At 59.8% G+C, this 57169-nt stretch carries 53 protein-coding genes and 1 riboswitch; of the genes, 19 read left to right on the top strand and 34 right to left on the bottom strand.

Features of this window, described 5'->3' with window-relative positions; all coding sequences use genetic code 11:
* Positions 1-56 precede the first annotated feature (56 nt).
* A complete protein-coding gene (locus ACF0H7_RS09005; RefSeq protein ID WP_397452417.1) occupies positions 57-290 on the bottom strand; it encodes a hypothetical protein in 234 nt (77 codons plus the stop codon).
* A gap of 9 nt (positions 291-299) precedes the next feature.
* On the bottom strand, positions 300-1757 hold the full coding sequence (ccoN, locus tag ACF0H7_RS09000) for a cytochrome-c oxidase, cbb3-type subunit I (RefSeq protein WP_397452416.1): 1458 nt from the start codon (positions 1755-1757) through the stop codon (positions 300-302).
* 28 nt (positions 1758-1785) lie between these two features.
* On the opposite strand from ccoN, the gene ACF0H7_RS08995 reads away from it, so the two are divergent.
* From ACF0H7_RS08995 to ACF0H7_RS08985, 3 genes are all read left to right on the top strand, one after another.
* Positions 1786-2082 (top strand): hypothetical protein, encoded by a 297-nt coding sequence (locus ACF0H7_RS08995; RefSeq protein ID WP_397452415.1) that lies wholly within the window; start codon positions 1786-1788, stop codon positions 2080-2082.
* A gap of 186 nt (positions 2083-2268) precedes the next feature.
* Positions 2269-3423, top strand: a complete 1155-nt coding sequence (cfa, locus tag ACF0H7_RS08990) for a cyclopropane fatty acyl phospholipid synthase (RefSeq protein ID WP_397452414.1) — start codon at positions 2269-2271, stop codon at positions 3421-3423.
* Positions 3424-3482: 59 nt separating this feature from the next.
* Positions 3483-4142 (top strand): type 1 glutamine amidotransferase, encoded by a 660-nt coding sequence (locus tag ACF0H7_RS08985; RefSeq protein WP_397452413.1) that lies wholly within the window; start codon positions 3483-3485, stop codon positions 4140-4142.
* A gap of 223 nt (positions 4143-4365) precedes the next feature.
* Here the strand turns inward: ACF0H7_RS08985 and ACF0H7_RS08980 are convergent, their stop codons facing one another.
* The 3 genes from ACF0H7_RS08980 to ACF0H7_RS08970 all read right to left on the bottom strand — a co-directional run bounded on the left by ACF0H7_RS08980 (position 4366) and on the right by ACF0H7_RS08970 (position 6434).
* Positions 4366-5310 carry a 2-hydroxyacid dehydrogenase gene (locus ACF0H7_RS08980; protein ID WP_397452412.1) on the bottom strand — a complete coding sequence of 315 codons (945 nt, stop codon included), beginning with the start codon at positions 5308-5310 and terminating at the stop codon, positions 4366-4368.
* A 125-nt stretch (positions 5311-5435) separates the two neighbouring features.
* Positions 5436-6200 (bottom strand): CbtA family protein, encoded by a 765-nt coding sequence (locus tag ACF0H7_RS08975; protein WP_397452411.1) that lies wholly within the window; start codon positions 6198-6200, stop codon positions 5436-5438.
* A 21-nt stretch (positions 6201-6221) separates the two neighbouring features.
* Positions 6222-6434 (bottom strand): CbtB domain-containing protein, encoded by a 213-nt coding sequence (locus ACF0H7_RS08970; protein WP_397452410.1) that lies wholly within the window; start codon positions 6432-6434, stop codon positions 6222-6224.
* A 32-nt stretch (positions 6435-6466) separates the two neighbouring features.
* A riboswitch (cobalamin riboswitch) is annotated at positions 6467-6600 on the bottom strand.
* A gap of 29 nt (positions 6601-6629) precedes the next feature.
* On the opposite strand from ACF0H7_RS08970, the gene ACF0H7_RS08965 reads away from it, so the two are divergent.
* Positions 6630-7190 (top strand): histidine phosphatase family protein, encoded by a 561-nt coding sequence (locus ACF0H7_RS08965; protein WP_397452409.1) that lies wholly within the window; start codon positions 6630-6632, stop codon positions 7188-7190.
* Here the strand turns inward: ACF0H7_RS08965 and ACF0H7_RS08960 are convergent, their stop codons facing one another.
* Positions 7191-7838: a hypothetical protein gene (locus ACF0H7_RS08960; protein ID WP_397452408.1), complete on the bottom strand. Its 648-nt coding sequence runs from the start codon at positions 7836-7838 to the stop codon at positions 7191-7193.
* Positions 7839-8358: 520 nt separating this feature from the next.
* Between ACF0H7_RS08960 and ACF0H7_RS08955 the strand changes: the two genes are divergently transcribed.
* Complete coding sequence (locus ACF0H7_RS08955; protein WP_397452407.1) at positions 8359-9078, top strand: alpha/beta hydrolase; 720 nt, start codon at positions 8359-8361, stop codon at positions 9076-9078.
* Here ACF0H7_RS08955 and ACF0H7_RS08950 read toward each other — a convergent pair.
* From ACF0H7_RS08950 to ACF0H7_RS08935, 4 genes are all read right to left on the bottom strand, one after another.
* Positions 9075-10355: an MFS transporter gene (locus ACF0H7_RS08950; protein WP_397452406.1), complete on the bottom strand. Its 1281-nt coding sequence runs from the start codon at positions 10353-10355 to the stop codon at positions 9075-9077. The two genes, ACF0H7_RS08955 and ACF0H7_RS08950, sit on opposite strands and share 4 nt — an antisense overlap.
* 95 nt (positions 10356-10450) lie before the next feature.
* On the bottom strand, positions 10451-11329 hold the full coding sequence (locus ACF0H7_RS08945; RefSeq protein WP_397452405.1) for an alpha/beta fold hydrolase: 879 nt from the start codon (positions 11327-11329) through the stop codon (positions 10451-10453).
* A gap of 69 nt (positions 11330-11398) precedes the next feature.
* Positions 11399-12418 carry a PdxA family protein gene (locus ACF0H7_RS08940; protein WP_397452404.1) on the bottom strand — a complete coding sequence of 340 codons (1020 nt, stop codon included), beginning with the start codon at positions 12416-12418 and terminating at the stop codon, positions 11399-11401.
* Between the two features lie 320 nt (positions 12419-12738).
* The gene (locus ACF0H7_RS08935; RefSeq protein ID WP_397452403.1) at positions 12739-13515 is read right to left on the bottom strand and encodes an alpha/beta hydrolase; all 777 of its coding nucleotides are present in this window, start codon (positions 13513-13515) and stop codon (positions 12739-12741) included.
* Between the two features lie 242 nt (positions 13516-13757).
* Between ACF0H7_RS08935 and ACF0H7_RS08930 the strand changes: the two genes are divergently transcribed.
* Positions 13758-14855: a glycerophosphodiester phosphodiesterase gene (locus ACF0H7_RS08930; RefSeq protein WP_397453863.1), complete on the top strand. Its 1098-nt coding sequence runs from the start codon at positions 13758-13760 to the stop codon at positions 14853-14855.
* 3 nt (positions 14856-14858) lie between these two features.
* On the opposite strand, the gene ACF0H7_RS08925 is transcribed toward ACF0H7_RS08930, so the two are convergent.
* The 4 genes from ACF0H7_RS08925 to ACF0H7_RS08910 form a co-directional block, all read right to left on the bottom strand.
* Positions 14859-15932 (bottom strand): diguanylate cyclase, encoded by a 1074-nt coding sequence (locus ACF0H7_RS08925; RefSeq protein WP_397452402.1) that lies wholly within the window; start codon positions 15930-15932, stop codon positions 14859-14861.
* Between the two features lie 141 nt (positions 15933-16073).
* Entirely contained in the window at positions 16074-17615 is a 1542-nt protein-coding gene (locus ACF0H7_RS08920) for a diguanylate cyclase (RefSeq protein WP_397452401.1), read from the bottom strand.
* 311 nt (positions 17616-17926) lie between these two features.
* A complete protein-coding gene (gene speB / locus ACF0H7_RS08915) occupies positions 17927-18886 on the bottom strand; it encodes an agmatinase (protein WP_397452400.1) in 960 nt (319 codons plus the stop codon).
* Positions 18887-18912: 26 nt separating this feature from the next.
* Positions 18913-19992: an extracellular solute-binding protein gene (locus tag ACF0H7_RS08910; RefSeq protein WP_397452399.1), complete on the bottom strand. Its 1080-nt coding sequence runs from the start codon at positions 19990-19992 to the stop codon at positions 18913-18915.
* A gap of 120 nt (positions 19993-20112) precedes the next feature.
* Here ACF0H7_RS08910 and ACF0H7_RS08905 point away from each other — a divergent pair, with 120 nt between their 5' ends.
* From ACF0H7_RS08905 to ACF0H7_RS08895, 3 genes are read left to right on the top strand one after another with little or no spacing between them, the layout of a single operon-like run.
* Positions 20113-21021, top strand: a complete 909-nt coding sequence (locus tag ACF0H7_RS08905) for a LysR family transcriptional regulator (RefSeq protein ID WP_397452398.1) — start codon at positions 20113-20115, stop codon at positions 21019-21021.
* A gap of 36 nt (positions 21022-21057) precedes the next feature.
* A complete protein-coding gene (gene pssA / locus ACF0H7_RS08900; protein WP_397452397.1) occupies positions 21058-22401 on the top strand; it encodes a CDP-diacylglycerol--serine O-phosphatidyltransferase in 1344 nt (447 codons plus the stop codon).
* Between the two features lie 21 nt (positions 22402-22422).
* On the top strand, positions 22423-23067 hold the full coding sequence (locus ACF0H7_RS08895; protein ID WP_397452396.1) for a TetR/AcrR family transcriptional regulator: 645 nt from the start codon (positions 22423-22425) through the stop codon (positions 23065-23067).
* On the opposite strand, the gene ACF0H7_RS08890 is transcribed toward ACF0H7_RS08895, so the two are convergent.
* From ACF0H7_RS08890 to ACF0H7_RS08875, 4 genes are all read right to left on the bottom strand, one after another.
* A complete protein-coding gene (locus ACF0H7_RS08890) occupies positions 23068-26637 on the bottom strand; it encodes a molybdopterin cofactor-binding domain-containing protein (protein WP_397452395.1) in 3570 nt (1189 codons plus the stop codon).
* Between the two features lie 14 nt (positions 26638-26651).
* Positions 26652-27140 (bottom strand): (2Fe-2S)-binding protein, encoded by a 489-nt coding sequence (locus ACF0H7_RS08885; protein ID WP_397452394.1) that lies wholly within the window; start codon positions 27138-27140, stop codon positions 26652-26654.
* A gap of 274 nt (positions 27141-27414) precedes the next feature.
* Positions 27415-27891 (bottom strand): MarR family winged helix-turn-helix transcriptional regulator, encoded by a 477-nt coding sequence (locus tag ACF0H7_RS08880; RefSeq protein WP_397452393.1) that lies wholly within the window; start codon positions 27889-27891, stop codon positions 27415-27417.
* Positions 27892-28015: 124 nt separating this feature from the next.
* The gene (locus ACF0H7_RS08875; RefSeq protein ID WP_397452392.1) at positions 28016-29068 is read right to left on the bottom strand and encodes a 2,5-dihydroxypyridine 5,6-dioxygenase; all 1053 of its coding nucleotides are present in this window, start codon (positions 29066-29068) and stop codon (positions 28016-28018) included.
* A gap of 342 nt (positions 29069-29410) precedes the next feature.
* On the opposite strand from ACF0H7_RS08875, the gene ACF0H7_RS08870 reads away from it, so the two are divergent.
* The 5 genes from ACF0H7_RS08870 to ACF0H7_RS08850 all read left to right on the top strand — a co-directional run bounded on the left by ACF0H7_RS08870 (position 29411) and on the right by ACF0H7_RS08850 (position 34737).
* On the top strand, positions 29411-30559 hold the full coding sequence (locus tag ACF0H7_RS08870) for an FAD-dependent monooxygenase (protein WP_397452391.1): 1149 nt from the start codon (positions 29411-29413) through the stop codon (positions 30557-30559).
* Positions 30556-31374: an alpha/beta fold hydrolase gene (locus tag ACF0H7_RS08865; protein ID WP_397452390.1), complete on the top strand. Its 819-nt coding sequence runs from the start codon at positions 30556-30558 to the stop codon at positions 31372-31374. Before ACF0H7_RS08870 ends, ACF0H7_RS08865 begins: the two co-directional genes overlap by 4 nt.
* Before the next feature lie 14 nt (positions 31375-31388).
* On the top strand, positions 31389-32027 hold the full coding sequence (locus ACF0H7_RS08860) for an N-carbamoylsarcosine amidohydrolase (RefSeq protein WP_397452389.1): 639 nt from the start codon (positions 31389-31391) through the stop codon (positions 32025-32027).
* 232 nt (positions 32028-32259) lie between these two features.
* Positions 32260-33570 (top strand): MFS transporter, encoded by a 1311-nt coding sequence (locus ACF0H7_RS08855; RefSeq protein WP_397452388.1) that lies wholly within the window; start codon positions 32260-32262, stop codon positions 33568-33570.
* A gap of 87 nt (positions 33571-33657) precedes the next feature.
* On the top strand, positions 33658-34737 hold the full coding sequence (locus tag ACF0H7_RS08850) for a nucleoside hydrolase (RefSeq protein WP_397452387.1): 1080 nt from the start codon (positions 33658-33660) through the stop codon (positions 34735-34737).
* 122 nt (positions 34738-34859) lie between these two features.
* On the opposite strand, the gene ACF0H7_RS08845 is transcribed toward ACF0H7_RS08850, so the two are convergent.
* Positions 34860-35384 carry a hypothetical protein gene (locus tag ACF0H7_RS08845; RefSeq protein WP_397452386.1) on the bottom strand — a complete coding sequence of 175 codons (525 nt, stop codon included), beginning with the start codon at positions 35382-35384 and terminating at the stop codon, positions 34860-34862.
* A 67-nt stretch (positions 35385-35451) separates the two neighbouring features.
* Positions 35452-35919 (bottom strand): MerR family transcriptional regulator, encoded by a 468-nt coding sequence (locus ACF0H7_RS08840; protein WP_397452385.1) that lies wholly within the window; start codon positions 35917-35919, stop codon positions 35452-35454.
* Between the two features lie 51 nt (positions 35920-35970).
* Here ACF0H7_RS08840 and ACF0H7_RS08835 point away from each other — a divergent pair, with 51 nt between their 5' ends.
* From ACF0H7_RS08835 to ACF0H7_RS08820, 4 genes are all read left to right on the top strand, one after another.
* Entirely contained in the window at positions 35971-37206 is a 1236-nt protein-coding gene (locus ACF0H7_RS08835) for an NADH:flavin oxidoreductase/NADH oxidase family protein (protein ID WP_397452384.1), read from the top strand.
* 107 nt (positions 37207-37313) lie between these two features.
* A complete protein-coding gene (locus ACF0H7_RS08830; RefSeq protein ID WP_397452383.1) occupies positions 37314-37886 on the top strand; it encodes a TetR/AcrR family transcriptional regulator in 573 nt (190 codons plus the stop codon).
* 72 nt (positions 37887-37958) lie between these two features.
* Positions 37959-38813, top strand: a complete 855-nt coding sequence (locus ACF0H7_RS08825; RefSeq protein ID WP_397452382.1) for an oxidoreductase — start codon at positions 37959-37961, stop codon at positions 38811-38813.
* An 11-nt stretch (positions 38814-38824) separates the two neighbouring features.
* Positions 38825-39499 carry an NAD-dependent epimerase/dehydratase family protein gene (locus tag ACF0H7_RS08820; protein ID WP_397452381.1) on the top strand — a complete coding sequence of 225 codons (675 nt, stop codon included), beginning with the start codon at positions 38825-38827 and terminating at the stop codon, positions 39497-39499.
* Between the two features lie 128 nt (positions 39500-39627).
* Here the strand turns inward: ACF0H7_RS08820 and ACF0H7_RS08815 are convergent, their stop codons facing one another.
* Positions 39628-39969: a carboxymuconolactone decarboxylase family protein gene (locus tag ACF0H7_RS08815; protein ID WP_397452380.1), complete on the bottom strand. Its 342-nt coding sequence runs from the start codon at positions 39967-39969 to the stop codon at positions 39628-39630.
* Positions 39970-40082: 113 nt separating this feature from the next.
* Here ACF0H7_RS08815 and ACF0H7_RS08810 point away from each other — a divergent pair, with 113 nt between their 5' ends.
* The gene (locus ACF0H7_RS08810; RefSeq protein WP_397452379.1) at positions 40083-41006 is read left to right on the top strand and encodes an AraC family transcriptional regulator; all 924 of its coding nucleotides are present in this window, start codon (positions 40083-40085) and stop codon (positions 41004-41006) included.
* Here ACF0H7_RS08810 and ACF0H7_RS08805 read toward each other — a convergent pair.
* The 13 genes from ACF0H7_RS08805 to ACF0H7_RS08745 form a co-directional block, all read right to left on the bottom strand.
* The gene (locus tag ACF0H7_RS08805) at positions 41003-41755 is read right to left on the bottom strand and encodes an SDR family oxidoreductase (RefSeq protein ID WP_397452378.1); all 753 of its coding nucleotides are present in this window, start codon (positions 41753-41755) and stop codon (positions 41003-41005) included. The two genes, ACF0H7_RS08810 and ACF0H7_RS08805, sit on opposite strands and share 4 nt — an antisense overlap.
* A gap of 17 nt (positions 41756-41772) precedes the next feature.
* The gene (locus ACF0H7_RS08800) at positions 41773-42969 is read right to left on the bottom strand and encodes an MFS transporter (protein WP_397452377.1); all 1197 of its coding nucleotides are present in this window, start codon (positions 42967-42969) and stop codon (positions 41773-41775) included.
* A gap of 482 nt (positions 42970-43451) precedes the next feature.
* Positions 43452-45947 carry a DNA ligase D gene (gene ligD / locus ACF0H7_RS08795; protein ID WP_397452376.1) on the bottom strand — a complete coding sequence of 832 codons (2496 nt, stop codon included), beginning with the start codon at positions 45945-45947 and terminating at the stop codon, positions 43452-43454.
* A gap of 42 nt (positions 45948-45989) precedes the next feature.
* Complete coding sequence (locus ACF0H7_RS08790) at positions 45990-46871, bottom strand: Ku protein (protein ID WP_397452375.1); 882 nt, start codon at positions 46869-46871, stop codon at positions 45990-45992.
* 83 nt (positions 46872-46954) lie between these two features.
* The gene (locus tag ACF0H7_RS08785) at positions 46955-47413 is read right to left on the bottom strand and encodes an REP-associated tyrosine transposase (protein ID WP_397452374.1); all 459 of its coding nucleotides are present in this window, start codon (positions 47411-47413) and stop codon (positions 46955-46957) included.
* A 243-nt stretch (positions 47414-47656) separates the two neighbouring features.
* Positions 47657-48991, bottom strand: a complete 1335-nt coding sequence (locus ACF0H7_RS08780) for an MFS transporter (RefSeq protein WP_397452373.1) — start codon at positions 48989-48991, stop codon at positions 47657-47659.
* Positions 48992-49096: 105 nt separating this feature from the next.
* Positions 49097-50035 (bottom strand): hydroxymethylglutaryl-CoA lyase, encoded by a 939-nt coding sequence (locus tag ACF0H7_RS08775; protein ID WP_397452372.1) that lies wholly within the window; start codon positions 50033-50035, stop codon positions 49097-49099.
* Entirely contained in the window at positions 50032-51225 is a 1194-nt protein-coding gene (locus tag ACF0H7_RS08770; protein WP_397452371.1) for a CaiB/BaiF CoA transferase family protein, read from the bottom strand. Before ACF0H7_RS08770 ends, ACF0H7_RS08775 begins: the two co-directional genes overlap by 4 nt.
* 134 nt (positions 51226-51359) lie before the next feature.
* Entirely contained in the window at positions 51360-52280 is a 921-nt protein-coding gene (locus ACF0H7_RS08765; protein WP_397452370.1) for a LysR family transcriptional regulator, read from the bottom strand.
* 170 nt (positions 52281-52450) lie between these two features.
* Positions 52451-54886: a TonB-dependent siderophore receptor gene (locus ACF0H7_RS08760; protein ID WP_397453862.1), complete on the bottom strand. Its 2436-nt coding sequence runs from the start codon at positions 54884-54886 to the stop codon at positions 52451-52453.
* Between the two features lie 168 nt (positions 54887-55054).
* Positions 55055-56071: a FecR family protein gene (locus ACF0H7_RS08755; RefSeq protein ID WP_397452369.1), complete on the bottom strand. Its 1017-nt coding sequence runs from the start codon at positions 56069-56071 to the stop codon at positions 55055-55057.
* A 37-nt stretch (positions 56072-56108) separates the two neighbouring features.
* Positions 56109-56606: a sigma-70 family RNA polymerase sigma factor gene (locus ACF0H7_RS08750; RefSeq protein WP_397452368.1), complete on the bottom strand. Its 498-nt coding sequence runs from the start codon at positions 56604-56606 to the stop codon at positions 56109-56111.
* A complete protein-coding gene (locus ACF0H7_RS08745; protein WP_397452367.1) occupies positions 56603-56872 on the bottom strand; it encodes a hypothetical protein in 270 nt (89 codons plus the stop codon). The genes ACF0H7_RS08750 and ACF0H7_RS08745 overlap by 4 nt, the downstream gene beginning before the upstream one ends.
* Positions 56873-57169 lie beyond the last annotated feature (297 nt).

Raw genomic sequence — 57169 nt, 5'->3', positions numbered from 1 at the left:
AGGCGAGCCTCGTATCAGGGGGAAGATACTAATAACCGTTTATAGCGTCCTGCGTATCACGCCTCAATGTAGTCACGGGCGGCATGATCAACTGCGGTTTCAAAGGGAACGGTGACAACGGTGTCGCACACTTTTCCGGTCTCCCGGCTCATGTTTCGGGCGGCCTCGGGATCGTCGGCGAATGGCAGTAGCGACGCTTGCTCAAGATCATGTTCCGACTGGCGCGTGACACAAAAATGCATGCCGATGCACATCACCACCCAGCCGGACAGGAACAGCATTATTTGCATGACAGCCTCCTATGCCGTTTCGGTGACGGCAGCGGTCACGTCACGCTCGCCAGCGCGCACGGTACGCCAAGTGTTGTAGGCCATCAGCAACATGCCGAAGGCGAAAGTCCCGCCGCCGATCAAGCGCACGATGTAGCCCGGATGGCTGGCCTGCAGCGCTTCGACAAAGGAGTAGGTCAAGGTGCCGTCGTCGTTGATCGCACGCCACATCAAGCCCTGGGTGATGCCGTTGACCCACATCGACGCGATGTACAGCACGGTGCCGATGGTGCCCAGCCAGAAGTGCGCGTTGATCAGGCCGACGCTGTACATCTGCTCACGACCCCAGAGTTTGGGAATCATGTGGTACAGGGTGCCGATGGAGATCATCGCCACCCAGCCCAACGCACCGGCATGTACGTGGCCGATGGTCCAGTCGGTGTAGTGCGACAGCGAGTTGACCGTCTTGATCGCCATCATCGGCCCTTCGAAGGTCGACATGCCGTAGAACGCCAGCGACACCACGAGGAAGCGCAAGATCGGGTCGGTGCGCAATTTATGCCAGGCGCCCGAGAGGGTCATCATGCCGTTGATCATGCCGCCCCAACTCGGTGCCAGCAGGATGATCGACATCGCCATGCCCAACGACTGCGCCCAGTCCGGCAACGCGGTGTAGTGCAAGTGGTGGGGGCCGGCCCAGATATACAGAGTGATGATCGACCAGAAGTGCACGATGGACAGACGATACGAATAGATCGGACGTTCCGCCTGTTTCGGCACGAAGTAATACATCATGCCGAGAAAACCCACCGACAGAATAAAGCCCACCACGCTGTGGCCGTACCACCACTGAATCATCGCATCGGTGGCGCCGGAATAAACGATATACGACTTGAACAAACTGACCGGAACCGAAATATGGTTGACGATGTGCACCATCGCCGTGACCACGATAAAGGCGCCGTAGAACCAGTTACCGACATAGATGTGTTTGACTCGACGCCTGGCGATCGTGCCGAAAAACACATAACTGTAGGCGACCCAGACAAACAGCACGGCCCATGCAATCGGCCACTCCATCTCGGCATATTCTTTCGAGGTGGTAATGCCCAATGGGTAGGTGACAATCATCGCCACGATGATCGCCTGCCAGCCCCAGAATACGAAGTTGGCCAGGCCGTCGGAGATCAGCCGAACCCGACTGGTGCGCTGCACTACATAGAACGAGGTGCCCAACAAGGCGCCGCCGCCAAAGGCGAAAATCACCAGATTAGTGTGCACCGGTCGCAAGCGGCCAAAAGTGATCCACGGCAAATTAAAGCTCAACTCTGGCCATACCAGTTGCGCGGCGAGAAATACGCCCATGCTCATGCCGATGATGCCCCAGAACAGAGTCATCAAGGTAAAACGGCGGACCACCTCGTAGTTATACGAGGCGTTGATATCGACGGCGTTTACTTCGACAGGTGTGGACGTTGCACTGGCCATAATTATTCCATTGTTCAGAAGAGGCTGAGTGACTGACGCGATTAGCCAACTTAGGTGCATAGGCCCTGAAATCGGCATCTATGGCTCGACACAGCACCCTTCCGACGGCGCAGGAAGAGAAGTCTTGCGGTTAGCTTTCCGCAGTTTGCCTATTAACAAAACGGCGGGCAATGTCAAAAAAATGCTCATTAACTGCATTTTTTTTGATGTTATTTTAGCGGCGACTCAACACTGCCGAATTAAAAAACTCCATCGGGCCCTTTTGCCGGAAAATCGCGGGGTTTACATCCCGATTGACCGGCGCGCGCCTGCGTATACGGCATAAGCACGAAAAGTTCGTCATCAATAAAATCTAATGGATGCATCATTTCTTTTCATTAAACCAGCGTAGCGGTGGGTGAGTAGTATCGGGGCACTGTTTGAAGCAAAAAAGTGTAATGCCGTTGTAGACCCTCGACCCGATCCTGAGCCTCAAGTGACTGCTCTGCACTAGTTAATGAAAGGAACATCCATGTCCTCGGAAATTTCTGACGCCTATAATTTGTCACGCAGTACTACTCGGGCACATCGTTTTGTTGAAGAGTTACTGAACAAAGCCGGTTTGAACATTAATGGTCCCGCCCCTTGGGACATGCAGCTCAATCAGCCCGGGGTTCCGGAACGGGCCTTGTCCAAAGGCAATCTAGGTCTCGGTGATGCCTACGTCGAAGGGCAATGGGATGCCGATCAACTGGACGAGTTTTTCTCCCGCCTGATGCGCTCCCGCCTCACCGACAACATTCAACCTGCCTCGCTGATCTTTCACGCCCTCAACGCCAAACTGTTCAACCGCCAAGACAAAACCCGCGCCTGGCAAGTCGGCGAACAGCACTACGACCTTGGCAACGAGTTCTACGCCAGCATGCTTGACCCGCGCATGGCTTACACTTGCGGTTACTGGGCCAACGCCACCACCCTCGAAGAAGCACAAAACGCCAAGCTCGACCTGATCTGCCGCAAACTGGGGCTTAAACCCGGTATGCGCGTGCTGGACATCGGTTGTGGTTGGGGCAGCTTCATGTCCTACGCTGCCGAGCACTACGGTGTGGAATGCGTGGGGGTGACTATCTCCAAAGAACAGGCCGACTGGGCGAAGAAAAAATACCCACATCTGCCGCTGGAATTTCGCCTGCAGGACTACCGCGACGTCGATGAGAAATTCGACCGAATTGCCAGCGTCGGTATGTTCGAACACGTCGGCCGGAAAAATCATCGGACCTACATGGAAATGGCACACCGCTGCCTCAAGGACGACGGACTGTTCCTGCTCCACACCATTGGCAAAAACCGCCGCAACAGCACGCCAGATCCGTGGATCGACAAATATATTTTCCCTAACGGCGACCTGCCCTCCCTCGGTCAGATCAGCGATTCACTGGACGATTTGTTCGTCGCCGAGGACATGCATAATTTCGGCGCCGACTACGACAAAACGCTGATGGCCTGGCACGCCAACTTTGAAGCGTCGTGGAGCAAATACGCCGAAGAACTCGGTCCGCATTTCTACCGCATGTGGCGTTACTACTTGTTGTCGTGCGCCGGCGCCTTTCGCGCGAGGGACATTCAGCTGTGGCAATGGGTGTTGTCGAAGAAAGGTGTAATGGGTGGCTACCAGCGCGTCAGCTGAGTGGCGGAATCCACCGGGGTGATATAGTTCGAGGCTACACAGAGCCCAAGGATAGCCGCGTGACCTCGCAACCCCTGACCCTGAACCTTGTGCAACACCACCCTGCCGAAGGCCCTGGCGAGATCGCGCGTTGGGCCGATGAGCGCGGCGTGTCACTGGTGATTTATCGCGCCGACCTCGGACAATTACCCACCATCAACAGCGCGCCCGTGGTGTTATTGGGTGGGCCTTACGAGTCCAACGCTGGCCCCGCCTGGTTGCAAACCGAAAAAGAATGGCTGGCCGCCAGCCTGGCACTCGACGCACCAGTGTTTGCCATCTGCCTGGGTGCCCAGCTCTTGGCGCTGAGCCAAGGGGCCACGGTCGCGCGCATGCCATCGACCGAAACCGGCTGGACCGCCATTCAATTCGATAACGGCCAGAGCCTCGACGTCCTGGAATGGCATGAAGACAGCTTCAGCCTGCCACCCGGCGCGACACGGCATGCGGTGAGCGAGGCCTGCAAACAACAAATGTTTTCCCTCGGCCCACGGCGGATTGGCTTGCAGTTCCATCCCGAGTGGAACGCCGAGTCGGTCATCCTCCTCAACCAACACTTCGCCGAAGAATCGCCCCTGCCGCGCGGCCTTGATCCTCAGCAGATCGAAGCTCACGCCCATGTCGCCCGATGGTTGAGGACAACACTGGATGGCTGGTGGTCGGCGGCGTGCGTTGATTAACCGATAGTCGAGATACGAGGAGCCAACGTGTTGGCGATCTGGCGCGAAGCGACAGTAAAACCTGAGCACGCGGAGTTTCGGTTAAACCCGACAACCTGACTTTACGACTGCTGCGCAGCCGATCGCGAGCAAGCTGGCTCCTACAGGGACCGCGTTTGCTGCGCGACAGCGCGGCGTCTGGACGACGGGGGATCTCCTACAGACCAAACACTTGATGAACCCGTTATTGCTTCGGCATCGGCACCGGCGTCAACACCGGCTGGCCCGCGAAATATGCCAACAGATTATCCGCAACCCGTTGCACGGTATCCCGCGACGCTTCCGGGGACAGGCCGGCGACATGCGGTGAAAGCACCACATTGCTCAGGCTCTTCAGCGAATCAGGCACATTCGGCTCGTCATCGAACACGTCCAACGCTGCGCCAGCGATACGCTGGTGTTGCAGCGCATCCACCAGATCATCCGTTGAAATCACACTGGCGCGGGCGATATTGACAATAAAACCGTCCGGCCCCAATGCCTCAAGCGCCGCTTTGTCGATCAAATGACGCGTGCCCGCACCACCCGGTGTGGCCACAATGAGGAAGTCCGACGCGGCAGCCAACTCGGTCGGCGTGGCACAGTAGCTGTAGGACAGATCGCTGCGAGGCTGACGATTGTGGTAGCTCACCGTCATATCAAACCCGGCTGCGCGCTTGGCAATCGCGATCCCCACTGCGCCCATGCCGAGTATCCCCAGACGCTTGCCAGCCAGCGAAGGCCGCGTGACCTTGCGCCACTCGCCACGCCGCACCGACGCATCGGCTTGGGGAATGTCGCGCACCATCGCCAGCAACAGCGACATCGCATGGTCCGCCACCGACGGCGCATTGACCCCGGCGCCATTGGTCACCACGATCCCGCGCGCCTGAGCAGCCGCGAGGTCGACATGCTCGTACCCGGCACCGATCACGCAAATGATTTCCAGATGCGGCAACGCGGCGATTTCCTCGGCATAAAAACCCAACGGCCCACGGGTCAATACGGCATTGATCTGCTCGCCATACGTCGCCACGGCCTTGGCCCGATCAGCCGGGTTTTGCGCGAGGATCAGCTTGAACCCGCTGTGTTCGAGAATCGGCAGGTACTCGTTGACGGCTTCTACCAGTACCAGAACGGTTGTTGTCATGCGTCGCTCCCATCGAGATCAGAAATCAATGGGGCGGACTATGCCGCATAACGACCGGAGCGGTCAGCTAGCGGATAGTAAAAGACCCGCACGAGGCGGGTCTTTTACTCGAACTTACACTTCGATCAAGACTGCAAACGGGAACGCCCGGCAAGGTTAACCGGCTGCAACTTGCGCTCGGCCACCCAGCCAAAGGCCAGGCCCACGGTGGTCCACAGTACGACCTGAATCCCCAGCGAGGCCACGCGGAACTTCCACAGCAGCACGGCGGAGAAGGTTTCCGGCACTTCGTTGATGGTCGGGAACAGCGAACCGGCGACGGATACGATCACCAGGTACAACAGCACCGCTAGCAGCGCGCCGCTCCAGAGGCCGCGGCGGGCGATCAGTTTGCGCGCGGCGTTGATCGCAATCACCATCGCCGACACCGACACCAGCAGCATCAGGAAGAACAGTTTGGTGCGCAGGCCGATGGTATCCGGATCACCCACCGACGGCGGATTGGCCGGGTATTTGAGGCCTGGGACCAGAATCACCGCGACGAAGGCGGCCAGCGCCAACAGTGCGGCAAGCCCACGCGGACCGACCGAGCCAACGCGACCCAGTGCATAGCTGAACACCAGCGCGAAGATCCCGCCCAGCGAAACGCTGTACACCAGAATCCCGGTCAACAAGCCAACGGTGCTCTGCACGTCGCGGCTCACCAACTCTTCTTCGTGGTCATGCCCGCCTGCATCGCCATGGGCTTCAGCGTGCATCGCCGACATCTGCTCTTCGAACGCGATGGCGCGGTCGATCTGTGGTTCACCAAATAGGGATGCAAAGCAAAACGCGAGGATACCGGCGAGCAAGCCCACCAGCATTCCCCGGACAAGTAGATGCCCAGTCATGTCATGTTCCTTGAGGATGAATCAGTGGCAAGGGAAGCCAAGCAAGTGGCGACCGTCATGCACGAACTCATGCACATACATACCGGAAAACAGTGACGTGGCGCCTTGTTCGGCACCCACGAAATACAGGGCTAGCATCAGCAGCAAGCCAACGAAGATTGCCCAGGGCAGGATTTCGCCAACGGGAATGACCGGCAAGGAAATATCAGTTTGGCGTGTGGCGCTATAAGACATGAATAGCCTCCAGGGAATACGCGTCCCAGTACGGATTACGGAATGGACGAAGCAAGGTCTGGCTCACGGCAAGAGTGCCGAATACAGTGGCGCGACCGCGCCGGAATTGAACCGGCTTCCTGCTTCGCAACGAAATGAAACAACAGCCCCGGCAGTGTACGCTACTCCACTTGTAAAACCAGATGGTTCTCAGTCATGGCTACGCGTTTGACCCTGATTTGCCACGCCCGAACCCAGGCGCAAAAGCTCGCGCGCTTCCCGCTGGACGAACCCATCGACATGGACTGGCAGGCCGCCGGACAGTCATTGGCCGCTTCGTTCAAGTCCTCGGTACAGCTGCTCAGCGCCCCGGAAACCCGAGCCCAACAAACTGCACAGCTGTTCGGCAGCCAGAGCGAAGTCATTCCAGCATTGCGCGATTGCGCCTTCGGCCGCTGGGCAGGACAACGCATCAACGACCTGCAAACACAGGAGCCCGACGCACTGTTCGCCTGGCTGGCCGACAGCGACGCCGCGCCTCACGGTGGCGAGTCAGTGACGCAACTGTGCACACGGGTCGGCGCCTGGCTCGACAGCCTGCGCGACCCCGGACATTTCGTCGCCATCACTCACCCGTTCGTGATTCGCGCCGCCCTGCTCCACGCCCTGCAATGCCCGCCTTCCGCCTTCAACAGCATCGACATCGAGCCGCTGTCGATGACCGACTTGAGGTTTAACGGCCGTTGGCGCCTGCGCATGGAGCAACACTTTCTGTGACTACCATAGACGCCACCAGGGGTTTTTCTCGGCCGTCAGTCTGAAGAAATGAGAAACCGGGTCAATATCCTCGTCCCACGGGCAAATGCCAAAATTCATACGCAACGCTTCTTCCAGCAAACGCCGGGTGATCTCAGCCTCCGGCACCTCGACCTCACGCTCGCCCTGGAAGTAAATCTTGCGCCGCTGGTCAATCGGGCAATCATCGTCCTCCAGGTAAAACGGCGCCGACAACCAACGCGATTCGAAGTCTTTTGGCGTGCCAAATTCGACCACCGCGGGCACGCCCGTTTGCAACCGCGACCGCGTACGCTCACCGCGTTCGATAAACGCATAGCCGTAACTGTCGCCGGAATCGTAATGACAAAACGCGAGGAGCATTTCCGGCGCACCGAGGACCCGGTGACGCTGGGTCACGTCACTCGCAGGGTCCTCCAGCATGTCCCAGGCAATCTGGTTGTTGTTGATGACTATCACGTTCCCAAACACCTGAACCAGGACGTCCGAGTGATTGCGAATGTCGAAGGAACTGCGCAGTGACGGCTCAATCTTCACCGCCTGTCCCCCGCACAACTTTGAAACCAGCGCACCCGCATCCCGCAGCGGCACCTTGGTCTTGAACACTAATCCAGCCTGAGCAACGCCCATACCGCTCCCTTTTATAACGATTCAATTGATGCTCAGAGGTTGGCGTTCGTCAGTCGGGTTCTACCAACAGGTGGTTTTTCCGGTTTGACGTCTGAAGCATCCGCCTTCGATAGGTACCTAACGGTTCGGCAGATAGAGGTACTTCTTGAGGGAGGTTCTGCTGAATGGTCAAAACGATGCGGCACTTGGCCGTTATATTGAAAACCGGGACAGGCTTGAAATGCGCTCTATGTAGGAGCTGCCGAAGGCTGCGATAAGGTCGGAACGACCTTCGCGATGGCTCTATCGCAGCCTTCGGCAGCTCCTACAGGGATCTGTGGCACGCAACGAAACCTGTGGGCGTCAGGCTTGTCGGATCGCCGCACCGCTACGAAGACTGACCTCGCAGACGCTGAAATCTGACAGGCAACTCGCCCCCATCAAACCTGAGCCCAACGCGCCCAAGTGATAGGCTGCGCAAGCTCGCGTCAGAAGTGGCACCAGACGTTCCGAACAATCGGCATTTAACCAAGGCAACCCCATGATCAAATGGCTGGCAGTACTGTTTCTCTTCGCCGCAACCGCAGCCCACGCACAAACTCCGCTGCAAACCGACCTGCCGCTGCCCTACCTTGAACAGACCAGCGCCGATTCAAGAAATCAACCGCTGGTGATTTTCCTCCACGGTTCGGGCAGCAACGAAGAGGACCTGTTCGACATCAAGGATCAACTTCCCGCCGACTACACCTTTCTCTCTGCCCGCGCGCCGCAGGAAGTCGGCTCCGACAGTTATCAGTGGTTCAGCAAGAAGCCCGGTGATGGCGATTACGACGGGGTGACCGAGGACCTGAAAAGCAGTGAAGGGTTGATCTCGGAGTTCGTGGTCAAGGCCACCGAGAAGTACCACACGCAGCCGGACAAAGTGTTTCTGATCGGCTTCAGTCAGGGCGCGATCATGTCCTATGAGGTGGCGCTGCGGCATCCCGAGATCCTCCGCGGGATCGCGGCGTTGAGTGGCAAAGTCCTGCCCGTGTTGCGCGCCGAGCTGAAACCCGACCCGCGCCTGAAAGCGCTGAACGTGTTCATCGGCCACGGCACCGCCGACCAGAAGGTCCCCTACCCAGGCGGCGCCGATGCCAACAGCTACCTGCAAAGCCTCTCGCTGCACCCCGAATTTCACGCCTATCCAGGTATTGGGCACACCATCAGCGACACTGAAATCGTTGATCTGAATCGCTGGTTGATGAAGTTCAGCGCCTAAGGATGAGTCGCCACCCGCCGTACCGGTTCCGGTTCGGCGACTTCTGGATGAGGTTCTTCGTCCAGCTTGATAAACATCGCCAGAATCGGCCCCAACAGCACCACGATAATCGACGCCGAGAACGCCGCCGCCCAGTTGTTACCGGTGATGTCCAGCAACCAGCCGATGACCACCGGCGACACCGCGCCCGCCACTGCCATGCCGAAGAAGGTGCAGGCGCTAGAGGTCGCGGAATGTTCGTAGGAAATTTCCGTACCGATCACCCACAGCGGTGAGTCAGCCAGTTCCGAGCAGAAGAACGAGAAGCTCAGACTGGCGGCGCAGATCATGATGTCCTGGGTGAACATCAGCGGGATCAAGCCGATGATCGAGGACAGAAAGCCAAAGATGATCAAGTCCCGCCGCGAGCGCAGACGGTTGCCGGTGACCTTGAAGCGCCAGTCCGAGAGCATCCCGCCCACTGCCGTACCGACGGTCCCGCCGAGCAACACCACGGTGGAGAAAATCGCGGTTTTGGTCAGGTCCATGCCGTAGCGTTGGGTAAAAAACGACGGGATCCAGTTGAGGAAAAACCACAACACCCAGCCGTGGCAAAAGCAGGTGGCCGCCGCCGGCCACACCCGACGCAACATCGTGGGCCAATGCACCGGTTTGCCGACGAACACCGGCACCGGGTCCGCCACCACGGCATCCACCTCTTTCTTGGTCTCGCTCAGCATGAAGTACATGACGAACATGAACGCCAGGGTCGCCAGGCCGAGAATCAAAAAGGACAAACGCCAGGAAAATTGCAGGATCAAAAAGGTCACGATCAGCGGCGCCAGGGCATTGGCCATGCGACCCGAGGCGTGCATCACGCCCTGAGCGGTGCCGCGCTGGGTGATGGGAATCACGCGGGCGATCATCCGCGCCGCCGTCGGGTAGATCGGCGCTTCACCCACCCCCACCACGAAGCGCGCGACCACCAGCGCAACCAGGCCACTGACCAAACCGGTGGCGATGGTCGCGACCGACCAGATCACCCCATACACCAGCATTGCCTTGCGCGAACCGATACGGTCGCTGAGCCAGCCGCCGGGCACCATGAAGCAGCTGTACGCGAGGGCAAAGGCGGAAAACATCAGGCCCAGGTGAGTATTGCTGAAACCCAGTTCCTTACTGATGGTCGGCGCCGCGACTGCCAGGTTGCTGCGGTCGATGTACATGATAAAAGCCATGATGCACAGCAATACGAACGTCAACGTCGCCCTGCGTTTTTGCGCCAGAGTCGGTAACATTTTTTCCACCATTATTATCGTTGTAGTGGGCAAGCGGCCGCGCAGACCGCTTGTATCAACTGCTTGGTTGATGCGTGTTACTTAGGTGAAGCGTCCTATTTGAAGAACCCGCGCAATACCTCGTAGGTTTCGTCCGGGCATTCTTCCTGCAAGTAATGCCCCGACGGCACCGTTGCGGTCTGCTGGATGTTGCTGGCGTAGCGACTCCAGACCTCAGCGGCGTTGTGGTTGCGCCCTACACCGCCCTTTTCGCCCCACAGAATCAACGCCGGGTTATCGATACGGCGGCCGGCGTCGAAGTCGGCGGTGTCCATGTCCAGGTCGATGCCGAACGTGGCGCGATAGTCCTCGCACATGGCATGGGTGGTGGCCGGATTCTTGATGCAGCGGATGTAGTCGGCCAGTGCTTCAGGCCCGAAGAATTTGGTGCCCTGATCGGTCTTCGACAGTTTGCGCAGGATGAAGAACTCGGGATCGGCGTCCATCATCCGTTCAGGGGTCGGCGCGTCCTGGGTCATAAAGAACCAGTGCCAGGAAAACTTGGCCCACTGCCGGGTCACGTTATTCAGCAAGTGATGCTGCGGCAGCATGTCGACGAAACCGGCCTTGAGCACCGTGTCGCCATGGTCCAGGCACATGCGGTGCAACACCCGAGCACCACGATCATGGCCGGCGGCGTTGAAGCGCTCGAAGCCGAGGGACTGCATGACCTCGACCTGATCCTGCGCCATCGACCGGAAGGAGTAGTCCGAGTGATCACCACCACCGGCTGGTTTCGAGCTGTCGCCATAGCCGCGCAAATCGGTGCAGACCACGGTAAATTCTTGCGCCAGACGCGGTGCAATCTTGTGCCACGACAGGTGATTAAAGGGGTTGCCGTGCATCAGCAGTAACGGCGGCCCCTCACCGCCGACCACTGTAACGATCTCGGCATCGCTGGTTTTAACGACGGATTTCTTGAAATTCTCGAACATATCACTCGCCTCGTTTTTTATTCTTGAGCTGGGCCGTTCTAACGTTGAGATCTGCAGCGAAAAACGGAATCAGCTGGCCACCGCCTGGCGTTTGGGCTTGCGCGCGGCGGCGTTGTCGGTGGCGACGCGGAAGGCCGCAGCCATGGCGCCGACATCCGCGATGCCTTTGCCGACGATGTCGTAGGCCACACCGTGGGCCGGGGTCGCGTACACGGTTTTGAGGCCACCGGTCAGGGTCACGCCGGAGGAGAAGCCCAGCAGCTTGGTCGCGATCTGGCCCTGGTCGTGGTACATGATCACCACCGCGTCGAAATCACCGTTGCGCGCTTTGATGAATACGGTGTCGGAAGGGAATGGGCCTTCGCAGGCCAGGCCCTTGAGGCGCAGTTTTTCCAGGGTCGGGCGAATGATGGTGATCTCTTCGTCGCCGAACAGACCGTTCTCGCCGCCATGGGGATTGAGGGCCGCGACACCGATGCGCGGCGCCATGTTGCCCAGTGCACGCAGGGTGTCATGGGCCAGTTGCAAGGCACCTTCGATGCGATCCGGTTGCACCATGTCCACCGCTTTGCGCAGCGCCACGTGGGAGGTCACGCGGAAGGTGGAAAACTGCGGAATGATGTTCACTTCGCCGAAGTAACCGACATGCTCGGTCCAGGCGGCGAACATCTGGTGTTCGTCGTGGTAGTTCCAGCCGCCGCGATGCAGGCCGGCTTTGTTCAGCGGGGCGAAGCAGATGCCGTCCAGTTCGCCGGCCAGCGCCAGATCGGTCATGACTTTCAGGGTTTCGCCGGTCAGACGACCAGACTCGGCATTTACTAGTCCGCGCTCATACAGCGCCGGGTCGACGTTGTGCAGGTCCAGCAGTTGCACCGCGTCCTGCTCGTAGTCGGCGTCGGCCAGACGACCGATCTTGCGATAAGGAATCTGTATGCCCGCATCGCGCATGCCCAATTCCAGCACACGTTCATCGCCGACGATCAATATTCTCGCCCGTTCACGCGCTTCGGGGGTGGATAACAACTTGACCACCAACTCCGGACCAATCCCGGTTACATCGCCCAGCATCAGTCCAATCAACGGCTTCATCGGTTTTCTCCTGACTGATCACATTATTTTTTTTAGAGCATCTAGACCCGAGGACACCACATGCCTGCAAGCGCTGCCTAAGGCTGCGAAAAAAATCCAAGACCATGACCGGTTCCCGGTCAATCGCAGCCTTCGGCAGCTCCTACAGGGGATATCTGAAGCCCATCCTAGGCGCATGGGTATGGCCTTCAAGGCGGAAAGCGTGGGGAGGCGGTTCACAGACTGTGGTTTGAAGTGAGGCCGGAGTAGCCGATTTTGCGGGGAGATTGGCGTGGTAGAGCCGCCCGTGAGGCGGCGTACCGTAGGTTAAGCGAGGTTAATCACTTGCCATCCAGAGCGTGATTGGCCGCCTGTTCGATCAATGCCGCGACTTCTTTCGGGTGCGACTCGTAAACCGAGTGGCTGGCACCGTCGATTTCGATGGTGTGGCTGTGGGCGCGCGCGGCGTACATGCGTTCCAGGTCAGGGTTGATGATGCGGTCCGACTTGGCCACTGCATACCAGCTCGGCTTGGTTTTCCACGCTGGATTTTCTGCCGGCACCGAGAACACCGAAGCGGCCGTCAGCGCCTGCGAGTTGGCCTCGAATTCAGCTTGAGCCTTGGGCAGATCGGCAGCGAAGTCCGCCGGGTAGAACGCCGGGTCCAGGTACAGGAAACCATCGGCGGTTTTCTTCACGGCCTTGGTCGCGTTCGGGTACAGCTTGCCGTTGCCAACTTCGGTCTCACCCTTGTCCAGTGCGTGGGCCGCGATGTACACCAGACCGCTCACGGCCGGCTCATTGCCCGCTTCGGTGATGATCGCGCCACCGTAGCTGTGGCCTACCAGAATGGTCGGGCCGTCCTGCATCGCAATGATCCGCTTGACCGCCGTGACGTCGTCGCTGAAGGAGGTCAACGGGTGCTCGGCGATCGATACGTGATAACCATCCTTGACCAGAATATCGTAGACCGGCTTCCAGCCTGCGCCTGTGACGAATGCACCGTGTACCAGGACGATGTTATGAACCGGTGCCGCCTCGGCCTGGCTGATGCCGCTCATTGCCAACAGGGCCAAAGAAGTGGCGGTGAACAGGACTCGCGCTTTGGGAAACTTCATAAGGTTCATCTCGGTAGTCGATCGAAGGTGGGGGTTCCCTTGCGGGTTCATTAGCCAGACGCATGGCCAGCCGGTTTATTCCCGAACACCGATAAATAATTTTCTGTCGAGAGGCGCATGGTCTTCACTCACTGGGTTGCGGCGGCGCGAATAAATTCGTCACGTGGTTTTGCTATCAAGGGTCTCTCTGACAAAAAGGAACACACACGATGTTGAATGGAATGGCGAAAACCATTGGCTTGATGACGTTGCTGGCCAGTGCCCTGGCCGTCAGTCAACCGACCCTGGCCAGCGATCATCCGGGCAAGGCGTTGGCAGCCAAAATCGGCGTGCCATGGCCCGCAGTGATTGCCCACCGGGGCGCTTCATACGACGCGCCGGAAGAGACCATCCCGGCCTATGCCCTGGCGCGAGACCTGGGCGCGGACTATCTGGAGATGGACATCCAGCGCACCAAAGACGGCGTGCTGATTGCCCTGCACGACAACACCCTCGGGCGCACCACCAACATCGCGCAGGTATTCCCCGACCGCATCAAGGACCCGATCAACACCTTCACTCTGGCGGAGCTCAAACAACTGGACGCCGGCTCGTGGTTCAACGCCGCCCACCCGGATCGCGCCCGCAACAGTTACGTCGGCTTGAAAATCCTCTCGCTGGAGGAAGTGATGGACGTGGCCGACGCCGGGGAGAACAAACCGGGGCTGTACGTCGAAACCAAGGTGCCCGCGCAATTTCCCGGGGTTGAAGCCGATTTGCAGAAGCTCCTGGAAAAACGCGGCTGGCTCGCTCAACGCCCCGCCGCCGCCAAGGGCAAGGTGAACGTTGCCCACACGCCAGGGCGCATCATCCTGCAGACCTTCGAGAAACCTAGCCTCGAATTACTCCAGAAGAGCATGCCGCAGGTGCCGAAAGTGCTGTTGCTGTGGGTGGGCGATGGCTACATGGAAGCCGCCTCCACCGTTAGCTTCAAGGACTCGGGAATCAAGGACGAAGCCACTTACTACGCTGGGCAGGAAGTGAAATCCAAGGCGGAATTCCAGGCGTGGATGGACTGGGCCAAAGCCCACGGCGCCAAGGGTATCGGCCCGGCTTCGGCGCACAAGAACGGTGGCGATCAGAGCTACATGGACATGGTCAAACCGTGGATGACCCAGATGGCCCATGACCGCGGCTTGCTGATTCATCCCTACACTGTCGATGACGACGTGGACTACAAAGAGCTCAGCAAACGTGGCGCCGACGGCTTTTTCACCAACCGTGCTGCGAATCTGCTGAAGTTCTACGGGCGTCCATCCCACGACAGCATCGATGTTCTGCTGCGTCGTAACGGTTACTGAGCCTCAAGCCGGGTCACGCACCACCTGCTGGAACTCGCCCTCCACCAGGCAACTGACCCGGTTACGCCCGGTGCTCTTGGCGCCGTACAGCGCCTTGTCGGCGTCGTTCAACCAACTGATCGCGTCCGCATGTGAAGGGTGATAGGCCGCCAGGCCGATGCTGAGGCTGACGTTCATCATCGGCTCACGCTCGTAGCGGATGGCGCTAAAGGTATCGCGCAGCCGGTCCATGATGTCCGCCGCCGTCGCCAGTGGCGTATTCGGCAGAATCACGCAGAACTCATCACCGCCATAGCGCCCTGGCAGGTCCACGTCCCGCAGATTTTCGCTGAGCACTCGGCTCAACTGACGCAACACGTTGTCGCCCACCACATGGCCATAGGTGTCGTTGATGACTTTGAAATAGTCGATGTCGATCAAGGCAATGGTGCCGTGCTGGCTGGACAGCTTGCAGCGCTGAAACTCGATGTTCAGGTAATCCTTCCACGCCCCATGGTTGAGCAAGCCAGACAAACTGTCGGTCTGGCTGAGGGCCAGCAGTTCGCGACGGTGTCCACGCAACAGATGCGTCTGTTGATAGGCGATCCAGCCAATCATTGCCGGATAGATCGCCAGCAGTGGCACACAGGCGTAAATCTGCATCAGTGTGCTTTCGGGGCTGAAACCCGGGCTGAAGATCAGCATCGAAAACACCGCGCCCGACGCCTGGGCCAACAAGCCGGTCAGCAGAAAACGCGGGCCGCCGATGGCCATGTTGTTCATCGACATCATGGAGATGCTGGTGAGGCTGGGCAGCAGATTGAACTGGATCGCCCCCACCCAAAAGCCGCCGAAGAAGGAGTCGAGCAGCAGGTTACGTTGTTCGGTGCGGAAAGGTACCTGGGAAAAACGCGCCCAGTAATAGGCCGTGAGCGGCCAGACGAAGCCGTTGAACACCATCAACGCCCACACCCACAGCGGTTTGTGCAGCGGATAAATAGCGCCGGCGATGCAGATGAAACCCAGCACAGAACCCAGCGCACGCGACGTGAACAATCGCTTGGTGAGGGAAGGTCCTTTTCCTCCAGGTGCTAGCATCGAATCTTGGCTCCTCTGCCCTGCCTCCGTTGCATTCGGGCCTGCAGCATATCAGAGCAACGGCCAGTAGCCATCATCTTGCCCTTTGCCAACCTGCCGAACGGTCGTCGCCATCAACTCAAATGAATAGCTTAAACACAATCACGCATCCGTCTGAAAAATAATGCTGCGATTCCTCCCGGCGTGTTTTGCCGAATACAGCGCCGCGTCAGCGCGCTGGATCAACGACTCAATGGTGTTCTGCTCACCAGGCACGCAGGAATAACAGCCCAGGCTGACCGTCACGATGCCGGTGGGGTTGGCGGCGTGAGGGATGTGTCGGGCGAGGATCGACAAGCGGATCTTCTCGGCCAGGGCGTAAGCGCCGGCCGAGTCGTTTTCCGGCAAGAACACCGCCATCTCCTCACCGCCGTAGCGCACAGCCAGATCGCCGGCACGGTGCAGGCAGGCGCGCAGCGTGTCCGCGACGGCTACGATGCAATGGTCGCCGGCATAGTGGCCGTAGTCGTCGTTGAAGCTTTTGAAGAAGTCGATGTCGAGCATGATCAGGCTTAACGGCATCTTCTTGCGGCCGCTGCGGCGGAACTCGATGTTCAGCACCCGTTCGAAATGCCGCCGGTTCGACAGGCCGGTCATGCTGTCCTGCAGCGCCAGCTTCTCCAGTGACGCCTGGGCGATGCGCATCTTCGCCTCGGCCTTGAGACCGAAACGGATCTGCTGCACCAGCAACACGCCAAACAGAATATTGGCCAACACGGCAATGATGATGATCACTACCGATTTGTAAGCGTTCTTTTGCCACTCCTCGAGCAGCGACTCTTCCGAGATCGCCGCCGCGACCACCAGCGGGTATTTCTCCAGTTGCCGGTAGCTGTAGAGCCGATTGACGCGATCGAGGACCGAATTGACCATCGCCGTGCCAGAGGTGGATTTGGACAAGTATTCGGAGAACACCTGCCCCTGGGCTATCGACTTGCCGATGAAGCCATCGCTGAACGGTTTGCGTGCGAGAACGGTACCGTCGGTCATCGCGAGAAAGATCGCACCCTTGTGGTCCATGCTGAAGCTGTCGAAGAAGCGGTCAAAGTACTTCATGTTCAGCGTGGCCAGGACCACGCCGTCAAAGTCGCCGTTCTTGTCGTTGACCCGGCGTGAAATCGGGATAATCCAGTCGTTGGTGGTGCGACTGCGCACGGCTTTGCCAATATGCGGGCCGAGGTTGACGTTCTGTTGGTGGTACTTGAAGTATTCGCGGTCGGCGTTGTTGGCGTTGTCGGGCTTGATGCCGAACGAGGTGACGACCCAGTCGCCATTGCGGTCGTAATAGAACACGCCCTGCAACTGGTGGGTTTCCAGCACATGCTGCGCCAGGACTTTCTGCAGCCGCTCGACCTGCCCGGGGGCATGACCGTCGTTTTGCAGGCGTTCGACCAGGTCCAGCAGAATGATATCGGCCTCGTCAAAGGTATCTTCCGCTTGCTGGGCCAGAGATTTCGCAAGGTTGGTGGTGGCGATCTCGGCCTGCGCCAGCTCGTGTTCCTTGGCGTGTGCCAATTGCCAAACGTTGAAGATCACGATGGACCCGCATACCAACACGATCGCAATAATGGCTAGCCACAGCACGGAAGCGCGCTTGGCAGGACCCGGCAACTCGCCCTTACTGTCGTCATGTTGGGAATTCAACAACTTCACCCTTGTTTTCGACGTTTCAAGCGTACGCCATCCTATAAGGCATAGCACTTGGCTGTCCCATTGACCACAGCTTGGGGACTATCGTTCGATTGCCGATCCGCGGTATTCGAATGTGAATACCGGGTATCGGTTGAGGGGGGTGAAACTTGAGGGCTGCAGCGCGACGCTAAATCTGTAGGAGCCAACTTGTTGGCGAGGGGGATGATGCGGTGTATCTGGATCACTACCTCGCGAACACGTTCGCTCCTACACATTGTCGACGCGGGGTTGCAGGCATACAGCTATCGCGGGCAAGCCCGCGCCTACACATCCACCTTATGCCGCGCCGCATACAGGCAGACCATCTCCATCGCCAGGGTCGCGCCGGCCAGGGCGGTGACTTCGGCGTTGTCATAAGGCGGGGCGACTTCCACCACGTCCATGCCCACCAGGTTGATGCCGCGCAACGCCCGTAAAATCTCCAGTGCCTGATGGCTGCTCAGCCCGCCACACACCGGCGTCCCGGTGCCTGGCGCGAATGCCGGGTCGAGGCAGTCGATGTCGAAGGTCAGGTACACCGGGTGATCACCGACCCGTGCCCGAATCATCTCGGCGATCTGTTCCGGACTGTGCCGATGTACGCAACGCGCATCCAGCACTTGAAAGCCCATCACGTCGTCGTTGGTGGTGCGCAACCCCACCTGCACCGAGCGCGTCGGGTCCACCAGCCCCTCCTTGGCCGCGTGGTAAAACATGGTGCCGTGGTCGATGCGTTTCTGCTCTTCGTCCGGCCAGGTGTCGCTGTGCGCATCGAAGTGAATCAACGACAGCTTGCCGTGTTTCTTCGCATGGGCCTTGAGCAGCGGGTAACTGATGAAGTGATCGCCGCCCAGGGTCAGCATCGCGCAGCCCGCTTCAAGAATCCGCTCGGCATGCGCCTCGATCAGCTCCGGGGTTTGCTGCGGGGTGCCGTGGTCAAAGGCGCAGTCGCCGTAGTCGATCACTGCCAGATGATCGAAAGGGTCGAACGCCCAGGGGAAGTGCCGGGCCCAGGCCATTTGTACCGACGCGGCCCTGATCGCCCGCGGCCCGAACCGGCTGCCGGGACGGTTGGTGGTGGCGGTGTCGAACGGAATCCCGCTGACGACCAGATCCACGCCTTCTAAATCACGGCTGTAACGGCGACGCATGAAACTGGTGACGCCAGCGTAGGTCGGTTCTGCCGCTGTGCCATACAGGTCGGGACGGGTGAAGGCTTGATCATTGTTGATCGCATGATCCATGACGATAACTTCCAGAATTAAGAGGGTTACTGACGGGTACGAAAGGTGGTCCAGGCGCGCATGCGCTCGCGCATCACCTTGGCCGGCAAACTTTGCTCACCGAACAAGTGCGCGCGCACGGCTTCTGGCGGATAAATGCTCGGATCTTCGACGATGTCCTTGTTCAACATCGCGGTCGAGGCCTGGTTGGCGTTGGCGAAGTACAGGCTGTTGGTCAGCTCGGCCATGGAGCTGGGGCGCAGCATGAATTCGACGAAGGCCTTGGCTTCGGCCGGGTGCGGCGCGTCCGCCGGGATCGCCATGGTGTCGACCCACATCAGCGTGCCCTCGCGAGGAATGTGATAGGCGATGTCAAAGGTTTTGTGCGCGGCTTCGGCTTGGGCGCGGGCGGTGTTGGCGTCGCCGTTGTAGGTCAGCGCCAGGCAGATGTCGCCGTTGGCCAGATCGGTGCTCTGGGTACCAAGGCCGATGGTGTGCAGGCTCGGTTGCAGTTTCGCCAGCAACGCCTGGACCTCTTTCAAGTCCGCCGGATCGCTGCTGTAAGGCGATTTACCCAAATAGTTCAGCGCGATGCTGATCACTTCCTGCGGCGTATCGATCACCGAGATCCCGCAATCCTTGAGTTTGCTGGCGTATTCCGGTTTGAACAGCAGGTCGAGGCTGTCCAGCGGCGCGTTGGGGATGCGCTTCTCCACCGCCTGCCGATTGACCGCCAGGCCGATGGTGCCCCAGGTATAAGGCACCACGTACTGATTGCCTGGGTCTGCCGCTGCGACCTTGCTCAGAATCCCTTGATCGAGGTTGCCGACGCCTTTCATCTGCTGCAAGCCCGACACCTGCAAGGCTTTGGCCGAAATCACCCGACCGGCCATGGCCGTGCTCGGAAACACCAGGTCGTAGCCGGCACGCCCGGTGAGTAACTTGCTTTCCAGCACGTCGTTGCTGTCGAAGGTGTCGTAATTGACCCGTATCCCGGTCTCGGCCTCAAACGCTTTAATGGTTTTTTCGCCGACATAATCCGGCCAACTGTACAGGTTCAACACTCGCTCTTCGGCGTGCAGGGGCAGTACAAAGCTCATCAGCACAGCCACAGTCAACAGTTTCATGGTCAGCCTCATGGGGAACACGGTCATCCGGTTGCCTGCATCCTGCTTGTTGTCTGGCGTTCAGAAAATATAAAGTGTTGAACTTTGGCATTCACCGCAATAAATGTTTGGAGTGTGCACATGCTCGGTCAATTACACGACATCGACCTACAACTGCTGCGGATTTTCGTCTGTGTAGTGGAATGCGCCGGTTTCAGTGCTGCGCAGGGCGTGTTGGGCATCACTCAATCGACCATCAGCACCCAGATGGCCAAACTGGAGACCCGGCTCGGCTTTGTGCTGTGCGAGCGCGGCAAAGGCGGCTTTCGCCTGACGCCCAAGGGCGAAGAGGTATTAAAGGCCACGCGCAAGCTGTTTGCCGCCATCGAAAGCTTCAAGGGCGAAGCACAGGGCATGGCCGGCGTGTTGTTGGGTGAACTGCACATTGGCTTGTCGGAATCTCTCAACAACCCGGTGCTGCAAAGTGTCGGTCAGGCCGTGGGGCGTTTTCGCCAGCGTAAACAGGCGGTGCAGATGGAAATGCTCAGCGCCGCGCCGCCCGAGCTGGAACGCCGTCTGTTGCAGGACCAATTGCACGTGGCCGTCGGCTATTTCTTCTCCGGCAATCAGCCGGCGCTGGATTACCTGCCGCTGTTTCACGAACGCCAGCGCCTGTATTGCGCGGCGGGGCATACGCTGTTCGAGCATCCGTCACCGACCCTGGACGACCTCGCCCGCTGCGATCAGGTGCTACACCCCTACCGCATCGGCCATGTGCAGGAGCCGTTTCGCTCGCCCGTGAGCAGCGTGCGCGCCGAACATGTGGACGCCAGCCTGGCGTTTATCCTCTCCGGTGCGCACATCGGCTACCTGCCGGAACACATCGCCGCGCCGTGGATCAGCAGCAACCTGTTGCGTCCGCTGCTGCCCGAGGTGCTGGATTTCGACGTGCAGTTCTATCTGGTGCAGCATCGCGGTCGACACTCCAGCGATGTACAACAGGCGTTCGTTGAGGATCTGTTGACAGCGTTTGCGGTCACTCTGGTGTAAGCTCCCGAGCTGTTTGATCAATGCTTCGAGAGGCTTATGCGCTCCACTTTCCGTCGCTCCACCCTTCCTGCCCTGCGCGGCTTCCCTCTGGCAGTCGACGCCCTGACGATGTTGCCGAGTGCCGCCGACTACCGCCGTTGCCTGTTGCAGAAGATTGCCGCCGCGACGCAGCGCATCTACGTGGTGGCGCTGTACCTGCAGCAGGACGAAGCCGGACAGGAAATTCTCGACGCGCTGTACGCGGCCAAAACCGCAAGGCCAGAGCTGGATGTCGTGGTGTTGGTGGACTGGTTCCGTGCCCAGCGTGGGTTGATCGGTGCCGGCAAGCAGGCGGGCAACTCGGCGTGGTATCAGGCTGAAAACCTCAAGCATGACGTGGAAGTGCCGATTTACGGGGTGCCGGTGCAAACCCGCGAGCTGTTCGGCGTGCTGCACCTCAAGGGCAGCGTGATCGACGATTGCGTGATTTATACCGGCGCCAGCATCAACAACGTCTACCTGCACCAATTCGACAAGTACCGCCTCGACCGTTATCAGCTACTGCAAAGCAAGGCACTGGCGGACTCGATGCAGAAGTTGGTGCAGGACGATGTATTGCCGTCCAAGGCCGTACATCGCCTGGACCTGCCCTCGCCGCCGACCTCGCGCAGCCTGCGTGGCGAAATTCGCCAGTTCCGTCATCAGCTCAAGCGCACCGCCTACGACACCACCGCCGGCACTGAAGACACCAGCGGATTGCGGGTGATTCCGCTGTTGGGCGTCGGTAACAAGAACCCGCTGAACCGCACCATCTGCGAGCTGATTGCCGCCAGTCAGACCCAACTGACCCTGTGCACGCCGTACTTCAACCTGCCGGTGGTGGTGATCCGCGAGATCAACCGTGCGCTCAAGCGTGGCGTGAAGATCGATATCATCATTGGCGACAAGACCGCCAACGACTTCTTCATCTCCCCGGATGAACCGTTCAAGGTCATCTCCGCGCTGCCATACCTGTATGAAATCAGCCTGCGCCGCTTCGCCCGCAAGCATCAGTTGGCAATCCACAAACACCAGTTGAACCTGCATTTGTGGAAGGACGGCGACAACACCTTCCACCTCAAGGGGCTGTGGGCCGACGAGCGCTACACCTTGCTCACCGGCAACAACCTCAACCCGCGCGCCTTCCAGCTCGACCTGGAAAACGCCCTGCTGATCGACGACCCCAAGGGCGAGTGGACCGCACAGCGCGACGCCGAGGTACCGAAATTGATGCGCAACACCCTGCGTGTCGGCAAATACGACGAACTGGACACCCTGCGTGAATACCCACTGGCCGTGAGCACGTTCCTGCGCCGCGTCAGCCGGGTGCGCATCGAGCGTTTGCTGTACCGCATTCTCTAACCGCCAAGGACGACAACCCGCGTGAATAAGAAGACAGGCATCAGAGCCCAGCAAGCCGACCAGACCAAATCAAGAATTCTCGAAGCGGCGGTCCGGGTATTCACTCGTGACGGTTATTCCGGTGGCCGGATCGAGCAGATCTCCACCGAAGCCGAGTCCAACGACCGGATGATCTATTACTACTTCGGCAGCAAGGAAAAGTTGTTCATCCGCGTGCTGGAACACACCTACGAACAATTCAACCAGGCCGAAAGCGAACTGCGCCTGAACCTGTCGACCCCGGTGGAAACCTTGCGCGAGCTGGTGGCGTTCATTTGGACCTACTACGTCACGCACCCGGAATTCGTCGCCATTCTCACCGTCGAAAACCTGCACAAAGGTAAACACGCCAAGCAGTCCAGCGAGTTGCGGCGCCTGTCGGGGGAAGCGGTGGGCGTGCTGCGGCCGATCATCGAAGCCGGTCAGGAACAAGGCCTGTTCCGCCGCGACATCGACATCAAGCACGTTTACTTGATGATCGCCTCGCTCTGCTACTTCTATAACTCCAACCAGCACACCCTCAGTTCGTTCCTCGGCGAAGACCTCGCGGACCACGGCCAGCGTCAGGACTGGCTGGCGTTCATCAGCGACCTGGTGCTGCGCGGCGTGCAGGTGCAGCCGGCTTGATCAATGGCTGCCCGGATTGGCGCGGACATGCGCGACTTTCTGCTCAAGACCCTGCCACGCTGGCTCGGCCGAGGCGAAACGACTGCGCAGGTACCCCGCCAGTTCGGCCACTTGGGTGTTTGAGAGGCTGTCCTTGAAGCCGGGCATATAACCCAGATCCGGCGTCGCCGGGGTCGCGATACCCTGCAGGATCACCTTGAGCAGGTTGTCCGGCAATGCCGCATGCACGTTGGTGTTGCTGGCCAGCGATGGGCTGACACCAAACAATTTCGGCCCCAGACCGTCGGCGTGACACCCCTGACACGAGCCCTCGAACACCCGCCGACCGTTGTTCAAGGAGACCGCGCTGACACTCGGCTGCGCCACTTCTTCGACCGTAGACACTGGCGCCGCCTGGGCTGAACTGTCCAGCGACGCCAGGTACACGGCCATTGCCCGCACATCGGCCTTGGGCAATTTCGACAGTTCACTGACCACTGGGCCCATCGGCCCAGCCGCCACGCCATGGGCGTCGGAATAGCCGCTGCTCAGATAGTTATACAGTTGGTCTTCGGTCCACGGCGTCGGCGATTTCGACAAGCCATTGAGTGCCGGCGCATCCCAGCCATCCACCGTGCCGCCCGCCAGGAACGCAGCCCCGCCCTTCTCCGCGCCCATCAGGTTGCGCGGCGAGTGACAGGCCGCGCAGTGCCCGAGGCCATTGACCAGATAGGCGCCGCGATTCCATTGCTCACTGCGTTCGGGCTGGACCTTGATTTCGCCCTTGCGCAAAAACAAAGCGTTCCAGCCGGCCATCATCGGCCGCAGATTGAACGGGAACTGCATGGCGTTAGGCTTGGCCGGTTGGCTGACCGGGGCCTGTGCCATCAAGTAGGCGTACAGCGCCTGCATGTCGGCGTCGTTGACGTTGCGAAAAGCAGTGTAGGGAAACGCTGGATACAGGTGCTTGCCGTCACGGCTGATGCCATCACGCATGGCCCGCTCGAACGCCGGGTAAGACCAGTTGCCGATCCCGGTTTTCGGGTCTGGGGTGATGTTGCTGCTGTACAGCGTGCCGAACGGCGTGTCCATGGCCAAGCCACCGGCATTGGTCACGCCGCCCGGCGCGGTGTGACACACCGCGCAATCCCCCGCCGCCGCCAGCAATCGCCCGCGCTCCAGGGTGGCGGCCGACCAGGTGCCAGCAGCCGGTGGCGCAATCGGCGCGATTTCGGCACGCCAGGGCAGCGCCGTCGCTGCGATCCCGAGCACTGCACCGAACGCGGCGAACAACGAACCGAACAGCCATTTCGAGCGTTTGCTTTTCAGCGAATTCGGCGGCGCACTATTGGCGCTGTCGGCCGAGCCTTTCAGCGCAGCGAGCACCCGTTCGGCGGTGATCGGCAGCTCGCGAAAACGAATCCCGGTAGCGTCATAGATCGCGTTGGCAATTGCTGCCGCGCTAGGCACCGCTGCCGACTCCCCGGCGCCCATCGGCGGCTCGTTTTGCCGGGGCATCATTAACACGTCGATCTCCGGCACCTGAGGGAAGGTCAGAATCGGATAACCGCCCCACTCCTTGCTTGACACCGTCGACTCTTCAAACGTCACCCGTTCCTTGAGCACCCGGCTGGTGGACTGGATCACGTTGCCGTGAATCTGGTGCTGCACCCCGGCCGGGTTGACCATCATCCCCGCGTCGTGACCGATCACCACCCGTGTCACCGAGACCTCGCCACTCAGTTTGTCCACCGCCACATCGGCGACCCACGCCGCCCATGCCGCGCCGAAGCCGGGAAATTTGCTGTGGATATAGCGCGCGTAAGCAAAGCCGCGACCCCGGAGGATGTTGTGCTCTTCCGGGATTTGCATCGGTTGCGTGCGCGGGGTCCACTCAGCGCGGGCGGCGGTGGCTTTGACCAGCTCCGAGGCGCGCTCGTCATGCAGGTAACGCAGGCGGTATTCGATGGGATCGACGCCGGCGGCAAACGCCAGTTCGTCGATGTACGATTCATGGGCGAAGGTATTGGGCAACGCCGACACCCCGCGCATCCACGACGCGCGAACAATCGGCGCCATGTCGTTGATGGTGACCCGCATGTGCTCGAAATCGTAAGGCGGGATCGACGTGCGATCGCCCATCTCGAACATCGCCGCCACCGGCTCGACCCGCCCGGTCAGCAACAACGCCAGGGTCGGTGCGCCGTTGGACGGGTAGCTGGTCTGGAAGTCATAACCGGCAACACTGCCGTCGGTATTGATCCCGCCATCGATTTCCATCAATTGCGCGGTGCCCTTGGGCTCCCAGGCGTGCTCCTGTTCGCGGGTCAGCTGCACCCGCACCGGCAGGCCCACCGCACGGGACAACAGCACGGCATCCGCGCACACATCGTCGGCGCAATTACGCCCGTAGCACCCCGCCGCCTCCATGCGAATGATCTCGATCTGCTCTTCGGGATACTCCAGCAGCCACGCCAAATCAGCGCGCAACAGGTGCGGGTTTTGCGTGCCGGACCAGACGCGAACGCCCTCGTCGTGATAATCCGCCAGACCGCAAGACGGGCCGATCGAGCCGTGAATCTGATACGGCCATAAATAGGTACGGCTCATGCGCTGACTGGCATTACCCAGCGCTTCGTCGACATTGCCCTGATCCAACACCACCCGCTGCACGCTGGGGTTATCGCGGATCGCCTGCTCGATGTCGCTCATGTCCGGCAGCTTGTGGTTCCAGGCTTTCCAGGTGACTTTCAACGCCTGCGCGGCCTTGGCGGCTTGCTCTTCACGCATGGCCACCACGCCGACAAAATCGCGAATCACCACCACCCGGACGATGCCCGGAATGTGGGCGATGGACGACTCGTCCACCTCCAGCAGGCTGTTGCCAACGAAATCACCACTGTCGAGCCCGGCATACGGCGGGCGAATCACTCGGCCGTGGAGCATGTCCGGCAGACGCATGTCGTGGACATAGGTCAACTCGCCAGTGGCCTTGCCCGGAATATCCACCCGCGCCGCGCCCTTGCCGACCAAGCGGTAGTCTTCCAGACGCTTGAGCGGCGCATCGCCGGAAATCGTCAGCTGGTCATGCTCGCCCCCCACCAACTCGGCGAAACTCAGTTGCCGGCCGTCTTCGCCTTTAATCACGCCACTGTCTATATGCAGGCTTTCCACCGTCACCTGAAACCGCTGCGCCGCACGGGCCAGCAGAAAACGCCGGGCTTCGGCGGCAGCATTGCGCAACGGAATGGCGGAAATCTGGATCGTCGCACTGGCGATAGTTGCGCCCTGATTTGGCGCACTGTCGGTGCTGCCCAGCACCATGCACACCTGCTCCATGTTCAGGTCCAGTTCCTCGGCGACGATCTGCGCCAGCGAGGTGCGGATACCGGTACCGAGGTCGACATGGCCGTTGAAGGCATAGACCTTGCCGTCATCATTCACCGCAATGAACAACCCCAGTTCCTTGGGTTTGACCACCGGCGTCCCGCCCTTGGCCACCGGACCGGACGGCGGCTGAATCTGATCGACAATCAGCAATACACCGGTCTTGGCCAGCAGTTGATCACGGGTAGGCGTGGCTTGAGTCATGGTCATCGGTCCGTTCAAGGCAATGGACGGGCGGCACGCAACACCGCGCGAAGGATTTCGATATGGGTGCCGCAACGGCAGAGATTGGCCGACAGCTCGTTGCGAATCTGCGTTTCACTGGGATGGGGGTTGCGATCAAGCAAGGCTTTAGCGGTCATGATCATGCCGTTCATGCAGTAACCGCATTGCGCCGCCTGCTCATCGATGAACGCCTGCTGCACCGGGTGTGGGCACTCGCGCGTGCCGATGCCTTCCAGGGTGGTGATCTCCCGACCTGCGGCGCCGGACAACGGGAACACGCAAGAACGCGCGGCGACGCCATCGACGATCACCGTACACGCCCCGCACTCACCCAACCCGCAGCCGTATTTCGGGCCGTTGAGCTGTAGGTCATTACGCAGCACCAGCAATAACGGCGTGTCGGCCATCGCCGTGACCGAGGTGGTCTGGCCATTGACGCGCAGGGCCACAGTGGTCTCACGCAGTGCGACTTGCTCACTCATGCAGGGCTCCAAGTGTTACCGCACGACCGATTCAGGGGGTGCTATTTGATGAAGTGATTGCTACATGAAATGAGAGCAGGAAGCGTGCCAAGGGGGAAAAGTGGTGGAGATCTTGTTGAGAGTTGGGTCTAGACAGGGCGTGCCGGACCAGAGGTTTGCGTCAGGCGCAGATTTTTTGTAGGAGCCGACTTGTTGGCGAGCAGTCATCAAGCAGTACACCTGACACACCGCCATCGCGGGCAAGCCCGCCCCTACAAGTGTCAGCGCCCTCCAATCAATCCTCAATCATCTTGCGCAGCAAATACAAAATAGCCACCCGCTCCGCCGGGTTCAGATTACTCATCGTCAACTCACTGATCTGCGCCGCATGCGGCACGGTGTCCAGCACCAACTGCCGTCCACTGTCGGACAAGCCAACAATCACCTTGCGCCGATCTTCCGGGTCCGGCTCAAGCGTAATCAAATCACGCGCCTTGAGCCGTTCGACGATGCCGCGAATGGTCGCCTGGTCCACGGCGGTGACTTTTACCAACTCAGTCAACGAACTCGGACCGTTGTCACGCACGGCGCATAACGTAACGAATTGCACCGCCGTCAGCTGCGAATCGCCGACGTTCTGTTGAAAGATCGCCATATGCCGCTGGTAAGCCTTGCGCAGCAAATGGCCAACCTGTTCGGAAAAGGCATAAGAATCAGATGTTGTATCGGGCACGGCAGGCTCTGTCTGGCGGGATTGAAGTGTCGGGTACATTAACAAAATCTGTGATCGCGCATCACCTGTAGGAGCTGCCGCAGGCTGCGATGGCAGCGAGTCTGACACACCGCGTCAAGCAGATCGCAGCCTTCGGCAGCTCCTACAAAAAATTGGTCACCCATCAATGCGCGATAGAACCCTCGGGCGCCACCACTTCCCCGCCCAACACCACCGCCTTGTCGTCCAGATAGATATCGCAACGGCGCAGCGGAATGTCCAGATGACACGGCGTTTTTCGCGTACCGCCGACTTCGGTATTCGGCCCGGTGGAAAACAGGAAGTTGCCATAGAACGCCCTGGCGTCCATGCACATGCCGTCGTTTTTATCGTGCAGGCCCATGGCGGTCCACTGCGCGCGCGGCTGCAAACCCCAGCCGATATGCGAGATGCCGTACACCTCCGGATCGTTGAAATACTTCATGTAATCACGCAGGTATTCGGCCTCGAAACCACCATGAATCGAAGTGATGAACCCCTTGTTGATCTCTAGGGTGATCTGTTCCCGTGAGTAGTTTTTGAACGGCAACACGATGTCACCGACATCAATTACCAGCACACCTTCGGCGGTTTCTTCGTTCGGCCAGGAGAACAGAAAACCGCTAGGCCAATGGTCCCAACGCCCAGGCTCATCAGCAAAACCGTACTCGGTGACTGACGGATATTGCCCCAACTGCGCGCGGAAATCGCTGCCGGCCTTGGACCGTACCTGGATCGAACGCGCCTTTTTCAGCACCGCGTCGGCCGCCATCACCCGCTCTTTGTCGGCCAGGGTCGGCAGCATTCGCGCCAGCACTTCCGGTGGCTCGACCGCCAGCAGAATGCGCGTGCCGGTCTTGAGTATCTGCTCCTGCTCGGGCGAGTGCAGCAGCATCATGGTGTCGACAATCAGGTCCGCCGCTTCCAGCGCCCGTTGCGCTGCGATGTTGCCGGTCAAGGCCGTGTCGCCGCAGTAGGCGGTCATGTCGTTGCCCATGGCTTTCGGATGGTTGAACGATGGTAATTCCACGGCGTAAACCTTGGCCCCCAGACGCTGCGCTGCGTCCATCGCCGCGCGCACGGTGCGGGGGTCGGAGTAATGACTTTTCAATACCGCAACGCTCTGCGTCGGGTCGACTTTCGACAACTTCAACACTTGTTCGAACATCTGGGTCAGTTCGCAATCGCTTACCGGCATTTCATCTCTCCTCGTAACTGAGCTGTTTCCCCGACGCACCGAAACAAGGCGTCGCGCTTCACATGAGTGCATTTTTACAACGTACACGCCATTTAAAACTGATAAGACATCAAATCAATGCGCTCTGCAATAGCCACGCCATTTCGTTACCCAGCACCACAACCTCAATAAAATAGGGTTACTCAAGGTTACATTGACCTTTTATCGTTGTTTTTTATTTTTTCAATCGAACTATTCACATTTCAAAAAAAGAGCGTATACACTTTAAAAACGTTGCGAGCGTTGTTCCATGATCTCGCCGACCACACACCGAACTACTATCAAGATCGAAGGAAACTCCCCATGCGAAGCACACAAAAAATCGCAATCGTCGGCGCAGGTCTAGGTGGGGCCGCTGCTGCCACGCTGTTGCAGCAAGCCGGGTTCACGGTCGATATCTATGAGCAGGCCTCGGAGTTTTCGCGGATCGGCGCGGGCATCCACATGGGCCCGAACATCATGAAAATCTTCCGCCGCATGGGGATCGAACAGACCTTGAGCGACATGGGTTCACACCCCGACTTCTGGTTCAGCCGTGACGGCGCCAGCGGCGACTATTTGTCCCGGATACCGCTGGGGGCGTTTGCGCGAAAGGAATACGGCGCGGCCTACATCACTGTGCACCGCGGTGACCTGCACGCGCTGCAAATGTCGACCATCGCCCCCGGCACCGTGCACTTCAGCAAGTGCCTGACAACCCTCGAGGAGACGGGCGACGGCGTGCGCTTGAGTTTCAGTGACGGCACCACGGCCGAGGCCGATATCGTCATTGGGGCCGACGGCATTAACTCGAAAATCCGCGAAGAGCTGCTGGGTCACGAAAAGCCGCTGTACAGCGGCTGGGTCGCCCACCGTGCGTTGATCCGCAGCGAGGTGCTGACCAAGTACAAGCTGGACTTTGAAAACTGCGTGAAATGGTGGACCGAAGACCGCCACATGATGGTCTATCACACCACCGGCCAGCGCGATGAGTACTACTACGTCACCGGCGTGCCGCACCCGGCCTGGGATTTCAACGGTAACTTCGTCGACAGCAGCCGCGAGGAAATGTACGACGCGTTCCAGGGCTACCACCCGACGGTTCAGGCGCTGATCGAGTCCACCGAGTCCGTGACCAAATGGCCACTGCTCAACCGCAATCCGCTGCCATTGTGGAGCCGTGGTCGTCTGGTGCTGCTGGGCGATGCCTGCCATCCGATGAAACCACACATGGCCCAAGGCGCCGGCATGGCCATCGAAGATGCGGCGATGTTGACCCGCTGCCTCGAGGAAACCGGCCTCAGCGATTACCGCACCGCGTTTGAACTCTACGAAGCCAACCGCAAGGAACGCGCCTCTCGGGTGCAGGCGGTGTCCAACGCCAACACCTGGTTGCGCACTCAAGAAGACCCGGCCTGGGTCTACGGCTATGACCTGTACGGTCAACAGCTGAAATCCGGGGTGGCGGCGTGAGCACCTTCATTCAAGGCGGCAACGTCCAGGCCAATGGCATTCGTCAGCATTACCTGCGCTATGGCGGCGAGCGCTTCGCCGACAAACCGGCACTGCTGCTGATTCCCGGCATCACCAGCCCGGCGATCACCTGGGGATTTGTCGCCGAACGGCTGGGTGCGCATTTCGACACCTATGTGCTGGATGCGCGCGGGCGTGGTCTGTCGTCAACCGGTGCGGAGCTGGATTACGGCTCCGACGCCTGCGCCGAGGACATCGCCGCCTTCGCCAAGGCGCTGGGGATCGACGCCTACCATCTGCTGGGCCATTCCATGGGCGCACGCTTTGCCACGCGCAGCGCGGTGCTGCATCCGCAAGGCCTGAAGCGTCTGGTGTTGATCGACCCTCCGGTGTCCGGCCCCGGTCGTCGTGAATACCCGAGCAAGCTGCCGTGGTACGTGGACTCGATCCGTCAGTCACTGCTTGGGATGGACGCCGAGGCCATGCGTACCTTCTGTCCGACTTGGACCAAAGACCAACTGCAGGTCAGGGCCGAGTGGCTGCACACTTGCTACGAACCAGCCATTGTGCGCGCCTTCAATGACTTCCATGACGTCGACTTCCACCAGAATCTACCGTGGCTGACGGTGCCGACGCTGTTGATCGTCGCCGGTCGGGGCGGGGTGATTCAGGCCGAAGACGAAGCCGAGATGCTGCAATTGCAACCCGAAATGCTCATCGCCCACGTCGAAAACGCCGGGCACATGATTCCGTGGGACGACCTCGAAGGATTCTTCACCGCGTTCGGTGATTTCCTCGGTGAGTCCATTCGCTAAGCAAGGGGACGTTCATGAGCCAGCAAGAGCAAAGCGCCGACGCCAACTATCAGGGCGTCTGGGGTCAGCGTATCGGCTTCGGTAAAAAACCGGCGTTGCTGATGATTGATTTCATGCAGGGTTATACCCACGAAGGTGCGCCGCTGTTTGCGCCTGGCGTGGTCAGTGCCGTGGCCGAAAGCGTCGAACTGTTGGCCTGCGCGCGGCAGCACAAAATTACCGTGGTGCACACCAACATCCGTTACCACCCCGGGCACTTCGCCGACGGTGGCATGTGGGTGGTGAAAGCGCCGGTGATGAAGGACATGGTCGAAGGCAACCCGCTGGCGGCGTTCTGTGAAGAAGTACTGCCCACGGCCGATGAAGTGGTGATCAGCAAGCAATACGCCAGCTCATTCTTCGGCACCAGCCTGGCGTCGATGCTGCACGCACAGGGCATCGACACCGTGGTGTTGGCGGGTTGTTCCACCAGTGGCTGCATTCGGGCCACGGCAGTAGATGCTGTGCAACACGGATTTAGAACCATCGTCGTCCGAGAATGCGTCGGCGACCGTCACCCCGCTCCCCACGAAGCCAACCTGTTCGACATCGACAGCAAATATGGTGACGTGGTGAGCAAACAGGAAGCGATGGCGCAGTTCGAAAAAGCCTGACAACAACCTGTAGGAGCGGGCTTGCCCGCGATGAATTCAACGCGGTGTGTCAGACACGCCGCCATCGCGGGCAAGCCCGCTCCTACAGTGGATCGAGTTTCATCGTGAGCCGGCACAGACCGCGCCACACGCACGTACTTCTGACACTGCCTTTGGAAGCCGCCGTACGGTGCTGCCAAAGCACTGAAAACGCGGCTAAATAACAACCACAAGTCACCGCCAGGAGACACCCATGTCCACTGCGAATGCACCCACTGCGACGACGATCGCGGACCCGATTCAAGCGCTGTACCACAAGATCACCTGGAAGCTGATTCCGTTCCTGTGTTTCTGCTATCTGGCCGCGTACCTGGACCGGATCAATATTGGTTTCGCCAAGCTGCAAATGCTCGACCAGTTGCACCTGAGCGAAACCGCTTTCGGCCTGGGCGCCGGGCTGTTTTTCGTTGGTTATATCCTGTTCGAAGTGCCGAGTAACCTGGTGCTGGAAAAAGTCGGGGCGAAGATCTGGATCGCGCGGATCATGATCACCTGGGGCTTGCTTTCGGCCTGCACCCTGCTGGTCACCTCCTCCACCCAGTTCTACATTCTGCGGTTCCTGTTGGGTGCGGCTGAAGCGGGTTTCCTGCCGGGCGTGCTGTTCTACCTTACCACCTGGTTCCCCACCCATCGACGCGGGCGCATCATCGCCTTGTTCATGATCGGCTTGCCGCTGTCCAGCGTGATCGGCGGCCCGCTGTCCGGCTGGATCATGGGCCATTTCGACCAAACCGCCGGGCTGCGCGGCTGGCAGTGGCTGTTCCTGATCGAAGGCGTGCCTAGCGTGCTGTTGGGCATCTGGACCTTCTGGGCCTTGCCCAATAACCACACCGAAGCCAAGTGGCTCGATGACAAGGAAAAGAGCCTGCTGGAAAGCGAGCTGCGCCAGGACGAGAGTGGCAGCAAAGACAGCAAGCACAGCTTCCGTGATGGCTTTTTCAACCTGAAAGTGTGGATGCTCGGCGGTATCGATTTCTCGATTCTGCTCAGCGCCTACGCCATGGGCTTCTGGATGCCAACCTTAATCCGCAATGCCGGAGTGGTCGACACCTTCCACATCGGCGTGCTGACCGCACTGCCCAGCGTTGCCGCTTTGCTTGGCATGTTGTTGATTGGCGCCAGTTCGGACCGCCATCGTGAACGCCGCTGGCACATCATCGTGCCGTTCCTGATCGGTTCCGCAGCCATGGCCACCAGCACCTTCTTCACCCACAACGTGGTGGCGACCGTGGCGCTGTTCGCCGTTGCGTCGGCGGCGATCATCGGCGCGGTGCCGGTGTTCTTCAGCCTGCCAGCGACCTTTCTTACAGGCAGAGCAGCGGCCACCGGCTTCGCCCTGGCCTGCTCGCTGGCGAACATTGCCGGGCTGGTCAGCAACTCGGTGATGGGCATCGCCATCGACATCACCGGCAGCAGCGCCAGCGCGCTGTGGTTCTTCGCCGGTTGTCTGATCCTCAGCAGCCTGTTGGTGATAGCGTTGCCGGCCAAGCTGGTCAATCGCTAACCGCCTGTGTTTGAGTGGCACGTCGCCGACGGAATGTCAGGCGCGCCACTCCCCTCTGAAGTCATGCCAGAAAAAGGAAAAAAAGACATGCAAGGGTTTCTCAAAAGCTGTGCGCTGGCCCTCGCCGTGGGGCTGTCGGCCAGCTCACTGCAGGCTGCGGAAAAGGTCATCTTCGACACCGACTTCAACGTGCTCAACGATGACGGCCAGGCCTTCATCATGCTCGCCCAACTGCACGCGCAGAAGCGCATCGAGTTGCTGGGCATGACCCTGGTCAGCGGCAACGCCTGGGTCGATCAGGAGCAAGTCGATGCACTCAAGGCCGTCGAACGCATGGGCCTGGAGAAACAGGTCGGCGTTTACTCCGGCGCGGCCTATCCGCTGCTGCACGACTTCGCCACCTATGAGCAAGAGAAAGGTCTGTTCGGCTCCGGCTGGCCAGGTGCATTCAAAAACCCGCGACCCACGTCGGCCAGTCAATTGGTGGCGCCGCCCGATGGTATGGCGACCCACACCCAATTGCGTCCGGAGTCGGCCGCGCAGTTCATCATCGACAGCGTGAAGAAAAACCCGCATGAGGTGACCTTGCTGGCCGTCGGCCCGCTGACCAACCTCGCGCTGGCGATCCGCACCGCGCCGGAAATCGTGCCGTTGATCAAACGCATCGTGTACATGGGCGGCGCGGTGGAGATTCCGGGCAACACCACGCCGGCGGCCGAATTCAACTGGTGGTTCGATCCGGAGGCGGCGAAGATCGTGCTGCGCCAACCGATTGAACACGTGATCTTCCCCAACGACGTGTGTGAAAAGGTGATTTTCGACAGCGCCGTCTACACACGCATCGTGGCCAAGACCGGGGTGATTCCTGACCTGTACAAGCAGGTGTTTGGTCCGACCTTCGCCAAGGACCCGACCTACCACAGCTTTACGTGGGACAGCTTGCCAGCCCTGTACCTGGTGCACCCGGAGATGGTTACCGATGCGCGGGACATGTGGATCGACGTCGATGCACATTACGGCCCGGACTACGGCCGCGCCCTGGGCTACAAGAAAGGCGCCCCGGTGGGCACGCAGAAAGCCAAGGTGGTGTTCGGCATCGATCAGAAGGCGTTCTGGGATCAGTACGTTTCGCTGGTGACCTTGCCGGCGCCAGTTAAAGCGCCGTAATGACCCATTCCTGTAGGCGCTGCCAAAGGCTGCGATACGGTTCGAAGAACCTTCGCGTTGCTCAATTTACGACGGCTTCCCCGTCGATCGCAGCCTTCGGCAGTTCCTACAGGGGATTGCGATCAATGCTTACCCGGCGCCTCGAATCGACTGGCCCACTCGCCCAGTTGACTCAGGCGAATCTCCAGCTCGTTGAGCAGGCGCGCGGCTTTTTCCCGGGTGTCTCGGGCGTTGCCCTGTTGGGGGTCCTGGCCGATCAGGCTGAAGCGTTTGTTGATCTGCCCGGCGCCCAATACCTTGATGGTCGAACTGGCGGTGTGATTGATCAGCGCCACCAGTGCGCTGTTGGGATTGTCATCGGCGCTGCAACACATCAACGACACCACCTGGCCTTCACAGATCGGCAGGTTGCTGTCCAACAAACGCACCGGTTTTTCCACACCGTCGGCGCGGCGGATGCGGTAGCCCTGGTCCGACGCCAATACCTCGCCAGTAAAACAGGTGAAACTCAGCGAGCGTCCCTCGTGGCTGAATTTCTCGTCGATGAACTCGGCTGAGCGTGGGGTCAATGTGCTCAGGTACAAATTGCGCACACCGGCGGATGTTTCAGTGACTTTGCCTTTCATCTTGTCCAGGAAACCGATCACAAGCGCACGCTCCTCCCGTTGAAGTCGGCCGATCTTATGGCAAATGGCCGCCAGCGGATAGAGGCTGTTACAACTGTGTATCTTCGCGCAAATAATCCAGTACCTGATCGGCCTGGGTCTCGCAGGTCATGCCTTCGGGCCGGGCTTTGACACGCTCGATCACCGCCAACAGTTTGGTTTTGTTGTGCTCTAGCTTGATCTGCATGTCCTCAATCTGCTGGACCTTGAGCTCAAGGCTGGCGATCAGCTCTGCGTGTCGGGAGGCGTTGAACTCGTCCCCCGGCAATAGCAGGGACAGCTCTTCAAGCGTGAAACCCGCCTGTTGCGCGCATTTGATCAACTCCAGAATGCGCACCGCCTGCAGTGGATAGCTGCGATAGCCGTTGGCCTGACGCTTCACATCGCGAATCAACCCACGCGCTTCGTAAAATCGAATGTTCGAGGTCGCCAGACCACTACGTTTGGCCAATTCGCCGATGGAGAGGGTTTGCGCTTTCATAAACACCCGCTGGCTTTCGACAAAGCCGCTTGACATTAAAGTTAACTTTAACCTTAGGCTCCCATTATTCAACTTGAGGAGTCAATCATGTCGCCCTTCCAACCGCTGCTGTTACCCAACGGGGTCACCCTTCCCAATCGCATTGCCAAGGCGGCCATGGAAGAGAACATGGCTGATCTCCAGCAGAACCCTTCGTCGCCCTTGCTACGCCTGTACCAGGCCTGGGCCGACGGCGAAGCCGGGCTGTTGCTGACCGGCAATGTGATGATCAACCGCCGGGCAATGACCGGCCCCGGTGGCGTGGTGCTGGACCATGATTTGCCGCTGGAGACCTTCCGTCAATGGGCGCGCATCGGTCGCTCGAAAGGTGCGCAGTTCTGGATGCAGATCAACCATCCGGGGCGCCAGACCATGGCCAACCTCGGTCAGGGCTCGGTGGCACCTTCGGCGGTTGCGCTGGAGATGGGCGGCTTCTCCAAACTGTTCGCCCTGCCGCGCCCGATGTCGGAAAGCGATATCGAAGAAGTCATTCGCGCCTTCGCCCACAGCGCCTGGCTGGCGGAACAGGCGGGCTTCAGCGGGGTGCAGATCCATGCTGCCCACGGTTACCTGATCAGCCAGTTCCTCTCGCCGCTGACCAACCAGCGCATCGACCGCTGGGGTGGCTCGCTGGACAATCGCGCGCGGTTGTTGCTGGAGGTGGTGAAAGCGGTTCGTGCTCGGGTGTCGCCACAGTTCTGTGTCTCGGTGAAGCTCAACTCGGCGGACTTCCAGCGCGGTGGCTTTGATGCCGAGGATGCGCTGAAGGTGGTGCAGATGCTCAACGGGTTGCCGGTGGATCTGGTGGAGTTGTCGGGCGGCAGTTACGAAGCGCCGGCCATGCAAGGCGAAGCGCGAGACGGCCGCACCCTGGCGCGCGAGGCCTACTTTCTGGAGATTGCCCAAGAGATCGCCAAAGTCGCGAGCATGCCGATCATGGTCACGGGCGGCATTCGTCAGTTGTCGGTGGCCGAGCAGGTGCTCGACAGCGGCGTCGCCATGGTCGGCATCGGCACGGCGCTGGCCATAGAACCGGCCCTGCCCCGCCTATGGCGCGCCGGGCAAGCCAGTCATCCGCAATTGGCGCCGATCAACTGGAAAAGCAAAGCCCTGGCCTCGCTGGCGAACATGGCCGTGGTCAAGTTCCAGCTGCGACGCCTGAGCCAGGGACGCCAGCCAAAACCTGGTGTTTCAGCCCTGCGCGCGTTGCTGATTGATCGGCTGTTCATCGGCCGCCGCACCCGGCAATACCGCAACGCGATGAACCAGCAAAACGCGCGTTGACGGAAACCACCATTTATCGCGTATGAAAAATCCCGTTTGCAAAGTCAGAAGGCACCCGCGTATAACTGAGTGCCTACTCACCCATTAAACGGTTTCCCTGATTAACCATGGCCCGCCCGAAGAGCGAAGACAAACGCAACGCCATCCTTGATTCCGCTCTGCAGATTTTTGCCGAACAGGGCCTGGGCGCGGCGACCGCGAAGATCGCCAAGGGCGCGGGGGTGGCGGAAGGCACGCTGTTCAATTACTTCAGCACCAAGGATGAACTGCTCAACCAGTTGTACCTGGAAATCAAGACCGAGCTGAGTGAAGTCATGCTGCCCGGTCTCCCCCGTGGCGAGAGCGTCAAGAGCCGGATGCGTCATCTGTGGCACACCTACGTCGACTGGGGCGTGGCGTTTCCGGAAAAGCGCAAGGTCACCGCCCTGCTCAGTATGTCGGACCGCATCACCACTCAGACACAGGCGATCAGCGCGCACACCATGGCCGACATCAGCCTGACCCTGCAACACGGCATCGACTCCGGCACCTTCCGCGAGCAACCGCCGGCCTTCGTCGCGGCGATCATGCGCAGCCTGGCCGAGACCACTATGGACTTCATGAGCAATGAACCGGAGCAGGCCCAACGTTATCGCGACGCCGGTTTCGAGGCGTACTGGAATGCCATTGCCGCAAGCTAAACGCTTTGATTTATAAATGAGTGATTACGCACTCATATACCACGATCAACCCACAGCAACAGGAGACACACCATGTCCAACGTCTGGTTAATCACCGGCAGTGCCGCCGGTCTCGGCCGCAACCTTGCCGAAGCTGTACTCGCCGCAGGCCATCGCCTGGTCGCCACGGCGCGTAATGCGCAACGCCTGGACGACCTGGTTCAGCGCTACGGCGAGCAGATTCGCACCGTCGAACTGGACGTCACCGACCCCGTCGCTGCGCGCAATGCCGTGCAAGTGGCGGTCGACGCTTTCGGGCGTCTGGATGTTCTGGTCAACAACGCGGGCTATGGTCAGTTGGTGCCTTTCGAGCAGACCGAAGAGGCCGCCTTCCGCGAGGAGTTCGATACCAACTTCTTCGGTGTGGTCAATCTCAGCCGTGCCGTGGTTCCGTTGATGCGCGAACAGCGTTCGGGGCACATCATCCAGGTCTCGTCGGTCGGTGGGCGCACGGCAACGGCGGGCATGAGCGCTTACCAGTCAGCGAAATGGGCGGTCGGCGGATTCTCTGACGTGCTGGCGCTGGAACTGATGCCGTTGGGGATTCACGTCACTACGCTTGAACCGGGTGGCATGCGGACAAACTGGGTAATACGTGCGGCGAGCAGCGAGGTGTCGGTCATGCCTGAGTATCAGGAAACCATCGGCAAGTGGCAGGAACTGCTCAAGCAATATGCCGGCAATGAAAACAGCGATCCGGACAAAGTGGCGCAAATCGTATTGCAAGTGGCTGAGCACGCCGAACCGCCGCAGCGCCTACTGATCGGCAGCGACGCCGTGCACTATGCTGGTTTGTCAGAATCGGCCCGCGCGGCATCCGATGCACAATGGAAATCGGTCAGTGTGTCGAGCGACTTTTTCGCCACGCCGATCCTGCCGAAAGTCTGAGGAACCACTGAATGAATGTTCTGCTGTTTGGTGCCACCGGGATGGTCGGCCTTGGCGTGCTGCGCGAGTGCCTGGCCGCTGAGGACGTAAAACGCGTAGTGACGGTCGGGCGTACTGCCACCGGGCAACGGCATGCCAAGCTGACTGAAATCGTGCGGCCGGATCTGTTCGATTACACGGGGCTCGACGCTGAGTTACAGGGCTTCGATGCAGGCTTTTTTTGCTTGGGCGTTTCATCGGCGGGGATGTCGGAAGCTGACTACAGCCGACTGACCTACGACATCACCCTAAACGCAGCGACGACCCTGGCGCGCCTCAACCCGCAGATGACCTTCGTCTACGTGTCCGGCGCCGGCACCGACAGCAGCGAACAAGGGCGCAGCATGTGGGCGCGGGTCAAGGGCAAGACCGAAAACGCCTTGCGCCGGTTGCCATTCAGAGGGGTGTACCTGTTTCGACCGGGGGTGATCCAGCCGTTGGATCAGGTGCAATCGAAAACCGGCTCTTACCGGATCTTTTACAGTGTCGCGAGCCCACTGCTGCCCTTGTTGCGCTGGCTGATGCCGAACCTGGTGTTGACCACCCGCGTGGTCGGCCAGGCCATGCTCAACGCGGCTCGCCGTGGGGCTGACAGTGCCGTGTTGGAAGCCAGGGATATCAATGCTTTGGCCAATCAGCAGGTTTGAGAGTGAAACACGGTCTCTGTAGGAGCTGCCGAAGGCTGCGATAAAGTCAGAGCTTTCACTGCGATTTAGTACCCATCGCAGCCTTCGGCAGCTCCTACAATGGGATCGAGCTTTTGATCCACCCGCTATTATTTCTTCAACGCGTCATAGGCTTCCAGCGCATGCAGCGAGTAGATATAGGCCGCGCCGGCATTCAACGAAATGGCGGTCGCCAGCGCTGCCGCCACTTCTTCACGGGTGGCACCGGCCTTGATCGCTGCTTCGGAATGCGCGCCGATACATCCGTCGCATCGGGTGGTGATGGCCACGGCCAGCGAGATCAATTCACGGGTCTTGGCGTCCAGCACATTGTTTTCCGCCGCCGCGTCACCCAACGCCATGTAAGCATTGACCATTTTCGGATTGGACTTGCTCAGCGCGCCAAAACTTTTCTTGATAGTACCTACGAGGTCAGGCCAATTGAGGAACATTCTGGTATCTCCATTAGACCGGGCTTAGACTGCGCCGGCGACAGACACAGTATTCATCCGTCTCGAATGGCGGGCTTGCGCGATACGCTCAACTTCTTTTCCGATACTCGCAAATGAACTCCATCGACAAACTCATCGCTCTGGCGGACGTTCGTGGCAACCTGGACCTGCGCTGTCAGTTGCAAGGCGACTGGGCGCTGGATCACGACCAGGAAGCGGGAGGCATCGCTCCGTACCACATCGTACTGGCTGGCGAGTGTCTGGCAGAATTGGCCGACGGACAGCGCATCCGCCTCAAGGCCGGAGACATCCTGGTATTGCCCTCGGGCACCGGGCACTTGTTGGTCAGTAAGGGCGTGCGGGTGGCGCCGAGCCAACCCGAGCGCATCGAAGGCGGCCTGCTGACCCTGAAACGCATGGGCACCACGGGCGAAGAGCTCGATGTGTTGTGCGGTCGCTTCCTGTACAACCGCGACTCGATGCTGTTCGGCGCCCTGCCCGGTCATGTGCTGATTTCCAGCACCGAGCTGCAAGCCGGCGATCACCTGCCCGCGTTGGTGGCGCTGCTGCGCGGTGAAGCCGATGCCAACAAAACCGGCGGACAATTCATCATCAATGCGCTGACGTCGGCGTTGTTCGCCTTGATCCTGCGCGCCCATTTGCACAACCAACCCCAAGCGTCCGGCACCCTGGCGTTGATGAACGACAAACGCTTGAGCAAAGTCTGGCAATCGATACTGGACGACCCGGCCCACGACTGGACCATCGAGGGCCTGGCCAGTATTGCCCTGATGTCCCGCGCGACGTTCATGCGCAGCTTTACCAAACTGGCCGGTATCTCACCCTGGGTGATGTTGACCCGAGTGCGCATGGAATTGGCCTACAGCCTGCTGACTAGATCCCACAGCGGTTTGAGCGACATCGCCGCACAGGTCGGCTATCAATCCCAAGCGGCCTTCAGCAAGGTGTTCAAGGAAACCTATGGCGAGGCACCGGGGCGTTTTCGACGGAGCGCCGACTCAGCCACATCCGATTAGACCAACACTGCGCCCCCGTCGATAACAAACGTCTGGCCCGTGCTGAACGCGCCACGCATCAGAAACAGATAGGCCGCCGCGACGTCGTCAGCCTCACCGACCTTACCCACCGGCAGTGCCTGGCTGGCCTTGGTGTACATCGCCTGACGCTGCTCTTCGCTCATGTCCTGCCACAGGTCGGTGCGGATCAGCCCCGGCGATACCGCATTGACCCGAACCGGCGCCAATTCCACCGCCAGCGCCCGGGTCAATGACTCGATCGCGCCACACACACTGGCCCCCAGCACCCAGCCGTGTTGTGGCCGCAAACCGGCAATACCGGTGGTCAACACGATCGAGCCGCCCTCACGAATCTGCCGTGCGCCGTACTTCGCCGCAGCCAGCGCCGCCCAATAACGCAAATCGAAAGCCTTGCGCGCCTGCTGCAGGTCAGTGTCGGCCAAAGGCCCCAGGCGCAGGCGATCACCGGCGGTAAACACCAGGTGATCAAAGGCGCCCAGCGCACCGAAGAAATGCTCGATGGCGCGCTCGTCGTTGAGGTCCAGGGTATAGCCTTTCACCGGGCCACCTAGCCGCTGAATCGCCTCCTGCAAACGGCGGCTGTTACTCGACACGATCACCACCTGGGCGCCGACCGCCAGCGCTTGCTGCGCCACGGCAAAGCCAATTCCGGACGACCCGCCGAGCACTACCACTCGCTGGCCTTGCAAGCGAGTGTCGAGATTGGACGTGGTTTGAGTGTGGGGCATGAAGTACTCCGAGGATGTTATGAAGGGGCGACGGTTCGCGCATCGCGCACGGCCCAGTGCAGACAGCCACAACAGGCCACCAGCGCGGCGACTTCGCCCAGGGTTGCCGGCCAGAACCAGCCGTAGAGAAACAAGGGCGCCGCCAATGCCGAACCGAGGGCGCCGCCGACAAAAAAGGTTGCGATATACAGGCTGTTGAGCCGATTGCCCGCGTCAGGTTGCAGCGCCAACACCCGGCGCTGGGAAATCACATGACACGCCTGTACCCCGGCGCTGATGAAAAACGCGGCCAGCGCCACACGCCATAACGCGTCATCAAGGGCAAATGCCGCGCAACTCAGGGCCACCAGCGCGCAACCCAGCAACGACGCGGCAGACGACCAACCGCGATCCGCAGCCCAGCCGGCCAGAGGAGCGGCCAACGCCCCGCCCGCACCGATCAAGCCGAACAGCGCCAGTTGGTGGGTGCTCAACAGGTGCCGAGTTCGAAGCTCAAGCGGCAAGCAGGTCCAGAACAGACTGAACACGCCAAACAGCAGCGCCTGAATCAACGCCCGCCGGCGCAATTCGGGATGGGCGCGCCACAGCGGCAACAACGACATTAGCAGCCTCGAATAACGCGCGCCCGGCGCCGGTTGGCGTGTTGGCAGCACCCGTCGCAAGACCAGCGCCAAGCCGCCGATCAGCAGCGCATCGGCGGCGAACAGGCGCTGCCAGCCAATCTGTGCATTAACCAGATTCGCCACCGGCCACGCCAACAAGACCCCAAACAACAAGCCCGCCGTCACCTGCCCTACGACGCGCCCGCGATTGTGTGGACGGCTCATGGACGCAGCGAGCACCACGATCAACTGCACGGCAATCGCCGAAACACCGATCGCAAAACAGGCAAACAAAAACCAGCTGGCCCCAGGCGCCAGTGCCGCCAAACTCAATGCGGCCACCGACAGCAACAAGGTCACACCCAGCAACCGGCGATTTTCCAGCACATCGCCCAGCGGCGAGATCAGCAACAACCCCAGGCAATACCCCAACTGCCCCACCGTTATCACCAACCCCGCTGCCGACGGCGACATCCCAAGGTCACGTCCGATAACGCTGGCCAATGGCTGGGCAAAGTAACTGCCCGCGGTAATCAGGGTGCAGGCGAACGCAAGGAAGATCGTCAACCAAGGCGAAATATCGTGGGGGTGAGCTGGACGGGTGGGATTCATCAGAGAACCTCAGCGGCTGGGTGACAGTGCCATTGAGGTTATAGGGGTTGCTGGTATGACTGAAGCGCCGGGGTGTCAGTTGTTTAATGATTAATAGTCATAAATAAAGGCAGTCAGCTTTGTTCCACTCAGAAGAAAATCTGTAAGTGAAGACACGCCTGCTTTGGATGAAAGACGGCAACAACACTGTGGCTGTTACGGCCCTTTCGCAGTTCAAGCCTGCGCCTACAGTGGATCTGTGGCTTGATGAGAATCTGTGGATACCCTGATCCCGTAGGAGCTGCCGCAGGCTGCGAACAATTGACATCGCGAAGGTCGTTCCGACCTTATCGCAGCCTTCGGCAGCTCCTACAGATTGAAGTCAACTTCAGGCTTTTATCCAGCCTCAAATTTCTGTGGGAGCCAGGCTTGTCGGATCGCCGCACCGCTGCGAAGACCGACTGATAGGCGCGACACAATGGCCAGACAAAAAAAGCATGCCCCTACCCCGCCAACCGCTTCACCATCTTCTGCGTAATCCTCTGCCGATTTTCATACCCCGCCCACGGGTCTTTCTTCATCCCCTCCAGCCGCTCATGCAGGTTGCCGACTGTCCATTGCTGAGCCGACGTCAGCCCGGCCAGTTCGTCGCGGCGGATGGGCACGGAAACCGGCAACCCCGGCCTGGCGCGGACTGAATAGGCCGCGACGGTGCTGCCGCCCCGGGTGTTGCGCAGGTAGTCGATGAAGATTTTGCCCACGCGGTTTTTCGGGCCCATGGTGGCGGTGAAGCGTTCCGGCAGTTGTCGGGTGATGAACTGGGCCATGGCTTTGGCGAATCCTTTGACGCTGTCCCAATCCGCCTGACGCGCCAGCGGCACGACGATGTGCATGCCTTTGCCGCCACTGGTTTTCAGAAAGGCCTCAAGGCCGAGTTCGTCGAGCACGCTGAGGATCAACTGCGTGGCTTCGAGCATGCTGCGCCATGGCAGCGCGGGGTCTGGATCGAGGTCGAGGATGAGGCAGTCCGGGGTTTCGATCTTGTCACTGGTGGCGCCCCAAGTGTGGAATTCGATCGTGCCCATCTGTGCCGCGCCGACCAGCGCTTGCAGCGTATCGATTTCCATCAGGCGCGCATGCCCGGGGTCGAGTCCGGGGGCCAGTTGTTTGATGTGCGGGATCGACAGTTGCTCGGCATGTTTCTGGAAAAACTGCTCACCGCTGACGCCTTCGGGGCAGCGCAGCAAGGCGACCGGCCGATGCTTGAGGTGCGGCAAAATCCAGTCGGCGATCGACTCATAGAACTGTGCCAGTTCGAGTTTCTGCGTGCCGCTTTCGGCGTCGATCACCCGGTCCGGATGACTGATACCAACGCCAGCAACATCGATTTTACCCTTGTCGGTTTTCGCTTCCGGCGTGGCTTTGAGCTCTTTCGCCGAACGTGGCTGCTCATGCACCACCTCACCCGCCGGCTTGTCGCTGCGCAGGGCAACGAACGCCGCTTGGCGCAAAATTCCTTCTCGAGTCCACTCGGCAAATTCGGCTTCACAGACCAGAGTCGGCTCGATCCAGTGCACGCCTTTGGCTTGTTCAGCCGTGAGCTTTTTCGCCAAGGGCGAGGTCTTGCGCTCCAGCGTGCTCATCTGTTCGTGCAGTTTTTTCAACGTAGCCTGACTGAAGCCTGTACCGACGCGCCCGGCGTAGACCAATTGCGGATCATTGACCGCCAACAGCAACGCACCAAAACCGCTGCGACTGCCTTGCGGCTGGGTATAACCGACGATCACGAATTCCTGGCGCAAGCGGCATTTAAGCTTGATCCAATCGGGACTGCGCCTGGACACATACAGGCTGCCAGCGCGCTTGCCGATTACCCCCTCCAGCGACATGGCGCAGGCGCTTTCGACAATGTCCCGGTGGTTGGCGGTAAAGGCATCAGAGAAACGCAGCAGACGACTGCGCTGCTTATCCACCACTTTTTTCAGGGCCGCGCGACGTTCCTCCACCGGGGTATCGCGCAAGTCTTCGCCATTGAGGTACGGCGCGTCGAACAGGTAATACACCACGTCTTTACTGCGGCCGATCTCAAAGGCGTTCTGCAAGGCTTGAAAGTCCGGCAGGCCTTTGTCGTTGAGCATCACCATCTCACCATCGAGCCAGCTGTCTTCTAGTTTCATTGCGGTCAGCGCCTTGGCTTGCAGCGCCAGACGCTCGGTCCAGTCGTTGCCATTGCGGCTGACCAAGCGGACTTTACCGTCGCTAAAATGGGTCAGTATCCGATAGCCGTCGAACTTGATTTCGTACAGCCATTCGCCGCTGGGTGGTTTATCGACCAGAGTTGCCAGCTGCGGTGCCAGAGTTACTGGGACCTTGATTGACGCTTTTTTGGCCTTGGCTTTCGCGACCGGTTTGGCTTTACGCGCCTCCCCCACGCCTTTGCCGCTGACCACGCTTTTAGGTAACGCTTGGACAATGTCGTATTCGTCGGCCGGCCGGGCCACTTCGTCCTTTTCCTTGATCAGCAACCACTGCTCCTTATTGCCGCTGCCTTTGAGGTGGGTGCGAACCAGCGCCCATTCGCCAGTGAGTTTCTCGCCGATCAAGGTGAACTTGAGTTTGCCGTCCTTATAGGTCGCTTTGGGATCGCCATGCGGTTGCCAGACGCCGTGGTCCCAGACGATCACGTCGCCGGCGCCGTACTGCCCTTCGGGAATACTGCCTTCGAAGCCGGCATAGCCAAGGGGGTGATCTTCGACGTGTACCGCCAGGCGCTTTTGTTTCGGGTCCAGGCTCGGACCTTTGGGCACGGCCCAGCTCTTCAGCGTGCCATCCAGTTCCAGGCGAAAGTCGTAATGCAGGTTGCGCGCATCGTGTTTGTGCACCACAAAGCCCAATGCTTTAGCGCCTCGCGTTGCCTTCTTCGGCGCCTCCTGCTCGGCAGGTTCCGAGGTGATGTCGAAGTTGCGTTTGCGCGTGTATTCACTCACTGGCTTGGCCATGATCGATTCCCTTGCCCGATTTCTGAACGGGATCCGCAGTCCTCAGGAAGCTTTGCTGGTTTTCTTGCGCGGAGTCTTGCTCGGCGCCTTGCTAGCGGATCTCGGTTTGGTGGCCGGCTTCGCTGGAGCCGAAGGCTTGCCGCCGAGGCTGCGCTTGAGTAACTCGGTGAGGTCGATGACATCGGCGCTCTTGCGCTCCGGCTCGCCGACGTTGGTTTCGACGTCCTCGATCTTGCCTTCGCGGGCCTTGGTTTCGACCAGCTGCATGATTTTTTCTTCGAAGGTGTCGCGGTATTCCTCGGGCTGCCAGTCAGCGCTCATGTCCTTGACCAACCGCTTGGCCATGTCACGTTCGCTTTTGCTGAGGGTCGCGTCGGTGACGGCGTCGGTCAGCTCCAGCGTGTCCAGACCACGGACCTCAGCGGGCCAGCGCAGGATCACCAGCACCATCGCCGACTCCAGCGGCATCACCGCCGCCAAATGCGCACGGGTGTGCAGTACCACGTAGGCCAGCGCGACTTTTTTAGTGTCGACCAGGGTTTCACGCAGCAGGGCATAGACTTTTTCGCCGCGCTTATCGGGGGTCAGGAAATACGGGGTGTCGATGTTCTGCAGGGGGATTTGTGCGCTGTCGACAAAGCCGAAAATATCGATGGTCTGCGTCGATTTGGGGTGGGCAGCACGAATCTCTTCTTCGCTGAGCACCACGTAACGGCCCTTTTCATACTGCACGCCTTTGACGATATTTTCCTTGGTCATCTCCTTGCCGGTGACCTTGTTGATGCGCTTGTAGCCCACCGGGTCCATGCTGCGCTTGTCGAGCCAGTCGAAATCCACCCCGTGGGACGACGTCGCCGACACCAGCGCCACCGGGATATGCACCAACCCGAAACTGATCGCGCCCTTCCAGATTGCCCGAGCCATGGCCTGACACCTTGTAGTGTTGTTTTAGCAGTGACCGGGGAACGGGGCGGAAAGTTTCGGGGAGGTGATGGGTGTACGTGAGGTTAAAGCCAAAGGGTATCCCACAATGGATAGTCGCCAATTCGGGCGACCAGGCCTGCGCGTAGAGGGTTGGCGACGATATAACGGGCGGCGGCTTTTAGATCCTCTTCGTGTCTCAGCGCTCTGTCGTAATAGCCTCTTTGCCAGATTATCCCTTCATAGCTCGTCCGTTGTTTTATCGCGCGGCTGCTACGTGATTTAACCCGACACATCAACTGTGACAGCGACTGGCTTCGTAGCTCAATCGTCCAGTGGAAATGATCTGGCATGACGACCCAGGCCAAAGATTGAGCCATGCCTTGCTCTTCTGCGGATCTGAACTGCTGCACGACCAGGCGTCCCAATTGCCAATCTGAGAACACTGGATTGCGTTGCGCAGTGACTGCGGTGAGCACATAGAAATTACCGGGGTCAGAGAAACGGCCAGTGCGTAATCGATGTCCTTTGAATAGATTGGGCATTCCTTTTCCTCCTTGACCTTGAATCGGGTTTCGGAGGTTATTTCCAGAAGCACAGATTGTGGCGGAAACTAATTATCAGGTTGTGTCAGTCACACCGCTTCGCAGCCTTCGGCAGCTCCTACAGGGATTGCGTGGACCCCTTAATATGTAGGAGCTGCCGAAGGCTGCGAAAACAGGGACCGCGTGGATCCCCGATTCTGTAGGAGCTGCCGAAGGCTGCGATAAGGTCCGCAGGACCTTCAATCAACGATCAATCTTATCCAGCGTCCGCAGCTTCGCCGGCAACGCCCACAGCAGCAATGCCACCGCCACCAAACTGGCGACGCCAATCACGTACAACGCCGGGGTGGTGCTGCCGGTGAGGTCTTTGATGCGGCCGACCATCACCGGGCTGACGATGCCGCCGAATTGGCCCAGGGTATTGATCACCGCGATCCCGCCCGCCGCCCCGGCACCTGCGCCGGCCAGCAGTTTGGGTGGCAAAGCCCAGAACGCTGGAATGCTGGCAACGATGCCGGTGCCCATCAAGCTCAAGGAGATCACCAGGAACAACGTGTGATCGGCAAAGATCCCGGCGCTGAAAAAGCCAATCGCGCCCACGCACACCAGGCCCGCCACGTATTTACGACGCTCGCCGCTGGCATCCGACATCCGCCCGACCACCACCATGGCGATGGCGCCACAGATGTACGGGATCGCGGTCAGCAGACCGATGATTACCGGGCTTTCAGTTCCCGCACTGCGAATCAGCTGCGGTGCCCAGAAGTTCAAGCCGTAGGACGCGACCTGGATCAGGAAGTAGATCAAACCCAGCATCAGGAAACCCGGCAGTTTCAACGCCGCCAACAACGAGCCGCTTTTGTGTGGTTCGTGGTGCGCGATACGACTGGCGAGGTAGGTTTTTTCCTGGGCGGTCAGCCACTGCGCATCAGCGATCTTGTCCTTGAGCACCAGTAACACCAGCCCCCCCAACAATACGCACGGCAGGCCGCCGAGGAGGAATAGCCAGTGCCAGCCGCGCATGTTCATCACCCCATCCAGATGCCCCAACACCAGACCCGACAGCGGCGCGCCGATCAGTCCAGCAAAAGCCGATGCCAGGAACAACAGCGAGGTAATGCGGCCGCGATAGTGCTGCGGGAACCACAGGGTCAGGTAATACAACACCCCCGGGGCGAAGCCGGCTTCCATCGCGCCGATGATGAAGCGCAAACCATAGAACTGCCATTCGGTGTTCACAAACACCATCAGGGCGGTGGCCACGCCCCACGACATCATGATCCGCGCGATCCAGCGCCGTGCGCCGACCTTGTACAGCATCATGTTACTTGGCACTTCGAACAGCACGTAGCCGACCACGAACAAACCCGCGCCCAGGCCATAAGCGGTATCGCTCAGGCTAAGGTCGGTCTGCAGTTGGAATTTGGCGAAGCTGATGTTGATGCGGTCGAAGAAGGCAAACAAATAGCAAACCATGATCAGCGGCATCAAACGCCAGGCAATTTTGCTGATCAGGGCCTTTTCCGCACTCATGACTTGCGCAGGCGTGCTGTCTGCATTTAGAACAGAGATCGTCATTGCATTTTCTCCAGACGGACTTCCCGTAAGAGTCCGATTGTTTTTGTTGTCTGGTCTGGGGACTGTTGCCCCCCTTATGTCAAAGCAAAAGCTCAAGCCACAGCGTTAAACAGGTAAATTCTCCGGTGCCTTGTGCAGGTCGCAATTGCGTCCGGCCTTGGCCACCTGACCGGGCATTTCATGACCCAACAGGTCGGGCAAACGACGCGACATGGCCAACAGATGCGGCAGGTCAATCCCGGTATCAATGCCCATCTCTTCGCACATGTTCACCAAGTCTTCGGTGCAAATATTGCCCGATGCACCGGGCGCGAACGGACAACCGCCCAGCCCGCCAAGGGATGCATCGAAACGCCGCGCACCGGCTTCGTACGCCGCCAGCACGTTGCTCAAACCAAGGCCGCGAGTGTTATGGAAATGCAGGGTCAGTTGCGACGCCGGAATCCGTGTCAGCACTCGCTGCACCAGGCGATGCACCTGTCGAGGGTTGGCCATGCCGGTGGTGTCGGCCAGGCTGATGCCCTGCATACCCAGCTCCATATAGGCATCGACAAACTGCATGACCCGGTCTTCGTCGATCACGCCTTCGAAGGGGCAACCAAAGGTGGTGGCAATCGAGCCGTTCAGGCTCAGTGACGTGTCTTGAGCCATGGCCACGATGTCGGCAAACGCAGTCAGCGACTGCTCGCAACGCATGCGCATGTTGGCCAGGTTGTGGGTCTGGCTGGCCGACATCACCAGGTTCAATTCGTCGGCACCGGCGCTCAAGGCACGCTGCGCCCCTCGCAAGTTAGGCACCAATGCGACGTAGGTCACCCCCGGTTGCCGTTGAATGCCGAAGAACACTTCCTCGCCATCGCGCAACGCCGGAATGGCTTTGGGCGAAACGAAAGAGCCGGCTTCGATGCGGGAAAATCCAGCCAGCGACAGTTGATCGATCAGCGCGATCTTGTCGGCGGTTTCCACCCACTTCGGTTCGATTTGCAAACCGTCGCGCGACGACACTTCCTGCACGATCAGGCGTTCGGAATAGTCGGTAATCATTGCACCACCCCTTCGGATTTCAGACGGGCGATATCACTTTCGGTCATGCCCAGTTCGCTCAAAACGCTAGACGTATGTTGCCCCAGCGACGGTCCCTGCCAGTTAACCGCGCCTGGGGTTTCAGACAATTTCGGCACGATGCCTGGCATCTTCACTGCTGCGCCGCCCGGCAATTGCGCGTCGATAATCATCTCGCGCGCCTGGTAATGCGGATCAGCGACGATATCGGCCACCGAATAAATCCGTCCAGCCGGGACCTCGGCGGTTTCCAGTGCTTGCAACACCACGTCGATGGACTGGCTGGAAGACCAGGCGCTGATCGCCTCGTCAAGCATGCCGCTTTGCAGGGCACGCCCGTCGTTGTGGGCAAACGCCGGGTTCTCGCCCAGATCGTCGCGACCGATCACTTGCATCAGGCGCTTGAAAATAGGGTCGCTGTTGCCGGCGATGACCACGTAGGCGCCATCGGCGGTCGGGTAAGTATTGGACGGCGCGATGCCGGGCAAGGCACCGCCGCTGCGCTCACGAACATGACCGAGCATGTCGTATTCCGGCACCAGGCTTTCCATCACGTTGAACACGCTTTCGGCCAACGACACGTCGACAACCTGCCCGTCGCCCTGCCCGGTCTTGACCCGCAGCAACGACATCAGTGCACCCATCACCGCATGCATCGACGCCAACGAATCACCGAGGCTGACACCGACCCGCGCTGGCGGAGTACCCGGTGTGCCGGTGGTGTAACGAATGCCACCCATGGCCTCGCCGATGGCACCAAAGCCCGGACGGTCGCGGTACGGGCCGGTCTGGCCGTAACCGGAAATACGCACCAGGGTCAGCTTGGGGTTGATCGCATGCAGCACGTCCCAGCCGAGGCCGAGTTTTTCCAGGGCACCGGGGCGCAAGTTCTCGATCAGCACGTCGGTGCTTTCGGCGAGTTGCTTGACGATGGCGATGCCTTCGGGGGATTTGAGGTTCAGCGCGAGGGATTTTTTGTTGCGTGATTGCAGGTACCACCACAGGGACGTGCCCTCGTGGAGTTTTCGCCATTTGCGAAGAGGATCACCCTGACCCATCGATTCGATTTTGATGACTTCGGCGCCGAACTCGGCCAGCAGGCGTGCAGCAAAAGGAGCCGCGATCAGCGTACCGATTTCGATAACGCGGATTCCGCTCAGAGGGGCAGTCATTTTCAGTACCTCATGTCTTTTTATTGGAATAACAGCCTTGGAACATGGGCCAAGGCTAGAGGCACGACACGAGGGAATCCAACCGTCAGTTGGCAACGAGCGTTCGCCAAATGCGAACGCTCGCAGGGAAGTGTCTAGCTCGCGGGGTTTTCCTGCTGACTCAGTTGATCGAACAACAAACGGCTGACCGGCGTCAGGCTTTCCAGGTCACGCGTCACCAGAATCAGCGTGCGCGCCGACCAGTCATCACTCAGCGCGACGGCCGTCAGGCCCAGTGCGCGACCAAATAATTCGTAGGCTTTTTGCGGCAGGATACCGATGCCCATGTTGGCCTGAACCATCCGGCACACGGCGTCGAACCCCGGAACATGAATGCGCACGCGCAGGATTCGCCCACCGGCACGCGCTGCCGCGTGAGTGCGCATGTTGATCGAGCTGGCGGCGTGCAAACCGATATGGTCGCTGTCGAGGGTGTCGGCGAACGCCACGTGTTCACGTTCGGCCAGCGGATGGTCGCCGCGCATCACCACCACCAGCTTGTCGTGGCGATACGGCACGCTGAACAGGTCCTGGATGTCGGTGTCCATCGAGCAGATACCGATGTCGGCCATGCCGTCGACGATGCCTTGCACCACGCCTTTGCTGGGCCGCTCTTCGAGGTCGACCTTGACTTGTTCGTGACTGGAAACGAAGTCGTGCAGGTCTTCGGGAAGGAACTGGATGATCGCCGAGAGGTTAGCCAGCATCCGCACGTAACCGCGCACTCCTTGCAGGTGCTCGCTGAGTTCAAGGCCCATTTTTTCGACGTCGTAGAGCATGCGTCGGGCGTGGTGCAACAGGGTTTCCCCGGCGGCAGTCAGCGCCATGCCCTTGGCGTTGCGCACAAACAGGCCGACGCCCAGCGCATCCTCCAGCTCCATCAAGCGCTTGCTCGCCGCCGACACCGCAATCGCCTCCCGCGCCGCAGCACGAGTCAAGGTGCCTTCTTCGTGGACGGCAATGAACAGTTGCAGGGTGACCAGGTCGAGACGACGGGTGAGATTTTTGTGCAACATGGGCAGGGATACTCGGCTTCGCGATGAGGCAGAGGATATCGGGTCTGCCGACACAATCAATTGTAGGAGCTGCCGCAGGCTGCGATCAGGCCCGAAGGGCCTTCATTATTGCCGCCGCTTCGCAACGGATCGCAGCCTTCGGCAGCTCCTACAGGTTTTTGTGGCGACTGTTAGAACCCCACACTCGCCTGTACAAACACCGTCCGAGGCTGGCCGACGTAGATGCCCGAGTTGTTGTCGCTGGAGCGGGTGAAGTACTGGTGGTCGAACACGTTCTTCACCCCGGCCGCCAGTTTCAGGTTGGACAGTTCCTTGCCGAAGTCATAACCGCCACGCAGGTTCCAGGTCATGTAGCCCGGGATGTTGCCGTACTGGCCGTCAGCCGTTGGCTCGGTGATGTAGTTGCCGTTGAAGCTGCCGTCAGCGTTGGTCCCGGTGCCCGGCGAACGTTGTTGCGACTGGGCGAAACCATCGATGTTGTAGGTCCAGCGATTGATCTGATAACGCAGACCGACCGTCGCCACCTGACGCGAGTAGAACGGCAGGTCGCGGCCCTTGAAGCCCGGAATATCGCCCTCGTAAGTCGCACGGGTGTAGGTGAAACCGGCGTTGGCGGTCAAGCCGTCCAGACGTGAATCCAGGTCACCCATGTCGTAGTGCACGGCCGTCTCGATCCCCTGGTGCTTGGTCGCGCCCAGGTTGGTCCAACCCACGTCGTTGCTGATGTATTGCAGTTCGTCTTTGAAGTCGATGTAGAACAGGGTGATTTCACCGCCCCATACACCGTTCTCGTAGCGTGTGCCCAGTTCGTAGGTCTTGGCTTTTTCCGGCTCCAGGCCATTGGCCGTGTTGTCGCCGACACCGCCCTGGCCGATCTGGAAGTACTGCAGGCTGCCGAACGAGGTTTCGTAGTTGGCGAACAGTTTCCAGGCGTCGGAGAGGTGGTACATCACGCTCAACGCTGGCAGCGGTTCGTTGCTTTCGATGCTGCGGTTTTTCTCTGGCACCGGTTTGCCGTTGGTGCCCAGCACCGGATTGTCCTGCCAGTTGGTGCTGATGTGCTCGAAGCGGATGCCCGGCGTAATGGTCCATTTGCCGACATCGATCTTGTCGTCGAAGTAGGCGGCGGTGGCTTCCGTTCCGCCTGTGCGGTCCTGGTAGATATGCCCGTCCGCCGTGGGTGTAACGGTCGGTATGTCGTTGATCAGCCCCAGCACGCTGGCCTGTTCATGCATTGACTCCTTCAGGTAGCGCACGCCGATACTGGCTTCCTGAGTGGTCGGGCCGACGTCGAATACGTGGGACACGCGTGGCTCGATGCCAAAGGTCCGGTAGCTGCGCGGGTACGAGCTGAGGGTCTTCTGGTCGCGGGCGGCGATGGTACTGCCACGGAAACTGTCGGTGTAATAGGTCAGGATTTCGGCCTGGGTCGAGTCATCGATCTGACGCAGGTACTTGATCGAGATGTCCTTGCGCCGGCCGCTGAAGTTGTCCCAGTCGCGGTCGGACTGGTACGGGTTGGCGTCGTACTGCTTCTGCGTCAGGCCGCCGGGCATGTCGGCCTTGGCGTCGTAGTAGTGGAAGTTCACCGACAAATCGTCGATGTCAGTCAGCGCCCAGTGGGTCTTGAGCAACACGTCATTGATGTCGTTGCTGTTGTTGTCGCCTTCGCGGTAACCGTCGCCCTTCACCGTGGAATACAGCAACGCGGCGCCCAGGCCGTTGTCCAGGGTGCCGCCGATGAAGCCGGTTTCGGTGTTCTTGACCCCGCCGTGACGGCTCGACTCGATGGTGGTGCTGACGTCACCCGACAGCTGCTTGGGAATCGCCCGGGTCACGAAGTTGATCACGCCGCCGACGTTCTGAGGTCCATAACGCACCGAACCCGCGCCGCGTACCACGTCGATGCTGTCCAGATTACCGGCCGAGATCGGCGCCATCGACAGTTGCGGTTGGCCATAGGGGGCGAACGCTGCCGGTACGCCATCGATCAATACGGTGGAGCGCGGCGACAGGCGCGACGTCAGACCACGCACACCGACGTTGAGGGAAATGTCGCTGCCGCCGGTGCCGTTGGACTCCTGCACTTGCACGCCCGGTACGCCCTTCAAGGCGTCACGCAGGCTCATGGCGCCTTCTTCGACCATCTTTTCCCGACGCACCACAGTCCGCGCGCCCGGATGGTTTTGCACCACCGCCTGATCGGCATCACCCAGCCAGTCACCGACCACCTTGATGTCGGTCGCCGGCATTTCAATCACACCCGGCGCAGCGCTGGCACTGGTAGTCGCCGCCTGTGCGTGCAATACCACAGAGCTCGAGGACATTTCATACGCCAGGCCGCTGCCCTGCAACAGCGCGCGCAGTGCTTGCTCTGCCGACAGGTTGCCGTCGACCGCCGGCGCCTGCTTGCCGGCCACCACGTCCGGGCTGAAGAACAACTGCAAGGACGTCTGCTGACCCAGTTGGCTCAACGCGCTGCCCAGCGGCTGCGATTGAATATGGATGGCGGTCGGCGCCTCGTCTGCGTAACTGGAACTCATCCCGGTGCTGACCGCCAACGCCAGTGCCAGAGGCAACCAGCGTGAGGCGTTGGAAGTAGGCAGTGCGCGGCTGACAGCGAGATGAAGCGCAGAAGGCTGGGTGTTTTTCACGTCGTTTCTTGTCCTGTTGATCGCAAAAGGCGGGCAATGTCTGCGCAGCTTGTAATGAAAACCAATCGCAGTTGGACAAGAAGACGAAGAACTTCAAAAAAACCTGAACGCTTTGTGAAACTATCGTGAAAATATTTCCTGACTGCCGTCGGCCAGGGTCCGTACGTTGACCGGCAGCAGCTTGGGCAACGCCGCCAACAGCGCGTCGGTGTCGTCGGATTTGAACACGCTGGTCAGGCGCAACGCGCTGGTTTTGCCTGCTGCCACGATCAGAGGTTTCTCCCGATAGCGTGAGACTTCCGCCGCCACGTCACTGAGCGCAACGTCGTTGAACACCAGCTTGCCGTTGCGCCAGGCGGTGACTTCGGCAGTGTTGATCGCCGAGGCCGGGGTCACGTTGCCGTTGGCATCAATGCGCGAACCCAAGCCCGCCGTGAGAATCACCGGCTCGCCCTGCGCGCCTTCCCGGCCATTGACCCTGACGGTGCCCGACTCCACCGCCACCTGGGTTTGCTCGGGGTCGCGACGCACGTCAAAACGCGTGCCGGTGACCGTGACCGTCCCCGCGCCCGCCCGCACCACAAAGGGTTTCGAGGCATCGTGGGCAACGCTGAACATGGCTTCGCCCTGGGTCAGCTCCACGGAACGACGACCCCGCTCAAAGCGCACATCGAGCCGCGTGCGGCTGTTCAGGTCCACCACCGAACCGTCCGGCAACGCCACTTGGCGACGCTCACCAACGGCGGTCGCGAACTGCGCGGCGTAAGAAGCAGAAGGCGCATTCAGCACACTGAACAAGGTCACGCCCACTGCCGCCAACACCAGGCTCGCGGCCACCGCATAACGAACGATCGGACGGCTGTTCAACGCGGGTGGGTGGAACAGCGGATTCTGCGGCGTTGGCTCGTTCGGCTGACACAGCGCCTGCAAGCGCCCGCTGGGCAGCAGGTCAGCGGCCGACCACAGCTGTTGCAGCATCGCGTACTCGAGGCGATGCGCCGCGTGCTGATTCAGCCAAGTGTCGAACGCCACCTGCTCGGCGGCACTCAAGTCCTTATCGTTGACGCGGGAGAACCAGTACGCCGCATCATCGCGTACCGAATTCAAACCGCACGCACAGTCCCGCGCTTCCTTCATGGGATGTCCTGCTTCAATGTAATGGGACGAAACCGCTTCAATTCCGGGCTTCCAGCCGATCGCGCAAATGCCGCAAGGTGCGGATCATATACTTCTCCACCATGTTCTTGCTCAGGCACAGGCGCTCGGCGATCTCCGCCTGCGTCAGCCCTTCGAGCTTCTGCCAGACAAACACCTTGCGGCAATTGAGCGGCAACTCGGCCAAGGCTTTTTCGATGGAATCGGCAAGCTGCAACGCATGCATGAACGCCTCCGGATCACCCGTGTGCGGCAACGAATAGTCAGCCGCCTCCAACTCCAGCAACGCCCGCCGGTCTTCACGGCGAAAGGTATCCACCGCGATATTGCGCGCGGTCTGGTGCAGGTAGGCACGGGGTTGCTCAACCGCTGCCGAGTCGGACTCCAGCACCCGGACAAACGCATCGTGGGTCAGGTCTTCCGCCAGATGACGGCTGCGCAAACGACGGGTCCATGTCCCAATGAGCTCTTCATAGTGGTCAAGGAAGCCTTTATTGCGTGGCAGCTTGAGAGTCATCGGGGGTGCGCAGTGGAGGGGGTAAGGGTGCGAATAGTAATGGTTACTATTTGCGCACGCAAATGATTCTGGTCGGTGGGTGATTTGTTCGTATCCGAAATAATGTCGGTCTCGGTGTGGAAGATAAAATCCCCGAACCCCCATCCAACCAACCTCGCCAGATCTGGTTGAATCAGGTTGTGACGTTCGGCAATTTTCAGCCATAGCGCCGCCTTGTCGGGCATATGGCGTGAAAGCGTCAGTGGAACCGGCGGCGCTGTCTCCATCCCGAGATGTCGTGCTGTGTCCGCCTGACGGGCATTCGTTCTATCAGCAATGCATCGGGATTCTTGCATATGTGGAGGACGCAGAACGCGACGCCTCCGGATAGGGAGAAGCACGCGGGCGTCTTAGAGTAAGTGCCAGCGTGCCTTTCGACACGGCCCGCAAACGCTTCGTAGTGAACCACCGGGCTTCATTCTGGAATGGCTACAGGGGTGCCTTGCTCAGTCGAGTTCGCCGTAATGTGCCGACGACGCCAACGACGCTGATCGCCCTGACAAGGGAAAATCAACGCGCTGGTC

Source organism: Pseudomonas sp. NA-150, from assembly GCF_044336365.1.
Lineage (GTDB): Bacteria > Pseudomonadota > Gammaproteobacteria > Pseudomonadales > Pseudomonadaceae > Aquipseudomonas.
This window is presented reverse-complemented; position numbering and strand designations above follow the sequence as displayed.

Coding starts and splice junctions, on each gene's coding strand:
- ACF0H7_RS08850 (WP_397452387.1), top strand. CDS start 33,658: ATGCAAGGGTTTCTCAAAAGCTGTGCGCTGGCCCTCGCCGTGGGGCTG.
- ACF0H7_RS08770 (WP_397452371.1), bottom strand. CDS start 51,225: ATGACTGCCCCTCTGAGCGGAATCCGCGTTATCGAAATCGGTACGCTG.
- ACF0H7_RS08775 (WP_397452372.1), bottom strand. CDS start 50,035: ATGATTACCGACTATTCCGAACGCCTGATCGTGCAGGAAGTGTCGTCG.
- ACF0H7_RS08910 (WP_397452399.1), bottom strand. CDS start 19,992: ATGAAACTGTTGACTGTGGCTGTGCTGATGAGCTTTGTACTGCCCCTG.
- ACF0H7_RS08830 (WP_397452383.1), top strand. CDS start 37,314: ATGGCCCGCCCGAAGAGCGAAGACAAACGCAACGCCATCCTTGATTCC.
- ACF0H7_RS08970 (WP_397452410.1), bottom strand. CDS start 6,434: ATGTCTTATAGCGCCACACGCCAAACTGATATTTCCTTGCCGGTCATT.
- ACF0H7_RS08765 (WP_397452370.1), bottom strand. CDS start 52,280: ATGTTGCACAAAAATCTCACCCGTCGTCTCGACCTGGTCACCCTGCAA.
- ACF0H7_RS08790 (WP_397452375.1), bottom strand. CDS start 46,871: ATGGCTCGGGCAATCTGGAAGGGCGCGATCAGTTTCGGGTTGGTGCAT.
- ACF0H7_RS08815 (WP_397452380.1), bottom strand. CDS start 39,969: ATGTTCCTCAATTGGCCTGACCTCGTAGGTACTATCAAGAAAAGTTTT.
- ACF0H7_RS08875 (WP_397452392.1), bottom strand. CDS start 29,068: ATGCCGGTAAGCGATTGCGAACTGACCCAGATGTTCGAACAAGTGTTG.
- ACF0H7_RS08785 (WP_397452374.1), bottom strand. CDS start 47,413: ATGCCCAATCTATTCAAAGGACATCGATTACGCACTGGCCGTTTCTCT.
- ACF0H7_RS08855 (WP_397452388.1), top strand. CDS start 32,260: ATGTCCACTGCGAATGCACCCACTGCGACGACGATCGCGGACCCGATT.
- ACF0H7_RS08780 (WP_397452373.1), bottom strand. CDS start 48,991: ATGACGATCTCTGTTCTAAATGCAGACAGCACGCCTGCGCAAGTCATG.
- ligD (WP_397452376.1), bottom strand. CDS start 45,947: ATGGCCAAGCCAGTGAGTGAATACACGCGCAAACGCAACTTCGACATC.
- ACF0H7_RS08835 (WP_397452384.1), top strand. CDS start 35,971: ATGTCGCCCTTCCAACCGCTGCTGTTACCCAACGGGGTCACCCTTCCC.
- ACF0H7_RS08810 (WP_397452379.1), top strand. CDS start 40,083: ATGAACTCCATCGACAAACTCATCGCTCTGGCGGACGTTCGTGGCAAC.
- ACF0H7_RS08750 (WP_397452368.1), bottom strand. CDS start 56,606: ATGACTCTCAAGCTGCCACGCAATAAAGGCTTCCTTGACCACTATGAA.
- ACF0H7_RS09005 (WP_397452417.1), bottom strand. CDS start 290: ATGCAAATAATGCTGTTCCTGTCCGGCTGGGTGGTGATGTGCATCGGC.
- ACF0H7_RS08840 (WP_397452385.1), bottom strand. CDS start 35,919: ATGTCAAGCGGCTTTGTCGAAAGCCAGCGGGTGTTTATGAAAGCGCAA.
- cfa (WP_397452414.1), top strand. CDS start 2,269: ATGTCCTCGGAAATTTCTGACGCCTATAATTTGTCACGCAGTACTACT.
- ACF0H7_RS08940 (WP_397452404.1), bottom strand. CDS start 12,418: ATGAAGCCGTTGATTGGACTGATGCTGGGCGATGTAACCGGGATTGGT.
- ACF0H7_RS08820 (WP_397452381.1), top strand. CDS start 38,825: ATGAATGTTCTGCTGTTTGGTGCCACCGGGATGGTCGGCCTTGGCGTG.
- ACF0H7_RS08880 (WP_397452393.1), bottom strand. CDS start 27,891: ATGTACCCGACACTTCAATCCCGCCAGACAGAGCCTGCCGTGCCCGAT.
- ACF0H7_RS08925 (WP_397452402.1), bottom strand. CDS start 15,932: ATGCTAGCACCTGGAGGAAAAGGACCTTCCCTCACCAAGCGATTGTTC.
- ACF0H7_RS08870 (WP_397452391.1), top strand. CDS start 29,411: ATGCGAAGCACACAAAAAATCGCAATCGTCGGCGCAGGTCTAGGTGGG.
- ACF0H7_RS08960 (WP_397452408.1), bottom strand. CDS start 7,838: ATGGGCGTTGCTCAGGCTGGATTAGTGTTCAAGACCAAGGTGCCGCTG.
- ACF0H7_RS08930 (WP_397453863.1), top strand. CDS start 13,758: ATGACGTTGCTGGCCAGTGCCCTGGCCGTCAGTCAACCGACCCTGGCC.
- ACF0H7_RS08890 (WP_397452395.1), bottom strand. CDS start 26,637: ATGACTCAAGCCACGCCTACCCGTGATCAACTGCTGGCCAAGACCGGT.
- ACF0H7_RS08965 (WP_397452409.1), top strand. CDS start 6,630: ATGGCTACGCGTTTGACCCTGATTTGCCACGCCCGAACCCAGGCGCAA.
- ACF0H7_RS08800 (WP_397452377.1), bottom strand. CDS start 42,969: ATGAATCCCACCCGTCCAGCTCACCCCCACGATATTTCGCCTTGGTTG.
- ccoN (WP_397452416.1), bottom strand. CDS start 1,757: ATGGCCAGTGCAACGTCCACACCTGTCGAAGTAAACGCCGTCGATATC.
- ACF0H7_RS08905 (WP_397452398.1), top strand. CDS start 20,113: ATGCTCGGTCAATTACACGACATCGACCTACAACTGCTGCGGATTTTC.
- pssA (WP_397452397.1), top strand. CDS start 21,058: ATGCGCTCCACTTTCCGTCGCTCCACCCTTCCTGCCCTGCGCGGCTTC.
- ACF0H7_RS08860 (WP_397452389.1), top strand. CDS start 31,389: ATGAGCCAGCAAGAGCAAAGCGCCGACGCCAACTATCAGGGCGTCTGG.
- ACF0H7_RS08950 (WP_397452406.1), bottom strand. CDS start 10,355: ATGTTACCGACTCTGGCGCAAAAACGCAGGGCGACGTTGACGTTCGTA.
- ACF0H7_RS08945 (WP_397452405.1), bottom strand. CDS start 11,329: ATGTTCGAGAATTTCAAGAAATCCGTCGTTAAAACCAGCGATGCCGAG.
- ACF0H7_RS08805 (WP_397452378.1), bottom strand. CDS start 41,755: ATGCCCCACACTCAAACCACGTCCAATCTCGACACTCGCTTGCAAGGC.
- ACF0H7_RS08755 (WP_397452369.1), bottom strand. CDS start 56,071: ATGAAGGAAGCGCGGGACTGTGCGTGCGGTTTGAATTCGGTACGCGAT.
- speB (WP_397452400.1), bottom strand. CDS start 18,886: ATGGATCATGCGATCAACAATGATCAAGCCTTCACCCGTCCCGACCTG.
- ACF0H7_RS08975 (WP_397452411.1), bottom strand. CDS start 6,200: ATGACTGGGCATCTACTTGTCCGGGGAATGCTGGTGGGCTTGCTCGCC.
- ACF0H7_RS08935 (WP_397452403.1), bottom strand. CDS start 13,515: ATGAAGTTTCCCAAAGCGCGAGTCCTGTTCACCGCCACTTCTTTGGCC.
- ACF0H7_RS08885 (WP_397452394.1), bottom strand. CDS start 27,140: ATGAGTGAGCAAGTCGCACTGCGTGAGACCACTGTGGCCCTGCGCGTC.
- ACF0H7_RS08825 (WP_397452382.1), top strand. CDS start 37,959: ATGTCCAACGTCTGGTTAATCACCGGCAGTGCCGCCGGTCTCGGCCGC.
- ACF0H7_RS08980 (WP_397452412.1), bottom strand. CDS start 5,310: ATGACAACAACCGTTCTGGTACTGGTAGAAGCCGTCAACGAGTACCTG.
- ACF0H7_RS08955 (WP_397452407.1), top strand. CDS start 8,359: ATGATCAAATGGCTGGCAGTACTGTTTCTCTTCGCCGCAACCGCAGCC.
- ACF0H7_RS08745 (WP_397452367.1), bottom strand. CDS start 56,872: ATGGAGACAGCGCCGCCGGTTCCACTGACGCTTTCACGCCATATGCCC.